We start from the raw sequence: 56,377 nt of genomic DNA on the forward strand, positions 1-56,377 counted from the left end.
CCCCCCCCCCCCCCTGCCCGGCGCCAGCCGGGTTGCCTTGGGGCTCCGCCCCAAACCCCGCGCCTCAAACGCCGGCGAGGCTGGATTTTGCCCCCGCCCGGTGGGCAGCCGCGGGCCGCGCGGGGCACGGGGAGAGGGGGCCAGCCGCGGAGCGGGAAGGGGTCGGGCGGGGGCACGGCCGGGCGCGGGCGGACGTGGGGCGGGGTCAGTGGGGGGCGGGGGACGGGGCGCGCAGCGCTCGGGCGACCGCCGCCGAGGCGACAGCCGTGACGGCGCAGAAGAGGCACACCCGCGAGTAGCCGCCGAGGTCCGCCCCGAGGAGGGCCGCCGTGGCCGCCACCCCGAGCGCCCCGCCACACTGACGGGCCGTCATGAGCAGCCCCGTACCCGCCGCAAAGCGGTCCGGCGGCAGCGTCGCCGACGCCGCCGTCGACAGGCCCGTGAGGGCCGTCCCGATGCCCAGCCCGCCGAGCAGTCCCGCGGGCAGGAACACCTGCGCGTACGCGTCCGACCGCTCGGCCCACAGCGCCAGCACCGCCCCGTTCACGGCGAAGAGGAGCCCGCCCACCGCGACCGCCGCCCACTGCCGGTCCGCCGGCACCCGCCGGCCGGTCACCAGGGCCCCCGCCATCGCCATGAACGCCCCCGGGGTCACCCCCAGCCCCGCCTTGAGCACCGGCCAGCCCCAGTGCACGGCCAGGAACAGCGGCCCGGCGAGCAGCCAGGCGTACATCGCGGCGCCGAACAGCGCCGCGCCCAGGCAGGCCCGGGCGAACAGCGGGTTGCGCAGCAGACCCAGTTCCACCGCCGGAGCCGGGTGCCGGCGCGAGCGCAGCACCGCGGTCGCCGTGAACAGCGCCCCGCCGCCCAGCAGCCCGAGCACCGACGGCGCGCTCCAGCCCCATTCCTCGCCCTGGCTGAGCCCGGCCACCACTCCCCCGATCCCGAGGGCGAGGGCGGCTGTCCCGAGCGGGTCGGGCAGCACCCGCACGGCCGGCGGGTCCGGCGGGACGGCCCGTACGGCGGCGTACCAGAGGACCACCCCGAGGGGCACGTTCACGAGGAAGATCGCCCGCCAGTCCCAGGCCTCGACGAGCAGCCCGCCCAGGGTGGGGCCGACGGCGGCGGCCAGTCCGCCCGCGGCACCCCAGGCGCCGAGGGCCGCGGCCCGCCGCGCGGGCGGGGTGTGGCCGAGCACCAGGCCGAGGGCGGCCGGGATCAGCCCGGCAGCCGCCACCCCCTGCAAGGCCCGTGCGAGGACGAGCAGTTCGGCACTGGGCGCGGCACTCGCGGCGAGCGAGGTGGCCGTGAAGGCGAGGGCGGAGCCGAGGAAGAGGGTGCGCCGGCCGAGGGTGTCGGCGAGCCTGCCGCCGGCCGCGAGGAAGGCCGCGAAGAACACGGCGTAGGCGCTGACCACCCAGGTCAGCCGGGCGGCCGGCACCCCGGGGAAGGCCGCCCGCAGGTCGGGGAAGGCGACGTTGACGACGGTGGAATCGAGGAAGGCGAGGAAGGTGACAGCGCAGGACAGCACCAGGATCCGCCCGGAACGGGCGGTGGGTGCAGCGGCCATGGCGGCCGGCGCGGCGGCGGATCCGGCGGCGGGCGCGGAACCGGCGGCAGCCGCCCCGTCCGGAACGGGCGACGCCGACGCGGGAGGGGAAGCGGTCATCGCGCAACCTCCTCCGCGGCCAGGACCGAACCCGAAGCCGAAGCCGGAGCCGGGACCGAAGCCGAAGCCGAGACCGGAGCCGGGGTCGAGCGGCCCCCAGCCGCGGCCGAGGCCCCCGAGGCCGGACCCGCCGGACCCACCCCGCCCGGACGCGGACCCCCGGTCAGGAACTCCACCGCGCAGGCGATGACTTCCGGGTCGTGCAGGATGCGCCGGTGGCCGAGACCGCGGGTCTCGACCAGCCGGGCCCGGTCCCCGTACGCGGCGGCGATCAGGCGGGACTGGGCGGGTGCGGCCACGTCGTCGTCGGCATCGTGGACGAGCAGGACGGGCCCGGGGACCTCCTCGGGCCGGTACGTGGCCTCCAGCCGCGGCCAGATGCCGGGCTCGCCGGCGAAGACCTTCCGCTCTATGTGCCCGCGCAGCACCCTGCCCACCCGCCCCCGCAGCCCGAGCATGGCGCTGAACCGGCGTACGAGGTGGTCGAATTCGGCCACCCCGCCGAGGGCGGCGATGCGGTCCGCACGGACCCCGTCGCGCAGCGAGAAGAAGGTGGCGAGCACCCCGATGGAGTGGGCCAGCACGGCACCGAAGTCCCCGTGCCGGGCGTGCAGTTGCCGGATGGCGTCGCGCATCTGGCGGATGTTGGTGGCCCGCCCGGCGGACTCCCCGTGACCCGGCGCGTCGAAGGAGACCACACTGTGCCCCTCCTCCAGCAGGCCCTGCACGAAGCCGGAGAAGCGCGAGGCGCGCGAGGACCAGCCGTGCACCACCAGCACGGGCCGTGGGCCGTCCCCCCATTGGTAGGTGGTGACGGCCACGCCGTCCACCTCGATGCGTCCGCGCCGGGCCCGGGCGAACAGGTCCGCCTCCTCGGGCCTCAGCCGGGCCCTGCCGAGCGGCCGGACGAAGAGGGCGAAGGCGGCGCGCCCGGCGAGCCGCGGCGCGACGGCGGAGCCGATGTTGAGGGTGGCGCTCAGGAGTGAAGCCATGGGGTGCATGCCCGGTTCTCCGGATCTCCTCGGGACGGCGAAGGCGCGCCCGACGGGGCGGAACCTTCGGAACGCCGAGATGTTAGCACGATCGTTCGTGTTGTTTTGAGCTCAGGAGGCGGCAGCGTCCGAACACCCGGACGCCCCCTCCTCCCCCACGCCCGTCCCCCGCGCGCCCTCAGTCCTCGTGCTTCGCCCGGCTCGGCTGCACCCGCTTCGGCTCGCCCGGCATCTTCGGATAGTCGGGCGGATACGGCATGTCGCCCAGGCCGCGCGCATCGCGATCGTTGTCGGCCAGCTCCAGGACGGCGTCCAGGCTGAAGGCGTGCTCGTCCATGTCGGCATGGACGTCGCCGAGTTCGGCGTACCGGGCCGGCATGGTCACGATGTCGAAGTCGCGCGGTTCCGCGGAGTCCACCTCGTCCCAGCGCAGCGGGGCCGACACGGGGGCGTGCGGGCGCGGGCGGATCGAGTAGGCGGAGGCGATGGTGCGGTCCCGGGCCGTCTGGTTGTAGTCGACGAAGATCCGCTCCCCGCGCTCCTCCTTCCACCAGGCCGTGGTGACCCGGCCCGGCATCCGCCGCTCCAGCTCGCGGCCCAGCGCGATCGCGCAGCGCCGTACCTCCGTGAAGGTCCAGCGCGGCTCGATCGGCACGAAGACGTGCAGACCGCGCCCGCCGGAGGTCTTCGGCCAGCCGCGCAGCCCGAGCTCGTCCAGCAGCCCCCGCAGTTCGTGGGCGGCGGCCACCGCGTCGTGGTAGTCCGTACCCGGCTGCGGGTCCAGGTCGATGCGCAGCTCGTCGGGCCGGTCGGTGTCCTCGCGGCGCACCGGCCACGGGTGGAAGGTCAGGCAGCCCAGGTTCGCGGCCCACAGCACGGCGGCCGGCTCGGTGGGACAGATCTCGTCGGCGCTGCGGCCGCTGGGGAACTCGATGTGCGCGGTGGGGATCCAGTCCGGCAGGTTCTTCGGGGCCCGCTTCTGGAAGAAGGACTCGCCGGTCACCCCGTCGGGGTAGCGCTCCAGGGTGGTGGGCCGGTTCCGCAGCGCGCGGGTGATCCCGTCGGCCACCGCCAGGTAGTACTGCGCCACGTCCAGCTTGGTCAGCCCCCGCTCGGGGAAGTACACCTTCTCCGGGCTGGACAGCCGTACCGTCCGCCCGCCGGCGTCCAGTTCCACCGCAGTACGCGCAGTACCCATGTGCGCCACGGTAGGCGCGCACCGCGCCGCCCGCACACCGGGAGGGCGCCGCGCCGCCGGGCGGTCCGGCCCGGCGCCCCGCAGAATCGAGCCATGGATCTCCCCGTGATGCCGCCCGTGAAGCCGATGCTGGCCAAGTCCGTGGCGCGGATCCCGCCGGGGATGCAGTACGAGGCCAAATGGGACGGGTTCCGGGCGATCGTGCACCGCGACGGCCCGGAGATCGTCCTCGGCAGCCGCACCGGAAAGCCGCTGACCAGGTACTTTCCCGAGCTGGTGGCGGCCCTGCGGGAGAACCTGCCCGAGCGCTGCGTCGTGGACGGCGAGATCGTCATCGTCTACGGCGGCCGGCTGGACTTCGACCGGCTCACCGAGCGCATCCATCCCGCGGCCTCCCGGGTGGCGACGCTCGCCGAGCGCACCCCGGCCGCCTTCGTGGCCTTCGACCTGCTGGCCCTCGGGGACGCGGCGCTGCTCGACACCCCGCTCGCCGAGCGCCGCGCCGCCCTCGTCGAGGCCCTGCGCGGGGCCCGGCCGCCGGTGCACCTGGCCCCCGCCACGACCGATCCCGCCCTCGCCGAGGAGTGGTTCTCGGCGTACGAGGGGGCCGGGCTGGACGGGGTGGTCGCCAAGCCGCTGGACCTCCCGTACCGGCCGGACGCCCGGCTGATGTACAAGATCAAGCACGAGCGGACCGCCGACGTGGTGGTGGCCGGGTACCGCTTCCACAAGTCCGGCCCGGTGGTGGGCTCCCTCCTCCTCGGCCTGTACGACGCGCAGGGCACCCTCCAGCACGTCGGCGTCTGCGCGGCCTTCCCGATGAAGCGCCGGGCCGAGCTGGTGGCGGAACTGGAACCGCTGCGGATGCCCCCGGACGCCCTCGCCGAGCACCCCTGGGGCGCGTGGGCCGACGAGACCGCCCACGAGACCGCCCGGCTGCCGGGGGCGACGAGCCGCTGGTCCGGCAAGAAGGACCTCTCGTGGGTGCCGCTCCGCCCGGAACTGGTCATCGAGGTCGGCTACGACCACATGGAGGGCGACCGCTTCCGCCACACGGCCCAGTTCAAACGCCCCCGCCCCGACCGCACCCCGGAGTCCTGCACGTACGCCCAACTGGAGGAGGTCGTGCGCTACGACCTCGCCGAGGTGCTCGGCACGAAGGGAAAGTAGCGCCGGGCACCCCGGTTGTCGCCGGCCCCGCGGTTGAGGCCGGCACCCCGGGTGCCGCGGGCGGGCTGACGGGCGTGCGAGGATCGGGGTCCCGTCCGAGCGGAGGTTCTCCCATGTGCGCACAGTCCGTCCCCACCGCCGGCGGATCCGGGGCGGAGCGGCCGGAGCGGGCGCGGCCCGCGGCCAATGCGGTGGTCGGGGTCGGGGTGGTCGTGGTCGGGTCCGACGGGCGGGTGCTGCTCGGGCAGGCCCACGACGGGCGCTGGGAGCTGCCGGGCGGCAAGACCGATCCGGGCGAGGGCTTCGAGGAGGCCGCCGCGCGCGAACTGGCCGAGGAGACCTCGCTGGTCGCCGACCCGGCCGGGATCCGGGTGCTCGCGGTGCTCGTCGGCGCCAAGGCCGGGGTGACCAGGCTGACGGCGGCCGTGGTGACCGGTTCGGCGACCGGCCGGCCGGAGGTCACGGAGCCCGACAAGATCGTGCGCTGGTGCTGGTTCGAGCCGGAGCGGATCCCGGCCGGGCTGTACGGGCCCTCCGCCACGGTGCTCCAGGCCTGGCGCCCGGACCTGCGGCTGGACCTGTCCCGGGTCCCTTCGCACACGTACCCGGTCGCGGGGCCCTGAGCCCGGCCACCGCCCGTACGCCGTACCCCGCGACCGTACGCCGTACCCGGCAGCCCTTGCCGTACAGCCCTTGCCGTACCCGCGGCCCGCACGCGACACCCCCGCCCGTACGCCGTACCGCACCGCCCGCGCCCCACGGCCGCCACGCCGTCAGCCCCCGGACCTGCCCCCCGTGCCCGCCGCCGCGCGCAGCCGCGGGCCGAAGCCGCCGTCGGTGAGGTCTTCTGCGAGGAGGCGCTTGGCGATGGCGTCGGCTGCGGCGCGGAGTTCGGCGCTGCGCGGGCGGCCGCGGTCCTTCTCCAGCTGGTCGGAGAGCCACTCGGCCCATGCCTCCGAGATGGTCCGGGCCTCGCGCTCGCCCGCCGCCGTGTGCGCGAAGTAGCCGTTCTGGCGGGTGAGGAAGCCCTCCTCGACCATCCGGTCGAAGACCGGGACCAGCACCTCGGGCGGCAGGGCGCGGCGGGCCGCGATCAGACCGAGGCTCGCGTGCCCCACCGTGCGGGTCATGAGGTCCACCTGCATCACGGCCCAGGCGCCCGCCATGTCCAGCCGCGTGTCGGATCCGGCCACGATGGCCCGGGCCTGGTCCGGGCCCATGCCCCGTACGAGCTTGGCCACGGCCAGTTCGAGCAGCTTGGCGGAGTCCCCGGTGGCGACCGGGGAGGCGAAGCCCTCGCCCATGTCCGTGGAGCCGGCCCGGGCGCTGTCGCGCAGCCGCACCTGCTTGAGGAACAGGGCCACGAGGAAGCCGACCGCGGCCACCGGCACGGTCCACCGGAACACCGTCTGGAGGGTGTCCGCGTAGGCCGCGATGACCGGCCCGGCCTGTTCGGGGGTGAGCCCGTGCACGCCCTGGGGGCTGCCGGCGGCCCGGCCGAGCACGGCCGGATCGGTGCCGGTGGCCCGGGCCGCCTCGGCGACCCCTTCCGCGAGCCGGGGCCGCAGCGTGTTGCCGTAGATGGTGCCGAAGACGGCGGTGCCGAAGGAGCTGCCGAGGGTGCGGAAGAAGGTGACCCCGGAGGTGGCGGTGCCGAGGTCCGCGTACTCGACGGTGTTCTGCACGGCGATGGTGAGGACCTGCATGCACAGGCCGATGCCGGCGCCGAGCACGAACATGTACAGCGATTCCGGCCAGGCGCCCGTGCCCGGGCCCATCAGCGAGAGCAGGTGGAGGCCGAGCCCCATGACCAGGCAGCCGGCGATGGGGAAGACCCGGTAGCGGCCGGTCTTGCTCGTGACGTTGCCGCTGAAGACGGAGGCGATCAGCAGGCCGATGACCAGCGGGAGGGTGCGTACGCCGGAGACGGTGGCCGAATCCCCGTCCACGTACTGGAGGTAGGTCGGCAGGAAGGTCATCGCGCCGAGCATGGCGAAGCCGACGACGAAGCTGAGGACCGAGCAGACGGTGAAGACCGGGTTGCGGAACAGCCGCATGGGGAGCATCGGTTCGGCGGCCCGGGTCTCGGCCAGGCAGAACAGGGCGAGGGCGAGGAGACCGCCGGCGAACAGCCCGATGACGGTGCCCGAGCCCCAGGCGTACTCGTTGCCGCCCCAGCTGGTGGCGAGGATCAGGGCGCTGGAGCCCAGGGCGACCAGGGCGATGCCGAGGTAGTCGATGGCGGGGCGGGCGGCGGAGCGTACGGCGGGGATGGTGCGGGCGGCGGCGGCCACGACGAGGACCGCGACCGGCACGTTGACGTAGAAGGCCCAGCGCCAGCTGAGGTGGTCGGTGAACAGCCCTCCGAGCAGCGGCCCGATGACGGTGGCCACGCCGAACACGGCCCCGATCGCGCCCTGGTACTTGCCGCGTTCGCGCAGGGGCACCACGTCGGCGATCAGGGCCATGGAGGTGACCATGAGGCCGCCGGCGCCGATGCCCTGGAGCCCGCGCCACACGATCAGGAGGGTCATGTTGGCGGACAGGCCGCAGAGGAACGATCCGGTGATGAAGACGACCGCGGAGATCTGGAAGATGACCTTCCGCCCGAAGAGGTCGCCGAACTTGCCGACCAGCACGGTGGCCACGGTCTCGGCCAGCAGGTACGAGGTGACGACCCAGGACATGTGCTCCGCGCCGCCGAGGTCCGCCACGATCGTGGGCAGGGCGGTGCCGACGATGGTCTGGTCGAGGGCGGCCAGCAGCACGCCGAGCATGATGGTGCCGAACACCACGTTGCGCCGCCGCCGGTCCAGGACGGGCGGCGGCGCGGGCCCGCCGGCGGGGGCCGGCCCGGTGCGGGTCCCGGAGACTGTGGTCACACCTGGACCCTCACACGGACGGGTGAGCACCGCATGCGGCACTGGGCCGTACGGAGGACCCGGTCAGGGCGCCGCGGCCCCCTGACCGCAGCGCCCCCGACCGGGCCGCCCGCCGTACGTCGCCGCACGTACGTCGGCGTACGGACGCCGGCGCAGGCGCCGTCAGCGCAGGTACGCCAGCCCTGGATGGGCCGCCGTGTACGCGTCGACGAGCCGGCGGGCCACCGCGACCGAGTCCACCAGCGGGTGCAGGGCGAAGGCCTTGACCGCGGTGCTGCGCGAACCGCTCTCGGCCGCGTCGAGCACCTCCCGTTCGACGGCCTTCACCGAGGTGACCAGCCCGGCGGCGTGGCCCGGCAGCGGGTCGGCGGGCTCGGGCCGGGCCCCGTCCCGGCCGACCCGGCAGGGCACCTCGATCACGGCGTCCTCGTCGAGCAGGGCGAGGGTGCCGCGGTTGCGGACGTTGAGGATCAGGGTGGTCCGCTCGTCCCGGGCGATGGCCCGCATCAGGGCGAGGGCCACCTGCTCGTAGCCGCCGGACTCCAGGTCGGCCTCCTCGCGCTCGCCGGCCCCCGCCGCCTCGCGGTTCTCGGCCATGTACGTGGCCTCCCGCTCGGCGCGGGTGCGGTCCCAGGCGGCCAGCGCCTTGGTGCCGGGCTCGGCGGCCTCGGCGTAGAACCGGGCCTGCTGGTCGCGCAGGAAGGCCCCGCGGGTCTGCCCGGCCTCCCGGTACGCGCGGACCGCCTCGCGGTTGAAGTAGTAGTAGTGGAGGTACTCGTTCGGGATCGCGCCCAGGGAGCGGAGCCAGTCCGCCCCGAAGAGGCGGCCCTCCTCGAAGGATCCGAGCAGCTCCGGGTCGGCCAGCAGGCGGGGCAGTTCGTCGCGGCCGTCGACCCACAGCCCGCGCACCCAGCCGAGGTGGTTGAGGCCGGCGTAGTCGATGCGGGCCTTCGCGGGGTCGGCGCCGAGCAGGCGGGCGATGCGGCGGCCGAGGCCGACCGGGGAGTCGCAGATGCCGATGACCCGGTCGCCGAGGAGTCCGGCCATGGCCTCGGTGACCAGCCCGGCCGGATTGGTGAAGTTGATGACCCAGGCCTCGGGGGCCACCCGGGCGATGCGGCGGGCGAGTTCCCGGGCCACGGGCACGGTCCGCAGTCCGAACGCGATGCCGCCCGCGCCGGTGGTCTCCTGGCCGAGCACTCCTTCGCCGAGGGCGATGGCCTCGTCGGCGGCGCGTCCGTCGAGTCCGCCGACCCGGATGGCGGAGAAGACGAAGTCGGCCCCGAGCAGGGCCTCGTCCAGGTCCTCGGTGGCCGTGACCCGGGGGGCGTCGGGGATCCCCTCGGCCTGTTCCGCGAGGACCCGGGCGATGGCGGCCAGCCTGGCCGGATCGCGGTCGTAGAGGGCGACCCGGTCGACGCGGCCCTCGGCGTGGTCGCCGAGCAGGGCCCCGTAGACCAGCGGCACCCGGAATCCGCCGCCGCCGAGGATCGTCAGTTTCACGTGCGGTCCGCCCTTTCGCCCGGCACGGTGCGGTGCCACCGTGCTCGGCACAGTCTCGCCGACGGCCGCGGGGTACGGGTGCGGTCGCGGCCGGTGCCACAGCTGTGGCATCGGCGGCGGCCGGATCCGTGCCACAGCTGTGGCATGGCCCGGCTTCAGTCCGCCAGCGGGGGCACGGCGCGCAGCCGCGGGGCGGTGGGGACGGGGGTGGCGCCGGGGCCGCCCACGGGGACCCCGGCCGGGCCGCCCTGGGGGGCGGAGAGCACGAAGGTGATCCTGGTCAGGCCCATGGCGTCGAGGAGCGGGCCCGATTCGGCCAGCACCCGGCAGCGGGTGGCGCCCCAGCGCGGGTCGGGGTGGCGGACGGCGAGCACGGCGCCGTCCTCGCGGGCCGCGTCGGGCCCGTTGGCGGCGAGCCAGTGCGGGACGCCGTACCGGTACGCGGCCTCCATGAAGGGGTCGTGCGCGATGTCCTGGCGGATGCTGCGCAGGCCCTGGTCCTCGGGGTCCGCGGCCAGGGTGGCGGCGAACCGGGCGAGCAGGGGGACGCACCAGGCGGGCTCGTGGTCTTCCAGGACCGCGGCCGCGTCGGGGTGGAAGAGCACGAAGCGCAGGAAGTTGTCGTCGGGCAGCGCCGTGGGGTGCGGCCGGACGGTCTGGAAGAGCTGGTCGAAGGCGGAGTTGGTGAGCGCGACGTCCCAGCGGCGGTCGACCAGGAAGGAGGGGTACGGGACGGATTCCATGACGGCCGCGTAGTCGCGCAGGTAGTCGCGCTGCACGGGGTCCTCGGGGAGCCGGCTGTCCTCGGCGGGCCGCCAGGACTGGGGCGGGTCGCGGTCCACGAGCACCCGGAACAGCCAGAACCGCTGGCGTTCGCTCATTTCCAGGGCCTGTGCGAGGGCGAGGAGCTTGCGGTCGTTCCACTCCTTGACCAGGCCGCGTTCCCAGTTTCCGTAGGCGCGGACGCTGATGCCGAGGCGGGCGGCCACGTCTTCCTGGCTGAGGCCGAGCTCTTCGCGGCGCTGCCGCAGGAGTGCCTTGCGGCGCTCCGACCGGACGGCTCCGCGTACGGGCTCTTCGCCCGCCAGGCGCTCCTGGCCGGACCGCGCGAGGGCCTCGGATGGGCCCACGGCTGCGAGATGTGACACCGGGAGCTCCCCCTTCTCACGGTCTGCGATCTTCATTTCCGTGTGGCGATCCTGCTACCGACGGCAAGACAGTGTCAACTATTGTGGCAATTCCAGCCCGTTGACACCTCATTCGCGCCACAGCTGTGGCAAGTTCTAGCCGTACGGCGGGGAAGCGGTTAGCCTCCAGAGGCCAACCGCGTGCCCGTACCAACCTCGCGTGATCTAGGAGAACCACTGGTGACAGACGGCTTCCAGGCAACCGTCCCAGTGGCCACCGGACCTCTGGCGGCCACTGCCGCGCGCGTCGCCGAACTCGCGGGCAAACTCGGACGGTCCCAGAGCGAGGTCTTCGACCTCAGGCGACTTTCGGACGCCTCGGGGGTGCCCGCGGACGTGGTCCGGGCCCTCCTCGACGGCCGTCCGGCCGGCGAACCCGACCTCCAGGCCCGCTTCCTCCAGCGGCTCGACCTGCTGCGGCGCACCCGCGTCAAGCCCAACGGCCGCCGGTACACGCAGCAGGAGATCGCCGACGGAGCGGGCATGTCCCGGCAGCAGGCGGGCGCCCTGATCAACGGCGACCGCCGCCCGACCATGGAGCACTGCGACGCGATCCAGCGGTTCTTCGGGGTGCACGCCGGCTTCCTGACGGCACACGACGCCGACGCCCTCACCGACGCCCTCCAGCGCACCGAGCAGCAGCTGCTCCAGGACTTCGCGGGCCGCGAACGGGAGACCGTACCGGCGGAGCCCCCCGCCGCGGACGATCCGCTGGCCCGGCTCCTCCAGGACCACGGGGTGCGCGGGATCGCCTGGCGAGCCGCGCAACTGCCCAGCGACAAACACCGGGACAAGGTCACGGAGTGGCTGGACATGCTGCTGGAAAGCGTCAAACCCACCGACACCTGAACAGGGAGAGGGTGGGTCCCGAGAGTGCGTTGCAGAGTTCATGATCCGGGTCCGCTCCGACGGGGAGAACGGTGAGCATAGGCAGAGAGCAGCGGCGGCTGTGCGGGGAGCTCGTGGCCGGAATCCGGCTGCCCGCTCCCGCGGAACCCGCGGACCTCTACGCCGCGCTGTGCGCGGGCATGAGCCGGCACCGCGGGCGCCCCGTGCAGTTCCGCATGGCCTCGTTCCCGCCCGGGACGGCCAGCGGCCTGTGGCTCGACATGGCCGACCGCGACCTCGTGGTCATCGAGGAGCGCACGGCCCCGGACCACCAGCTGGTGATCCTCGGCCACGAGCTGTGGCACATGAAGGCCGGGCACTGCAGCCACCACGTGGACGGCGCGGCCGTGGCCGCCCGCCTGCTGTCCGACGAGGCGGACCTGAGCGAGACGGTCCGCAGCGTGGCCGCCCGCACCCGGGCCGACGTCTCGGAGGAGACCGAGGCGGAGACCTTCGGCCTCCTCCTGGGCAGCAAGTGCCGCTCCTGGCTGGCCGGCTCGGCCGGCCGGGCCCCCACCGAGCGCGACAAGCTCGCCGGGCGCATCGAGGCCTCACTCGGTTACCGCGGTCCGCGAGGCTGAGTGCACCCTTGAAAGGTCTCGATTTCTACATACCTGCCGGCGTGCTGGTGGTCGCGTTCGCCTGCAAGCTGCCCGGCCTCATGCGCGACTGGCGCGACCCGCTCGTACGGGCCGTCAGCATCCTGCTGCTGGTGGCCAGCTCGGTCTTCTTCTTCGCCGCGCCCCCGACCATCTCGGAGGTCAACCGCATCACCGGGGTGCCGAACATCTCGGCCCCGCTGGTGTACTGCATCCTGACGGCGTTCAGCGCATCATGCCTGCTGCTGCTCATCAACTGGCGGGGCGGTCCCGAGGACCGCACGCGGCGGGCCTCCCGGCTGTGCTTCGGGGCGTACGCCACGGTGATCGTGGCGCTGATCGTGCTCTTCGCACTCGGCGACGCCCCCGTCGAGCGGCTCGTCGACCTCGACACCTACTACGCGAACACACCCTTCATCCGCGAGATGATCCTGGTGTACCTGGTCGCGCACACCGTGGCAGCCGTGGTGATGACCGTCCTGTGCCGCCGCTGGTCCCTGCACGTCTCGGGATCGTTGCGGCACGGGCTCATGCTGATGGTGGCCGGGTTCATCCTGAACCTCGTCTTCGACGCCGCGAAGTTCACCGCCGTGATCGCCCGGTGGTTCGGCGAGGACCTCGACTTCCTCAGCACCCGGGTCGCCCCGCCCGTCGCCTCCCTTTCCGCCCTGCTCATCGGCACCGGCTTCGTGCTGCCGCTCGTGGTGCAGCGGCTGTCGGCCGACTGGCGCACCTGGGCCACGTACCGGCATCTGGGCCCCCTGTGGCGCGAACTGCGGCCGGTCATGCCGCACGGAGCCCGCCTGGTACGGATCTCCTGGTGGTCCTCCCCGGACCTGCGGGTCCTTCAGCGCATGGCCGACATCCACGACGGCCTGCTGCACCTCGACCCGTACTTCGACCGTGCCCTGCGCGACCGGGTCCGCGCCTCGGTCCTCGCCTCGGGAGCCGAGCTCGCGCCGGCGGCCGCGGCCGCCGAGGCCGCCATGATTGCGGCGGCGGTCGCGGCGCGCGCCGCCGACCCGGAGGAGAAGGTCATCGGAGCGGCCGACGCGTACACGCCGGATGCCCCAGAGGGGAACCGCGATCTGGAGATGATCTCCCTCGCCTTGCGGTCCCACATCGTCGAAGAGGTCCGCCGCCGGGCGGCCAGCACGAAAGCGGCCATCCATGAGTGAAGCGCAGCCCCAGGAGAAGCCACCCCTGCCGCAAGGGGCGGAACCGGTGCCGGGTGGCGGGGCCGTAGTCATCGGCGGCGGCCTGGCCGGCATGCTCACGGCCGCTGCACTGGCCCCGTACACCGGCAGGGTCACCATCGTCGAACGCGACTCGCTGCCCACCGGGCCCGAACCGCGCGCCTTCCTGCCCCAGGGCCGACACGCCCACGTTCTGTGGTGTGGCGGCGCCGATGCGATGGAGGACCTGCTGCCGGGGATCACCGACAGGCTGCTCGCCGCGGGCGCCCGACGGGTCCCGCTGACCGCGGGCATGGTGGCCTTCTCCCCCGGCGGCTGGTACCGGCGCTGGCGGCCCACCCACCACCTGATCGCCTGCACCCGCCAGCTGCTCGACTGGGTGGTTCGCGACCTGGTGACGAGCCTGCCCCACGTGCACGTGCTCCAGCAGACGCGCGTACGGGGCCTGCTCGGCGATGCCGGTCGGATCACAGGCGTCCGCATCAGCCCCCACGACGGTCCCGCCCGGGAGCTCACGGCCGCCCTCGTCGTGGAGGCCAGCGGCCGTGCGAGCCAGGCGCCGCAGTGGCTTCGGGAGGCCGGCCTGCCGGCCGTGCGCGAAGAGGTGGTGGACTCCGGCCTCGTTTATGCCAGCCGCATGTACCAGGCCCCGGCCGGGACCGAGGAGTTCCCCGTCGTCAACGTGCAGTCGGTGGCCACTGCGCGGCTGCCGGGCAAGGCCGTGACCCTGCTGCCGGTCGAGGGCGGGCGCTGGCTGGTGACGCTCATCGGCACCCGGGGTGCCCAGCCGACCGGCGATGCGGATGCCTTCGAGGAGTACGCGCGTGCGGCCCGGCACCCGCTGGTGGCCGAGCTGCTGGCCTACGCGCGGCCGCTGACCGGGGTCACCACCTTCGCCAACACGGCCAACCGGCGGCGCTTCTACGAAAAGGCCCGGGTCTGGCCCGAGGGCTTCCTCGTCGTGGGAGACGCGGTCGCCTCCTACAACCCGGTCTACGGACACGGCATGTCGGTGGCCGCCCAGTCCGCCCGGGCGCTGCGTGACGCGCTGGACGCGGAGCCGGGTCCGCGGACCGGCCGGCTGCGCGCACCGGGGCTGGCGCGCCGGGTCCAGCGGGCCGTGGCCCTCCCGGTGTCGGTGGCCTGGGGGCTGGCCACCGGGCAGGACATCTTCTACCCGGGGGTGACCGGCAAGACCCCGACCTTGGCCGATCGGCTCCTTGCGCGCTACGTCGACCGGCTGGTGCTGACGGCGACCGGGGACTTCCACGTGGCGACGGCGCTGACGGAGGTGATGACCCTGTCGGCCCCGCTGACCACGCTGGTCCGGCCCAGAGTCCTGTGGCACGCCCTGCGCGGACCGCAGTTGCCCCCACTGACCGAGCCCCCGCTCACTGCGTCCGAACTCCGCTTCATGAGCGCTGGTATCCAGCCGGAGACACACCGCGCGGACGCCGAGACCCCGGCCGAGGCGTGAGTCGGGCCGGGGTCCCGGGCGGGCAGCAGTGCGGGGGCGCGTACGGGTAGGGGTAGGGGTACGGGTAGGGGTACGGCTGCGGGTACGGGCTCAGCGGGCCGCGGCCGCCTGGGCGGCGGCCGGGAAGAGGTCCGCGAACGGGGCCGCCGAATCGATCCCGTCCCGGCCGAACGGTGCGTCGAAGCTCCACACCAGGAACAGCAGGAACACGATCAGCCCGCTGAACAGGCCCGCGAGCAGCAGCTCCCGCCCCGAGCGCCGGATCTGGAGGGTGAAGATCAGCCCGACGGTCACCAGCGCACCCGTCAGCAGGCCGAACCAGACCACCCCCGGCAGCGTGGTCGCATCGCTCTGCGTGCGCGCGTGGCGGGCGTCGTCCGCGGTGGCGATCTGGTCCAGCAGCGGCTGGTAGGCCTGCGCCTGGAGCTCGTTGGCGGGGGCCTGGTGGGTGACGTCGCTGCGCAGCCGCCCCAGGAGCTCGGTCCCCTTCCCGGTCGGCGGCTTGTCGTCCGCCATGCGCGGCCAGTCGACGGCGACGGTGTGCGTGACGTACGCGTCCACCTCCCCGCGGATCCGGTCGCGGACCGCCGCCGGGTAGACATCGGCCCGCTGGGTGACCTCGTACAGGGCCTGCGCCTCCCGCCGCACGTTGTCCTCGGCCGCACCGCGGGCCTCCCAGACCCCGGCGATGGCCAGTCCCAGCACGATCGCGTAGACCACGCCGACCATCATCGTCATGTACTCGATGACGTCCGGGGTCTCACTGGTGTCCTCGTCCTCCGACACCCTGCGGTGCCGCAGGGTCGTGAAGAACAGGACGAGCGCGCAGGCGAGCGCGATGGTCAGGGCCAGGACCAGCCATTGGGACACGGGGGAACTCCGAGAGGGATCGGGCTGAGGAAGCGGAACGAGACGTACACCGCGTCAGGAGGAGCCGCGGCTCTTCGAGCGCGGCCGCAGGGTGGCGGCGGCGAGCACGGCGGGGGTGGTGACGACGAGCATCAGGGTCATCGTCGACAGACCGCCGGTGCGGGGGCTGCGCACCACCGCCGAGCGGTACGGCCGTACGCGGAAGGCCGCGGGCTCCGCCGCCACCGGCCGCACGCGGGGCGCGGGCGGTGCCGGGGCGGGCGGCGCCGCGGCCGGCTCCGGCGCGGGCTCCGGCGCCGGGGGCAGGACCGCCGGGACCGGGGCCGGTACGGGCGGCGGGGCCGCGGGGGGCGCCTGCGGCTCGGCCGGCGCGGGGGCGGCCGGCCGCACGGCGCGGGGCGGCCGCACCTCGGGCGGGACCGGGGGCTGCGGCGGCCGCGGCCCCGGCTCCGGCGGTACGACCTGCGGCGCGGGCGCCGGCCGGACGGGCGGCGCGGCGGCCGGACACCCGGCACCCCGCACGCCGTGCGGGTACGGCCCGCCGGTACCGGCTGCGCCGTACGCAGCGGCCGGCACCGCCGGTCCGGGCCGCCCGGCGGGCCCGGACCCGGCACCCGCCGTGCCCCGGCCGGGCACCGACCAGGCCGTCAGGGTCCGCGGTCCCGCCTCGGCGTCCGCCTCCATGACGGCGCCCTCCCAGCGGCCCCCGGCCCCCTCGCCGCGGTGCGCCCACACGGCCAGGCGGCGCCGGCCGGAGCCGTCCTCCGGCCCCGTGAAGCAGACCCCGGCATCGGGCGTGGACCAGCCGGCCGGACTGCCGGCCGGGGGTTCGGCCGCCGCGGCCGTCCCGGCACCCGCCGCGAGCGGCGCGAGCACGGCCGCGATGCCGGCTCCGGCGAGATGGCGCCATCCGTCCACCGCGTGTCCTCCCCGTCCGCTCCGGCGCACCACGGCGTGGTGGCTCCCGGAGAAGAAACGATCAAGGCCCGGTTTCGACACGGGGCGCCCGCCGCTCCCGTCACCCGGCCGGGCCAGTCCAGCGGGGCGCCCCGCCCCCGCCCGGCCCAGACTCGGCCCAAGGACACCTGGGGCGCGCCCAAGGCACCCAGGACCCCAAGGACAGCTGCGCCGCGCGAGATCCCGCGCGATGACCGCACCCGCAGCTCACGGACCCCGAGGACGGTACGGCGTGGAACTGGAAGCCAGGGTCGACGGCCTGATGGACGGTCTGCGGGCCGATCTGGAACGCCTCACGGCCATCCCCTCGATCGCCTTCCCCGGGTTCCCGCCCGAGCCCGTGCAGGAGGCGCACGACCTGGTGGCACGGCTGTTCCGCGAGGCCGGGGTGCCCGAAGTGACCCGCCTCGACCTGCCGGACACCGCGCCCGCCGTCTTCGCGGAGATCCCGCCGCCCGCCCCCGGGGCCCCGACGGTGCTCCTGTACGCGCACTACGACGTGCAGCCCCCCGGCGACGTGAGCCTGTGGCGGTCCCCGCCCTTCGAGCCCACCGCGATCGGCTCCGGGGACTCCGCCGGGCTGCGGGCCCGCGGGGTCGCGGACGACAAGTCGAACGTGATCGCCCTGCTCGGCCTGGTCCGCGCGTACGGCGGCCGCCCGCCCGTCGGCCTCAAGATCGTGATCGAGGGCCAGGAGGAGTACGGCAGCGCCTTCGACACCTACCCGCCCACCGACCCCGACCGCTTCGCCTGCGACGCGGTGGTCGTCGCCGACCTCGGCAACCTGCGGCCCGGCACCCCCACCCTGACCACCGGTCTGCGCGGCGCCTGCGAGGTCACCGTGGAGGTGCGCACCCTCGCCGAGCCCCGGCACAGCGGGGAGTTCGGCGGGGCCGCCCCCGACGCCCTGCTGGTGCTGCTGCGGGCCCTGGCCACCCTGCACGACGAGCACGGCGACGTGGCGGTGCCCGGGCTGCGCCGCGAGCCGTGGACGGGGACCACGTACACCGAGGCGGAGTTCCGCTCGCTGGCCTCGGTCCTCGACGGCATGCCGCTGACCGGCACCGGCTCCCTCGGCGAGCGCCTGTGGAGCGGCCCGGCCGTCACGGTGATCGGCCTGGACGCCCCGCCCACGGCCCATGCCGCCTCCGCGGTGGTCCCGTACGCCAAGGCCAAGCTGAACCTGCGCTTCCACCCGCTCCAGGACCCCGTCGAGGCCCGGGCGGCCCTCGTGGCGCACCTGGAGGCGCAGCGGCCCTTCGGGGTGCCGCTGACCGTGGTGCCCGGGGACACCGGCCCCGGGTTCGAGGCGGTGACCGGCGGTCCGGCGTACCAGGCGGCCCTGCGGGCGCTGCGCGAGGCCTGGGGGGAGAAACCCTCCTATGTGGCGACCGGCGGATCGATTCCGCTGGTCAACGGTTTGGCGAAGGCCGCGCCGCACGCCGAGGTGCTGCTGTTCGGCGCCCAGGACGGGATGTGCAACCTGCACGCGCCCAACGAGCGGGTGCTCTTCTCCGAGCTGCGCAACACCGTGGTCGCGCTCTGCGCCTTCGTACGCGAGTACGCCGAGGATTTCGGGGCGCGCGACGGCGGTCCGGCATGACGGGCCCCGCGGCCGGCCCGGCCGCCGCTCCCCCGCCCCCCGGCCCGCCGGAGCCGCAGGACCTCCCGGCCGAGGGCCCGGGCGGCAGCGGCCGCAAGTTCGCCTTCCCGAGCGCGCTGACCGTGCTCGCCGTGGTCACCGTCGCCGTCTGGGCGCTGGCCTTCCTGATCCCCTCCGGGCAGTACGACCGCAACGAGAACGGCGCCCCGGTCCAGGGCACCTACCACCGGGTGCCCTCCGGGCAGGGCTTCACCGACCGGCTGAACGACCTCTTCCTCGCTCCGGTCAACGGCCTGTACGGGGTCCAGGACGAGAAGACCGGCATGGTCGGGCCGGATCTGACGGGCTCCCTGTACGGCGCGGCCGGGGTGTTCCTGTTCGTGCTGGCCATCGGCGCGTTCATCACGGTGGTGTTCGCCACCGGGGCGCTGGACCGCGGGATCGCCCGGCTGGCCCACCGGCTGCGCGAACGCGGGGCGCTGCTCATCGCGGGTGTGATGGTGGCGTTCTCGGTGCTCGGCACCGTCGAGGGCTTCGCCGAGGAGACCCTCGGCTTCTACGGGCTGCTCGTCCCGATGATGCTGGCGCTCGGCTACGACCGGCTGGTCGCGGTCGGCGCCTCCATCCTCGGCGCGGGCATCGGTGTGCTGTGCTCGACCGTCAACCCGTTCGCGACGGGGGTGGCCTCGGCGGCCGCCGACATCTCGCTCGGGGACGGCATCGCGCTCCGCTTCGTGATGTGGATCGTGCTGACCGCGGTCACGATCGCGTACGTGGTCCGGTACGCGAAGCGGGTGCAGAAGAACCCCTCGCGCTCGATCTGCGGGTTCCTGCCCGGGGACCGCGAGCAGGCCGCGGCGGGGGCCGGGGAGGAACCCGAGCTGACCGGCCTGCACAAGGCGGTGCTGGTCATGCTGGCGCTGGTCTTCGCGTTCATGATCTTCTCGGTGGTGCCCTGGTCCAGCGCACTGACCGGCAAGGCGGACGCGGAGCCGTACGGGTGGGAGCTGGACTGGTCCTTCCCGCAGCTGGCCGCGCTGTTCATGGTGGCGGCGGTGCTGGTGGGCCTGGTGGCGCGGCTGGGCGAGCAGAAGCTGAGCTCGACGATCATCCAGGGCGCGGCGGACTTCATCTCCCCGGCGCTGGTGATCCTGCTGGCCCGCGGGGTCACGGTGATCATGAACAACTCGAAGGTGACGGACACCGTGCTGCACTCCATCGAGGGCGTGGTGAAGGGCACCTCGTCGGGGCTGTTCGCGGTGATCGTCTTCCTGGTGAACCTGCCGCTGGCCTTCCTGATCCCGTCCACCTCGGGCCACGCCACGCTCGCCATGCCGATCCTGGCGCCGCTGGCCGATTTCGCCGGGGTCTCGCGGGCCGTGGTGGTCACCGCCTGGCAGGCGGCGAGCGGCTGGATGAACCTGTGGGTGCCGACCACCGCCGTGACCATCGGCGGTGTGGCCCTGGCGAAGGTCGGCTACGACAAGTACCTGCGGTTCGTGTGGCCGCTGCTGGCCATCCTGTTCGCGCTGATCTGCGGGTTCGTGGCGGTGGGCGCGGCCCTGTGAGCCGGCGGGTCCGGGATCCGCAGGGCCCGCGGGGGCCGGGCCCCTCACGGGTGCGGGGGCTCGGCGCCGGCCGCGCGGGGGTCAGTCCTCGGCGCGCTGGGTGACGGCCGCGCTGCTCTCGTCGCCCAGGAACTCGTACCAGCGCCGTTGCAGGCACAGGTAGCGGGTGTCCGCCTCGGCGAGGGCCAGGAAGGAGTCGACGGTGGCCCCGAGCCGCTCGCGCAGCCCCGCATCAGTGAGGTCCCCGTCCTCGCCGAAGGCGGCGTGGGCCATGGCGAGGCTGAACATGTCCGGGTAGACCCGCGCCCCGAGGTGCTCCAGCGGGACGCGCAGCGCCCACAGCCCGCGGTTGCCGCCGACCATGGAGGGCGAGGCGGACACGAGCAGGGTCTGCTTGTCCTTGAAGGGCTGCGGGCGGAACCGGGAGACCCAGTCCACCGCGTTCTTCAGCACCCCGGGCACGGAGGCGTTGTACTCGGGCGAGGCGATGACCAGCGCCTGGGCGGCGAGCAGCCGCTCCCGGAGCAGGGCGGCCCCCTCGGGCGGTCCGTGCTCCGCCTCGGCGTCCCCGTCGTACACGGGCATCTCGAACTCGCGGATGTGCGCGAGGTCCGCCACGGCACCCGAGCGCTCCACCTGCCCGGCGACCAGCGCGGCCAGCCGCGCGTTCACGGAACCCTCGCGGGAGGATCCCGCCAGCACAAGCACCCGCAGCGCCCCGGGCCCGTCCACGACCTGCCCGGCTCCGGCCCGACCCGTTTCGCCCACGCCCGTTTCGCTCACGCCCGGACAGTACGCCGCGCACCCGCGGTCCCCGCCGCGGCGCCCCGCCGGCTCACCCCATCGGCGGCGGGAACGCACCGGGTGCCGGAAAACGCAGAAGACCCCAGCCGAAGCTGGGGTCTTCCTCTGTGTCCGAGGGGGGACTTGAACCCCCACGCCCGATAAAGGGCACTAGCACCTCAAGCTAGCGCGTCTGCCATTCCGCCACCCGGACTAGGTGGTCGGCCCCGGTCTCCCGCGGCGACATGGAAAACAATACCAGGCGTTCGGGGTGGGGCCGAACCACATATCCGATGGTCAGCTCGATGCCGCGGTCTTGTTCGCGCTGATCCACTCCCGGTCGTGCTGCCAGCCGTAGAGCGTGCTGCCGTCGACGTACGCGTGGTAGATGCCGCAGCGGGCGGTGGCGCGGTCCTCGGCGTCCTCGGGGAACCAGTCCGCCGTGAGGGCCGGGGCGGCGCCGCCGGGCTTCGCGTCCGAGGCGGCGGGGGTGCAGCCGGCCGGGAGGCGTCCGTCGGCGAGGGTGGCCTTGAGGAGGCGGTCGCCACCGGTGGTCTTCATCGCGTACTCGACGGACTTCGCGTCGTCCGGGAGCCAGCGCGGTACGGAGGCGCGGGCCTGCTTGGCCTCGGCGCCGGTGGCGTACGAGGAGCTCTCCAGGTGCCGGTTCGCCATCCAGTCCTGGGCGGCGGGCACGGCCACGGCGGTGGCGAAGCCGATGGCGACGAAGGCTCCGCCGATGGTCAGGACGATGTTCTTGGCGGCGCTCATGGGGCGGGCTCCCGAGGGACGAGTGGGCGGTTCCCCTCCATGCTCACCGGCGCGGAGGGGGACGCGCGTCCGCCCGCGGGACCAACCGCGGGTCCGACTCAGGGCCAATCGGGGATCCGACTCAGGGCCGACCCGCGGGCGCGGCGGCTACGGGCAGCGGATGACCTGGCCGGCGTACGAGAGGTTGCCGCCGAAGCCGAAGAGCAGGACCGGGGCGCCGGAGGGGATCTCCCCGCGCTCGACCAGCTTGGACAGGGCCATGGGGATCGAGCCCGCGGAGGTGTTGCCGGAGTCCACCACGTCGCGGGCGACCACCGCGTTGACCGCGCCGATCTTCTGGGCGAGGGGTTCGATGATGCGCAGGTTGGCCTGGTGCAGGACCACGGCGGCCAGGTCCTCCGGGGCCACTCCGGCCCGCTCGCAGACCTTGCGGGCCAGCGGCGGCAGCTGGCCGGTGGTCCACCGGTAGACGGACTGGCCCTCCTGGGCGAAGCGCGGCGGGGTGCCCTCGATGCGCACCGCGTGCCCCATCTCCGGCACGGAGCCCCACAGCACGGGCCCGATGCCCGGCTCCTCGTCCTCGGCGCAGGCCTCGACCACGGCGGCGCCCGCGCCGTCGCCCGTCAGCACGCAGGTGGTGCGGTCGGTCCAGTCGGTGATCTCGGTCATCTTGTCCGAGCCGATGACCAGCGCACGGGTGGCCGAGCCAGCCCGGATGGCGTGGTCGGCGGTGGCCAGCGCGTGGGTGAAGCCGGAGCAGACCACGTTGATGTCCATGACGGCGGGCGAGGCCATGCCGAGCTTGGCGGCGACCCGGGCCGCCATGTTCGGGGAGCGGTCGACGGCCGTGGAGGTGGCGACGAGCACCAGGTCGATGTCGGCGGGGGCGAGCCCGGCGCCGGCCAGGGCCTTGCCCGCGGCCTGCGCGGCCATCTCGTCCACCGTGTCCTCGGGTCCGGCGACCCGCCGCGTCCTGATGCCGACCCGGCTGCGGATCCACTCGTCGCTGGTGTCGACGAGTTCGGCGAGGTCGGCGTTGGTGAGGACCTTGGCGGGCTGGTAGTGACCCAGCGCGATCACACGTGAACCCGTCATGGGCGGTTTACCCCCTCGTGCGGCAGTACAGGACCACCCAGCTTTGCCTGCTACCGACCGGTACAGGGGCATGTGATCCCACAGGTTCGGCCGGTCATCTTTGGAGCTTCCCGAGGAGCGCCTCGGCACGGCGGACCGGCGGACTCCGCTACGGCGTGCGGTCCGTCGGCCGCACCCGGGCCGTACCTGACAATGGAGGGGTCGGGGAGTGCCTGAGAAGAGGGTGGGCTGAGCACTATGGGACGGGTCACCGAGCGCCGCCCGGTCGTACGGATCCGGGACGGGAAGGTCAGCCGGCGGCCGGACACCCTCGTCGCCGAGGAGCCCCTGGAGATACGGCTGAACGGGAAGCCGCTCGCCATCACCATGCGCACCCCCGGGGACGACTTCGCGCTGGCCGCGGGCTTCCTCGTCAGCGAAGGGGTGCTCGGAGCGGCCGGGGAGCTCCGGTCGGTCGTCTACTGCGCGGGCGCCACCGCGGACGGCTCGAACACGTACAACGTGGTCGACGTCCGCCTCGCCCCCGGGGTCCCGGTGCCGGACGTCACCCTCGAACGGAACGTGTACACCACCTCCTCCTGCGGGCTGTGCGGGAAGGCGAGCCTGGACGCGGTGCGCACGGCGACCCGGTTCCCGGATCTGGCGGCCGATCCGGTACGGGTCACCCCGGAGCTGCTGGCGGAGCTGCCGGACCGGCTGCGCGAGGGCCAGCGGGTGTTCGAGAGCACGGGCGGGCTGCACGGCGCCGCGCTGTTCGACGCGGACGGCACCCTGCTCGACGTGCGCGAGGACGTGGGCCGGCACAACGCCGTGGACAAGATCGTCGGCCGGGCCCTCCAGGACGGGCGGCTGCCCCTGCGGTCCACCGTGCTGATGGTCTCCGGCCGGGCCTCGTTCGAGCTGGTCCAGAAGGCCGTGATGGCGGGCATCCCCGTCCTCGCCGCCGTCTCCGCCCCGTCCTCCCTGGCCGTGGACCTGGCCGCCGAGGCGGGTCTCACGCTGGTGGGCTTCCTGCGCGGGGCGTCGATGAACGTGTACGCGGGCGCGGAGCGGGTCCTGACGCCCGAGCCTGCGGCCCGACGAGCCTGAGCGGCCACGCCTGCCTCGCCGGCGTTTGAGGCGCGTGCGGCACACCTCCAGGCCCCGGCGGGGCACGTGCTCTTCGGCCCCGGCGGGGCACGCTCCAGCCTCGCGGGGCAACCTCCAGGCCCGCCGGGCACACTCCAGCCTCGCGGGGCACACTTCCAGCCTCGCCGGCGTTTGAGGCGCGGGGTCTGGGGCGGAGCCCCGGTTCGGGAAGGGGCGGGTAGGGGAAAGCCCCGCAGGGATTCGGGCTGGGCTCTTCGGGGGCTCCGCCCCCGGGCCCCCGCGCCTCAACGCCGGCGAGGCTGGGATGGGGCCCGGCGCCTCAAACGCCGGCGGGGCTGGGATGGGGGCGCGTTGCCCCGGGCCCGTACATCAATCACTGGCCGGGCTTGATCGGCCCCAGCCCCTCGCCGACGAGCCCCGCGTGGACCCCGCATCAAACCGAGCGGCCGCCCGCCGAGGGCCCCCGCCCCCGGGAGGACGGCTCAGCGGCGCCCCCGCCGGACCCGCGCGGGCCGGGCCTCGGCAGGCGGTTCGATGCGCTGGAGGTCCAGGCCGGCCGGTGGCGCACTGATCCCCGGTCCGCCGGCCTCGGCCCAGGCCAGGATCTCGTCGGTGGCGTCGTCGCCGAGGGCCCAGCCCAGCCAGACCGCCCTGCCCCCGCGCTGCCGCCCTTCGGTGGAGGGCTGTACGACGATCACGTTCGCCTGGGCGCACGGCCCGAGGCAGTCGGACGTACGGACCGCGAACCGCCCGCCGGACTCCTCGGCGGCGGCGCGCAACCGCTCCAGCTGCCACGCGTGGTCGGTTCCGGGGTTGTTTGCGGGTGTTGCCGCAGCAGCAGCCGCGGCACACGACGAGGGTGCAGGGGCGCGCCGCGGTGGGCCGTATCCAGGTCACCACGGAACGCTATCGGTCCAGGTGGTCAGGGGTGCCCGGCAGCGGCCGAGAGCTTCGCCACATCCCCGGGCGGCGCGGAGGCCGGGTCGGAGGCCGGGTCGGGGGCCGGGTCCTGCGCGCGTCGGCGGGCCATCACCGCGCAGACCATCAGCTGCATCTGGTGGAAGAGCATCAGCGGCAGCACGGCCAGGCTCGCCTGGGCCCCGAACAGCACGCTGGCCATCGGCAGCCCGGCGGCCAGGCTCTTCTTCGAGCCGGCGAACTGGATGGCGATCCGGTCGGCCCGGTCGAAGCCGAGCCGCCGGGCTCCCCAGGAGGTCAGGGCGAGCATCACGGCGAGCAGTACCGCCTCGGTCAGGAACAGCGCGCCCAGGCGGGCCGCGCCGACCCGGTGCCAGATCCCGGCGGCCATGCCCGCGCTGAACGCGCTGTAGACCACGAGGAGGATCGAGCCGCGGTCGGCGTACCCGAGGACCTTCTTGTGGCGGGTGAGGAAGGGGCCGGTCCAGCGGCGCAGGAGCTGGCCCGTGAGGAAGGGCAGGAGCAGCTGGACGACGATCTTCAGCAGGGAGTCGAGGGAGAGGCCGCCCGCGGCGCCGCCGAGCAGCAGCGCGGCGAGCAGCGGGGTGAGCACGATGCCCGCGAGGCTGGAGAAGGAGCCGGCGCAGATGGCCGCGGGAACGTTTCCGCGGGCGATCGACGTGAAGGCGATCGAGGACTGGATGGTCGAGGGGACCAGGCAGAGGAAGAGGAATCCGCGGTACAGGTCCGGGGACAGGACGTACGGCACCAGGCCGCGGGCCGCGAGCCCCAGGACCGGGAAGACCGCGAAGGTGGCGGCGAGGACGGCGAGGTGCAGCCGCCAGTGGCGCAGCCCGTCGAGCGCCTCCCGGGTCGAGAGCCGGGACCCGTAGAGGAAGAAGAGGAGGGCCACGGCCCCCGTGGCGGCCCCCTCCGCGAGCCCGGCGGCCGTACCGCGGGCGGGCAGCAGGGCGGCGAGGCCCACGGTGCCGAGGAGGGCCAGGACGTACGGGTCCACCGGCAGCCCGGCGGGCAGGCGGAAGCGCAGGCGGAGGCGGGGCATGGAACGCTCACTTGCTCTCTGGGGTCCGCGCCCCCGGGCGGGCCGCGCTGTCGCCCCCATCGTCACCCCGGGAGCGGTCATCGGGAAACACGCACACAGCGCTGACTGCCATCACGTTTCGCGATGAGCGCTCGTATGCTGGCCGCATGTACGACCCCGTGCACCTGCGGACCTTCCTCGCCGTGGCCCAGACGCTGAGCTTCACCCAGGCCGCGCGGCGGCTGGGGCTGCGGCAGTCCACGGTGAGCCAGCACGTACGGCGGCTGGAAGAGGCCACCGGCCGGCAGCTCTTCACGCGGGACACGCACAGCGTGGCGCTGACCGAGGACGGGGAGGCGATGCTCGGCTTCGCGGGCACCATCCTCGCCGCGCACGAGCGGGCCACGGCCTGGTTCACGGGGACCCGGCTGCGGGGGCGGCTGCGCTTCGGCGCCTCCGAGGACTTCGTCCTCACCCGGCTGCCGGAGATCCTGGAGGCCTTCCGGCACGACCATCCCGAGGTGGACTTGGAGCTGTCGGTGGAGCTGTCGGGCACCCTGCACGAGCGGCTGGCCGCGGGCCGGCTGGACCTGGTGCTGGCCAAGCGGCGCGGGCCGCAGGACCGCCGGGGGCGGCTGGTGTGGCGGGACCGGATGGTGTGGATCGGCGCGGAGGGGCTGCGCCTGGACCCCGAGCGGCCGGTGCCGCTGATCGTCTTCCCGCCGCCGGGCATCACGAGGGCCCGGGCGCTGGAGGTGCTGGAGCGGGAGGGGCGGTCCTGGCGGATCGCGTGCACGAGCGGCAGCCTGAGCGGGCTGATCGCGGCGGCCCGGGCGGGGCTGGGCGTGATGGCGCACACCCGGGGGCTGGTCCCGCCGGGGCTGGTGCGGGTCTCGGAGCGGGCCGGGCTGCCGGATCTGGGCGGGGTGGAGTTCGCGCTGCTCCAGGGGGCGGGGACCCCGCGGGCGGCGGCCCCGGCGGCGGAGGCCCTGGCGGCCGCGATCCTGGCGGGCGGGCGGCGGCTGAGCCGACCCGCGTAAACGGAGCCCGCCACGGCGGCTGAGCCGACCCGCGTCAACCGCACCCACCGCCACGCTGAGCCGACCCGCGTGAACGGAACCCGCCGCGGCGGCCGAGCCGGCCCGCGTCAACCGCACCCACCGCCACGCTGAGCCGGCCCGCGTGAACGGAGCCCGCCGCGGCCGGGCCGGACCGGCCTCCGGGGCCGTCTTTTCGCAGCCTTCCTTTCCAAGTGGCCCCGCCGGGACGGGCCGGGTGCGCCGCGCAGGGATCCCGCGGACGTTCATCAGCAACCGGCGGCAGACTCCTGACCAGTGCCGATGTCCCGGTCGCCGCCCTGGGTGAGGGCTTCGCAACGGATCTTCCGACTGCCTCCCGCCGTGGCCCGGGGTGGGGTAGCGTCACGGCGCTGTGCGGAGAGGAGCGGTCGGAAGGAGCGGTCCCTTGCGCGAGTTCACGGTGCCCCGGCGCGAGTTCACGGTGCCTCCGGTGGTGACGGCCGCGCCGTCCGGCGGGCTGGCCGATGCGGTGTTCGACCACGCGCTGGAGGATCCGGACCGGGTGGCGTTCGGCCGCAAGCAGGACGGGGTCTGGGTCGAGGTGACCTCGGCGCGGTTCCGCGACGAGGTGCTGGCCCTGGCCAAGGGGCTGCTGGCGCAGGGCGTCCGGTTCGGCGACCGGGTGGCCGTCATGTCCCGTACCCGGTACGAGTGGACCCTCTTCGACTTCGCCCTGTGGTCGGTGGGGGCCCAGCCCGTGCCGGTGTACCCCACCTCCTCCGCGGACCAGGTCTGGTGGATGCTGCACGACGCCGGCGTGACCGGCTGCGTGGTCGAGAACGAGGACCAGGCGATGACCGTGGGCTCCGTCGTCGACCGGCTGCCGCGGCTGGCCAGGCTGTGGCAGCTGGACGCGGGGGCACTGGCGGAGCTGACGGCCGCCGGGGCCGGGATGGCGGAGAGCGTGGTGCACCGGCACCGCCGGGCGGTGACCCCCGATTCGGTGGCCACCGTCATCTACACCTCGGGGACCACTGGCCGCCCCAAGGGCTGCGTGCTCACCCACGCGAACTTCATGTACGAGACGGACACGATGGTGGCCCGCTGGGAGCCGGTGTTCCGGTCGCGGCCCGAGGACGAGCCGTCCACCCTGCTCTTCCTGCCGCTCGCCCACGTCTTCGGGCGGATGGTCGAAGTGGCGGCCGTACGGGCCCGGGTCAAGCTGGGGCACCAGCCGGTGCTGGCCGCGGACCAGCTGCTGCCCGATCTGGCGGCGTTCCGGCCCACGTTCGTGCTGGCCGTGCCGCACGTGTTCGAGAAGGTGTTCGCGGCGGCGCGGCGCACGGCGGAGGCGGAGGGCCGGACCGGCCCCTTCGAGCGGGCCGTGGAGACCGCCGTACGGTACGCCGAGGCGCGGGAGCAGAAGCACTTCGGGACCGGGCCGGGGCCCTCCGCCGCGATCCGGGTGCAGCACCAGCTGTTCGAGAAGCTGGTCTACGGCAAGGTGCGGGAGGCGCTGGGCGGCCGGGTGCGGCACGCGATGTCCGGGGGCTCGGCGATGTCCCGGCAGCTGGGGCTGTTCTTCGAGGGCGCGGGGATCACCGTGTTCGAGGGGTACGGGCTGACCGAGTCCTGCGCGGCGGCCACCGCGAACCCGCCGGGGGCGACCAAGTACGGCACGGTGGGGCTGCCCATCCCCGGGACCACGGTGCACATCGCGGCGGACGGGGAGGTCTGGTTGCACGGGCCGCACGTGTTCGCCGGGTACCTCAACGATCCGCGGGCCACCGGGGCGGTGCTGCAGGACGGCTGGCTGGCGACCGGGGACCTCGGGCGGCTCGACGAGGACGGCTATCTGACGATCACCGGCCGGAAGAAGGAGATCCTCGTGACCTCCAACGGCAAGAGCGTCGCCCCGGCCGCCCTGGAGGAACGGGTCCGCTCGCACCCGCTGGTGTCCCAGTGCATCGTGCTCGGCAACGACCGCCCGTACGTCGCGGCACTGCTCACGCTGGATCCCGAGGGGGTGGCGCACTGGCTGTCGATGCGCGGGCGGGCGGCGATGGACCCGCTGGAGCTGGTGCAGGACCCGGAGCTGACGGCGGAGGTCCGGCGGGCGGTGGTCGCGGCGAACAGCCTGGTCTCGCACGCGGAGGCGATCCGGACCTTCCGGGTGCTGGCGGAGCCGTTCACGGAGGAGCGGGGGCTGCTGACCCCTTCGCTCAAGCTGAAGCGGCGGGCGATCGAGAAGGCCTTCGCCGCGGAGGTGGCCGCGCTGTACCGGCAGTGAGCGGGCGTCACCGAACCGCCTTCCATGAGCTGACGGATCGTCATTTCACACCGGCACGACAATTGACGCCTCATCAGGTTCCGCCCAGAATGCGGGAATTCCGACCGGAGGGACCTGAGCCCATGTCGCGATCCACCCGCGCGCTCGCCGCCGCAGCCGCCGCCCTGTTCCTCGTGTCCGCCTGCAATTCCGCCGCCGACGGCACCGCGGAGAACGGGGAGTCGAAGCCCGGCGCTGCGGTACGGGGCGTCAGCGCCGGGGCGATCCGGGTGGGCGGCATCGTCTCCATGACCAGCGCGGGCGGCTACAGCAAGAAGGACACCGACCTCGGGGCCCGGGCCCGCTACCTGAGGGCCAACGCCGAGGGCGGGGTCCACGGCCGCAGGATCGAGTACCTGGGTGCCGAGGACGACGGGCAGGACCCCGGCCGCAACATGGCCGCCGCGCGCAAACTGGTCCAGCAGGACAAGGTGTTCGCCGTGGCGCCGATGAGCTCGGTGACCTTCTCCGGCTCCGCCTTCCTGGACCAGTCGAAGGTGCCCACCTTCGGTTGGGGCACCCTGCCGTCCTTCTGCGGCCCGAAGTACCTGTACGGCTTCAACGGCTGCCTGGTCCCGATGCCCGGCGGCAGCCTCAACCAGACCTGGCCCGAGGGCCTGGCGAAGGTCCTCGGCGGCAGCAGGGGCAAGACCGTCGCCCTGATCGCCAACGACAGCGACGCGGGCAGGTTCGGCATCCGCACCTTCCGCCAGGGCTTCGCCACGGCCGGGTTCACGGTCACGTACGCCAAGCCCTCGGTGCCCGCGACCGCCGTGCCCAGCGACTGGTCGGCGTACACGAAGGACATCCTGCGCAGCAACGGCGGCAAGGCCCCGGACGCGGTGGTCTCGGTGATGCAGACGCCCAACAACATCGGCCTGTTCACCGCCCTCAAGCGCAGCGGCTACCCGGGTGTGCTCACCGACCCCACCGACTACGACCCCGGACTGCTGGCCCAGGAGGCCACCCGCAAGGCGCTCGACGGGGTGTACGTACTGCTCCAGTTCCGGCCCTTCGAATCGGAGGACCCGAACATGGCGCAGTTCAAGTCGGACATCCGGAAGGCCGCCGGCGGCAAGGAAGTGCCCCTGAACATGCACATGTTGACCGGCTACATGTCCGCCGACCTGTTCCTCGCCATCGCGCAGAAGGCGGGCCGCGACCTCACCCCCGAGTCCTTCCAGGCCGCGGCGGCCGGGTTCTCCGACACCAACACCCTCGTCGGCGACCGCAGCGAGCCGAAGGGGCAGAAGGAGAGCTTCGGCTGCGGGGCCCTGGTGCAGCTGAAGGCCGGCCGGTACGAGGTCGCGGTGCCCTTCGCCTGCCACCCGCCGGTGCCCTTCAAGTAGCGGCCCCGGTCCCGGTCATGGCCGATCTGCCGGTCTTCGTCCTCAGCGGTCTGGTCTCCGGTGCGCTGTACGCCCTGCTGGCCACCGGCCTGGTGCTGTCGTACTCCGCCTCCGGGCTGTTCAACTTCGCGCACGGGGCCACCGCCTACCTGTGCGCGCTGGCCTTCCACGAACTGCGCTCCGGCCTGGGCTGGCCCGGGGTGCCGGCCGCCCTGGCCGTGGTCCTCCTCCTCGCCCCCGCCCTCGGCTGGGCGCTCGACCGCCTGATGTTCCGGCGGCTGGCACGGGTCGGGGAGGCCGCGCAGATCACCGCCACCATCGGCCTGCTGGTGGCGCTGCCTGCGGCCGGGCTGTGGGCGGTGGAACTGCTGGCGGACGCGGGGGCCCCGGTGGCGCCCGCGGAGAACGTCTTCGGCCTGCCGGGGGCCGGGCCCAGCCCCGCGGTCTCCTGGCGGCTTCCGGGCGGCGCGGGCATCGACTCCGACCAGCTGATCACGTGGGTGGCCACGGCCCTGGTCGCGGTGGGGCTGTGGGTGCTGATGCGGCACACCCGGCTGGGGCTCCGGCTGCGCGCCGCGGTGGACGACCGCCCGCTGACCGAGCTGCGCGGGATCAGCGCGGACCGGCTGTCCTCGGTGGCGTGGATGCTGGCCTCCGGCCTGGCCGGGCTGGCAGGGGTGCTCGCCACTCCCCTCCTCGGCCTGTCCGCCCACGACTTCACCCTCTTCCTGTTCGTGTCGGCCACGGCGGCGGCGCTCGGGCGGTTCGTCTCGGTGCCGCTGGCCTTCGCCGGCGGGCTGGCCCTGGGCGTGCTGCAGAACCTGGTCGCCGGGTACGCCTCCTTCGCCGAGCGGATCACCGGCTTCCGCACGGCCGTGCCCTTCCTCATCCTCTTCGCCGGGCTGCTGGTCCTGACCCGGAGGCAGCGCACGGCGGGCACGGCGGCGGCCGAGGCCCCGCCGCCCGCGGGCCATCCGGACCGGCTGCCGGCCGTACGGCGCTGGGGCCCGTGGGCGGCCGGGGCGGTCCTGCTCGGCACCGCGTTCTACACCGTCACCACCCCCTTCTGGAGCGGGGTGCTGGCCCAGGGGCTGGCGCTGGCCCTGGTGTTCATGTCCTTCACGGTCGTGACCGGGCTCGGCGCGATGGTCTCGCTGGCCCAGGCCACCTTCGTGACCGGCGCGGCCCTCGTGGCGGGGCTGCTGATGAGCCGCGGGTGGCCCTTCCTGGCGGCGGCGGCCGCCGGGACCTGCGCGGCGGCCCTGCTGGGGGCGCTGGCGGCGCTGCCCGCGCTGCGGCTGGGCGGCCGCTCGCTGGCGCTCGCCACCCTGGCCCTCGCCTTCCTCGCCGACCAGGTGCTGTTCCAGCTCGGCCCGCTGCGCAACGGCGACCTGGGCTGGCCGGTCCCGCGCCCGGTGCTGGGACCGCTGGACCTCTCCGACGACCGGGCCTTCGGGCTGGCCGCCCTGCTGCTGACCGTGGCGGTGGCCGCCGCCCTGGAGCGGCTGCGCCGCTCCCCCACCGGACGGGCCATGCTCGCGGTGCGCTCGGCCCCGGCGGCCGCGACCGCCTCCGGGGTGTCCGTGGTCCGGACGAAGCTCCTGCTGTTCACGCTCTCCGCCGGGCTGGCCGGCTTCGGCGGGGTGGTGTACGCCTCCTTCGGCACCCGGATCACCGCCACCGACTTCACCGCTATGACCGGCCTGGTGTGGCTGGCGGTGGTGGTCGCGGCCGGGGTGCGCAGGCCGCAGTACGCGGTGGTGGCGGGGCTGGTGTACGCCGCCGCGCCCCCACTGCTCTCCCGGTACCTCACCGAGTCCGCGCACCTGCCGGTGCTGCTGTTCGGCCTGGCCGGACTGGCCCTGGCCAACGACCCGGACGGCTACTGCGCGGCCCTGCCCCGACGCTGGGCGCGCCGCCGGACGGCGGCCGCCGCGGCGGGGGCGGCCGCGGCGGGGCCGGACCCGGCGGGGGCGGATTCCGTCTCGGCGCAGGGTCCGGTACCGGCGCACGTGCCCCTCCCCGCGCCGGATCCCGCACCGGGGACCGGTCCCGCGCCGGGGACCGGTCCCGCGCCGGGGACCGGTCCCGCGCCGGCGACCGGTCCCGTACCTGCGTCTCGTCCCGTACCGGGGCGGGGTGCGCTGCCCGTGCCGGATCCCCTGCCCGCGTCCGATCCCGTACCCGCGCAGGATCGCGTACCCGCGCCCGGTCCCGTCCCGGTGCAGGGTCGCGTACCGGATCCGGCCCCTGCGCCCGCTCCCGCCGCGGGAGGCGGGTCCGGCGGCACCGGCGGGGTGCCGGCCGCGCTGGAGCTGGCCGGGGTGTGGGCCGGGTACGAGGGCGGGAGCGTGCTGCGCGGGGTGGACCTGCGGGTGCGGCCCGGGGAGATCCTCGCGCTGCTCGGGCACAACGGCGCCGGGAAGACCACCCTGTGCCGGGTCGCCGCCGGGGTCCTCGCCGCCGACCGCGGCGAGGTCCGGGTGGCCGGCCGGAACCGGACGGGGCAGGGCCCGGTGGCGCGGGCCCGCGGCGGGGTGCTCCTCGCCCCCGAGGGCCGGGGCGTGTTCCCCGGGCTGAGCGTGGCCGAGAACCTCGCCCTGCACCTGCCGGACGGCGCCGACCGGGAGGCCGTCTGCACCCGGTTCCCGCGGCTGGCCGAGCGGCGGGCGCTGCCGGCCGGCTCGCTGTCCGGCGGCGAGCAGCAGCTGCTCGCCCTGGCCCCGCTGCTCCAGCGCCCGCCCGCGGTGCTGATCGCGGACGAGCCCTCCCTGGGGCTGGCCCCGCGGGTGGCGGAGGAGGTGTACGGGCTGCTGAGCGAGCTGCGCGCGGCCGGCTGCGCCCTGCTGCTGGTGGAGGAGAGGGCGGCCGAGGTCCTGGGGGTGGCGGACACGGTGGCGTACCTGGCCGACGGACGGGTGACCTGGTGCGGGCCGCGCGCGCAGGTGCGGGCGGACCGGCTGGCGGAGGCCTACCTCGGGATCTCCGGATGAGCCCGGCGCTGGAGGTGCACGGGGTGGGGGTCCGGTTCGGCGGGGTGCAGGCCCTGGCGGACGTGTCGCTGGCCGTGCGGCCGGGCGAGGTGTGCGGGCTGATCGGGCCGAACGGGGCGGGCAAGACGACGCTGTTCGACGTCGTGTCCGGGATCCGCCGCCCCGACCGCGGGCAGGTGCTGCTGGACGGGGAGGACGCCACCCGCCGCTCCCCCGTGTGGCGGGCCCGGCGCGGGCTGCGCCGCACCTTCCAGCGGCAGCAGCTCTTCGGCCAGCTCACGGTGGCCGAGAACCTGCTGGTCGCCCAGGAGTGGCGGGGCGGGGGCGCGGCCCGGCGGTCCGCCGCGCGCGAGCGGGCGGCGGCGGTGCTGGCGGAGTGCGGGCTGACCGCGCTGGCCGACACGTACGCGGCCGGGCTGCCGGTGGGGCAGGGCCGGATGGTGGAGCTGGCCCGGGCCCTGGCCGATCCGCCGCGGGTCCTGCTGCTCGACGAGCCGGCCTCGGGCATGTCCGCGCCCGAGCGGGCCCTCCTGGCGGGCGTGGTGCGCGGGCTGGCCGCGGAGCAGGGTTGCGCGGTCCTGCTCGTCGAGCACAACGTGGCCTTCGTCATGGAGCTGTGCGCCCGGGTCCTCGTCCTCGACCTGGGACGCGTCCTCGCCGAGGGCACCCCGGCCGAGGTCCGCGCCGACCGGGCGGTACGGGAGGCGTACCTGGGCCGGGCGGCGGGGTGAGGGGCCCGCGGCCCGGCGGGTGAGGCTTCGCGGTGCGGTGCGGCGGGGCGGCGCGAGGGGCCCGGCGGCCGGCAGGAGGTCCGCGGCCGGCAGGGACCGGGCGGCGCACAGTGGCGGGAATACGACCGTCCGATGGCCGGTTGCCGCCCTCGTACGTGCAGGACGACGCGAGGGAACGGCCCGACTGTGAACCAGGTCCCCACCATCAAGCTCAACAACGGCACGCTGATGCCCCAGCTCGGCTACGGCGTCTGGCAGGTGCCGGACGACGAGGCGGCCGCCGCCGTCGGGGCCGCCCTGGAGGCCGGCTACCGCAGCATCGACACGGCGGCCGTCTACGAGAACGAGACCGGCACCGGCCGCGCCATCGCCGCCTCCGGCCTGCCCCGCGAGGAGCTGTTCGTCACCACCAAGCTGTGGAACAGCGGGAACGAGAGCTGGGGCCGGGACAACGTCCTGCGCGAGTTCGACGCCTCGCTGGCCCGGCTCGGCCTCGACTACGTGGACCTGTACCTGATCCACTGGCCGCGCCCGATGCGCGGGGACTACCCGGCCATCTGGAAGGCCTTCGAGGAGATCGCCGCGAGCGGCCGGGCGAAGGCCGTCGGCGTCTCCAACTTCAAGCCCGCCCACCTGCAGCGGCTGCTCGACGGGAGCGACCTCGTCCCGGCGGTCAACCAGGTCGAGCTGCACCCGTTCCTGGCCCAGCCCGAGCTGCGCGCCTTCCACCGGCAGCACGGCATCGCCACCATGGCCTGGTCCCCGCTGGGCCAGGGCAAGGACCTGCTGACCGCCCCGGCCGTCCTGGCGGCCGCCGAGAAGCACGGCCGCAGCGCCGCGCAGGTCGTCCTGCGCTGGCACCTCCAGCTCGGCAACATCGCGATCCCCAAGTCGGTCACCCCGGCCCGGATCCGCGAGAACATCGACGTGTTCGGCTTCGAGCTGGACGCCTCCGACCTCGCGGCCCTCGCCACGCTCGACACCGGCACCCGGATCGGCCCGGACCCGGACGGCTTCGACTGGAATTGAAGGTCACGGGCGCGGCGCAGGGCGGTCCGGCTCGTCCGGGCCGCCCTGCCGCCGGGCCTGCCCGGCCGGCTCCGGCGCCTCGGACGCTGACCGCCCGGCTGCCCGGCTGCCCGGATGAGCGGATGAGCGGACGCGCGGCGAAGGGGCGAACGGGCTTCAGGCGCTTGCCCGGTGCGCGCTCGGGCTGATCCCCCGTACCCGCTTGAAGGCCGAACTCAGCGCGAACGACCCGCTGTAGCCGACCTTGCGGGCCACCGCCTCCACCGTGTCGTCGGTGTCCCGCAGCAGGTCCGCCGCCAAGGAGAGCCGCCAGCCGGTCAGATAGGCCATCGGCGGCTCTCCCACCAGCTCGGTGAAGCGGCGGGCGAAGGCCGCGCGGGACACCCCGACGGCCGCGGCCAGCGAGGCCACGGTCCACGGCCGCTGCGGCTGGTCCTGGAGCAGCCGCAGTGCGCCGCCGATCACGGGATCCCCCAACGCCCGGTACCAGCCCGGAGGTTCGGCCTCCGGACGGGAGAACCAGGTCCGCAGCACGTCGATGAGCATCAGGTCGAGCAGCCGGTCGAGCACGACCTCCTGCCCCGGCTGCTCCTTGGCGGTCTCCGCGTCGAGCAGCGGCCCGAAGGGGCAGTCGGCGAGCCCGGCCGGCAGGGCCAGCAGTGGAGGCAGGGCCGCCAGCAGGCGCGCCCCGATCTCGCCCTCCATCCGGTACGTGCCGACCACCAGGGCCGTGTCCCCGTCGGGGCGGTCCCCCCAGGTGCGGACGCCGAGGTGCATGACGGATCCGAGCGGCCGCCCCTGCGGATCCCGGCAGTCCCCCGCGGCGTCGACGATCACCCGGGGCGGGCGGCCGGGCCGGTCGGCCACGGTGTACGGGGCGGGCCCGCGGGCGACGGCCACGTCTCCCGGGGCCAGCCGGACCGGCGGGCCGTCCTCCGGCTCGATCCACGCCTCGCCGCGCCGTACGAGCATCAGGCAGAGCGGGGCCCGGTCCTCGATCCGCAGGGACCACGGCGCCTGCATGACCAGGCGCAGCACCGAAGCGCCTTGTGCGCGCGGGCCGTTCAGCAGTCCAGTCAACGCGTCCATGCCATCGAGCGTAAACCTCGGTCCGCCCGTGGACGCCCGGACATGTGAACGAGCCTTTCGGACATGGATCGTCCAGCGGGCAGCGGCCAAGCTGGGCACATGACGCAGACGACGGAACACAGCAGCCACCCGACCGCGCAGCCCGGGACGGTCCTGGTGACGGCGGCGACGGGCAAGACCGGGCGCCGCGTGGCGGAGCGCCTGACCGCCCTCGGACACACCGTGCGGGCCGGCTCCCGGACCGGGGAATGGCGCTTCGACTGGGCGGACCAGGCGACCTGGGAGCCGGCCCTGGCGGGCGCGGACCGGGCGTACGTGGCGTACTTCCCGGACCTGGCGGCCCCGACCGCGGAGCCCGCGCTGGCGGAGTTCGGCCGACTGGCCGCGGCGCACGGGGTGCGGCTGGTGCTGCTGTCGGGCCGCGGGGAGCCGGAGGCGGAGGCGGCCGAACGGGCGCTGGGTGCGGCCGGGGCCGAGGTGACGGTGGTACGGGCGAGCTTCTTCGCCGAGAACTTCAGCGAGGGGCTGTTCGTGGAGGGCGTGCTCGCCGGCGAATTCCCCTTCCCCGCGGGGGAGGTGGCCGAGCCGTTCATCCTCGCGGACGACCTGGCCGACGTGCTGGTGGCCGCACTGACCGGGCAGGCGCGGACCGGGGTCGTGCACGAGGTCACCGGGCCGCAGTCGCTCACGTTCGCGGAGGCGATGGCGGAGATCGGTCGGGCGGTCGGCCGCGAGGTCCGGTACGTGCCGGTGTCGGGCCCCGAATACGCGGCCCTGCTCACGGAGTTCGGGGTCCCTGCGGAGGAGGCCGGGTTCCTCGCGGCGCTGTTCACCCAGCTGCTCGACGGCCACAACTCCCCGGTGACGGACGGGGTGAAGAAGGCCCTGGGCCGGGACCCGCGCACTTTCGCCGAGTACGCCCGCGCGGCCGCGGCGGCGGGCGCCTGGCAGCCCCGGGCCTGAGGCGGGCCGCGGGACTGCCGGGCGCCCCGTTCGGTCCCGCAGCCGCGAGGCCGGAAGGGGCTTCGCCGTCAGCGGGCGCCGTGACCGGGGGCGAGCGCCTCCAGGCGTTCGGCGAGGGCGAAGTCCTGGGCGGTGACGGCCCCGCCGGCGGCGTGCGTGTTCACCGTGAGGCGCACCGAGTGGTAGCCGAGGGTGAGGTCGGAGTGGTGGTCGAGTTCGTCCTGGACGGCGGCGATCCCCACCACCAGGGCCGCTGCGGCGAAATGGCTGTCGAGCTGGTACGTACGGGCGATCCGGTCGCCCTCCTGCGACCAGCCGGGGAGCTCCCGCAGCCGGTCCTCGATCTCCTTCTGGGACAGCGGCTCCAAGGCCATGTACGTCTCCTTCCGTGACCGGTGGGGACTCAGCGTGCCACACGCCGGGGCCGGGGGAGCTTTCGCGCCATAAGTGCGGCGGGTTCCGCGCGTGCCTTCCGTGCTGCGGGGGCCGCTCCTATGCTCCTGCGCCGGACGCGACTGTTACCGGCGGTAGTAGGGGATGGTCCATGGCGACGAGACGCACGTTCATGACGGGTGTGGCAGCGGGCACGGCCGCCGCCGGCGCCCTCACCGGCCGCTCGGCGGCCGCCGGGCACCCGGCCGCTGCGCCGGGGGCCGGAGCGGGCGCCGGCCGCCGGGTGGCGGTGCTCGGCGGCGGGGTGGCCGGCCTCACCGCCGCCCACGAACTGGCCGAACGCGGCTACGCGGTGACGGTGTACGAGCGGCGGGCCCTGGGCGGCAAGGCGCGCAGCATGGACGTGCCCGGCAGTGCCCGCGGGGGCCGGCGGCCGCTGCCCGCCGAGCACGGCTTCCGCTTCATCCCCGGGATCTACCACAACCTGCCGGACACGATGCGGCGGATCCCGTTCCCGGGCAACGCGAACGGGGTCTGGGACAACCTGGTCGCCCCACCCGAGATGATGTTCGCCCGCAGCGGGGGCCGCGAGGACCTGCGCGGCCCGATCCCCTGGCCGGGCGACCGGCCGGCCGCACTCGGCCCGGACGAGCTGCGCCGGGCCCTCACGGGCCTGCTCCAGACCTTCTGCCGACTGCCTCTGCACGAGACGGCGTACTTCGTCGAGCGCGCCCTCGTGTTCGCGACCAGCTGCGACGAGCGGCGCGAGGAGGTGTGGGAGCACACCCCCTGGTGGGAGTTCACCCGGGCAGCGCAGATGTCGTACGAGTACCAGCGGATCCTGGCGGTCGGCGTGACGCGCAATATCGTGGCGACCAAGGCCGAGGAGGCCTCGACGCGCACCGTCGGGACCCTCGGCGAGGCCTTCGTCTTCAACCTGCTGGGCCGCGGCGCGGACGGCCCGCCGGACCGGATCCTGAACCTGCCGACGAACGAGGCCTGGATCGGCCCCTGGGAGACCCATCTGCGCTCCCTGGGCGTGGAGTTCAGGATCGGCTGGACGGTGCGCGAGGTCCGGTACGGGGACGGCCGGGTCAGCGGGGTCACCGTGGCGGACCCCGCCGGAACGGTGCAGACCGTCACCGCCGACCACTACGTGAGCGCCCTGCCGGTGGAACACGCGCGCCGCACCTGGGGGCCCGCGCTGCGCGCCGCCGACCCGATGCTGGGCCGCTGCGACCGGCTGCAGACGGACTGGATGACCGGCATCCAGTTCTACCTGACCGAGCGCGCCCCGCTGGTCCACGGCCACCTCAACTGCATCGACTCGCCGTGGTCGTTGACGGCGATCCAGCAGGCCGAGCACTGGCCGGCCCGGGACTTCCCGGCGGACTACGGCGACGGCTCGGCCGTGGACTGCCTGTCCGTGGACATCTCCGAGTGGGACAAGCCCGGGATCCTGTACGGGAAGACGGCCAAGCAGTGCACCCGCGAGGAGGTGGCGCGCGAGGTGTGGGCCCAGCTGAAGGCCGCGCTCAACGACTCTGGCCGCACGGCGCTGCGGGACGGTGCGCTGCACTCCTGGCACCTGGACCCGGGGGTGGACGGCCTGGGCACCCCCGAGCCGGTGAACCAGGACGAGCTGCTCATCCATCCGGTGGGCACCCTCCGCAACCGGCCCAGCGCGCAAACCCGGATCCCGAACTTCCACCTGTGCGGGGACTACGTGGCGGTGGACATCGACCTCGCCACGATGGAGGGCGCGAACGCCTCGGCCCGCGCCGCGGTCAACGCCCTTCTGGACCGGGACGGCTCGGTGGCGGAGCGGTGCAGGGTGGTCCCGATGTACCGGCCGCCCGAGCTGGAGCCGCTGCGCCGGCACGACCGGCTGCGGCACCGTCTCGGCCTGCGGAACGTCTTCGACGTGGGCTGACCGGCCTCGCGTAGGGTCGCGTACATGACCACCCTCAAGTCACCGGTGTCCGTGGGGCAGTTGCTGCGCACCTGGCGGGAGCGGCGCGGGATCAGCCAGCTGGAGCTGGCGAACCGCGCCGAGTCCTCGTCCCGGCACATCAGCTTCATCGAGACCGGCCGGTCCCGGCCCAGCGAGGAGATGGTGCTGCGGCTCGCCGACCGCCTCGACGTCCCGGTCCGGGAGCGCAACGCCCTGCTGCTGGCGGCCGGTTACGCACCGCACTACGCGGAGACCCCGCTGTCCGACCCCTCGATGGAACTGCTCCGGGAGGGGCTGGAGCGGCTGCTGTCAGGCTACGAGCCGTACCCGGCGCTGGTGGTGGACGCGACGTACCACGTGGTCGCGGCGAACCGCGGGGTGGCGATGCTCGTGGACGGCCTGCCGGAACACCTGCTGGCACCCCCGCTCAACGCCATGCGGCTGACCCTGCACCCGGAGGGGCTGGCCCCGAAGATCCGCAACCTCAAGGAGTGGCGCGGCCACCTGCTGGCCCAGATGGAGCGGCAGATCGCCCTGGCCCGCTCGGAGGCCCTGCGGGAACTGTACGAGGAGGTGTCGGCCTACGAGGTACCGGACCGGCCGGGGGACGCGGAGCCCGAGGAGCCCGTGCCGTACTTCGCGCTGCCGCTGGTCATCGAGCACGACGGGCACGTGCTCTCGTTCGTGTCGTCCATCTCGACCTTCAACACCCCGATGGACGTGACCGTCGCCGAGCTGGCGATCGAGACGATGCTGCCGGCCGACCCGGCGACGGTGGAGTACCTGCGCTCACTCGGCCGTTGACCGCAAGGCCAGGTGCTGGAGCAGCGCGAACCCGCCGACCGTGACCGCCTGCGCCGGGATCCACACCGCCCCGGCGGCGGTCGGGGAGAACCACAGGAACAGGGCGGCCAGACTCAGCACCGCCCAGGCGGTGTTGGCCTCGATCAGGAGCTTCACGGGGAACACGGGGGGCTGCGGCCGCGAGGCGAGCCAGCCGACCCCGGCCCCGAACAGGGCGAGGAACACGCCGAGTTCCAGCAGCAGCCCCTGGCCGACCCCGAGCAGCCGCCCGAGCGGCCCGGAGAAGGCCGCGTAGGCCAGCCCGTTGGCGGTGGTGACGACGGCGTCGAGGGCCAGGAAGCGCCGCAGCACGGCACGGGGCTCGGTGGTGCGGGCGATGCTGCCGATGAGGGGTGCGGACATGACGGATCAGCCTCCATCGAGGTCTGGGGCGGGTCGGGGACACCGGGCCCCGGACCGCAGTGCGGCGGTCCGGAACCCGATGACCCCAGCCTGCCGGTCGCCCGCCTGCGGGTCGATTACCTCACGGGTCATGGGAGGGGGTGAGGCCCGCCCGCGCCGGGTCCGGGGCGGGCGGAGCCGCCCCGGACCGGGTCGTCAGACCAGCGTGTCGTGGTCCAGGCCGGCCTGGGCGGCCGCGGCCTGCACGGTCTGCTCCAGCAGGACGGCGATGGTCATCGGGCCGACGCCGCCCGGGACCGGGGTGATCAGGGAGGCGACGGCGGCCGCGGACTCGAAGTGCACGTCGCCGACGTTGCCCTCGTTGTAGCCGGCGTCCAGGACGACGGCGCCCGGCTTGATGTCCTCGCCGCGGATGAACTCGGCCTTGCCGACGGCGGCGACCAGGACGTCGGCCTGGCGGACGATCGAGGACAGGTCCTCGGTGCGGGAGTGGCAGTAGGTGACCGTGGCGTTCTTCTCCAGCAGGAGCATGCCGGCGGGCTTGCCGAGGATCGCGCTGCGGCCGACGACCACGGCGTGCTTGCCCGTGAGGTCCACGTCGTACGCGGCGAGCAGCCGCATGATGCCGCCCGGGGTGCAGGACTCGAACCCGGGCAGGCCGAAGCCCATCGCGGCGAAGGAGTGCATGGTGACCCCGTCCACGTCCTTGCCGGGGGCGATGGCCTCGAAGGCGGCCCGCTCGTCGATGTGGTGCGGCACCGGGTGCTGCAGCAGGATGCCGCTGACCTCGGGGTCCTCGGAGAGCGCGGTGATCGTCGCGATGAGCTCTTCGGTGGTGGTCTCGGCGGGCAGGGCCACGTGCCGGGAGGTGATGCCCGCCTTGGCGCAACGGTTCTGCTTCATCCGCACGTACGTCACGGACGCCGGGTCCTCGCCGACCAGCACGGTCGCGAGGCAGGGGGCCTGGCCGGTGCGCTCGGTGATCGCGGCGGCACGGGCGGCGGTCTGCTCCGTGATGCGGCGGGCGACGGCGGTGCCGTCCATGAGGCGGGCGGTCGGCTGGGTCGGAACGGTCTGGGCAGTCGTCACGGGGTCTCCTGAACGTCGCTGCGGGATCGCGGTTCGCCCAGGCGCGCGGCATCGACGCACCGAGTGCGCCGGGCCGCTCCCCGGTGGTGATCCACCCAAGCGCCAGTCACGGCCCGCCGCCCAGCCTACCGAATCGCAATCCGGTGGCCGAGCAGGCCCCCGTACTGGGACGATCAGCACATGACACCTGTTTTCGACGCATTGGTGGCGGAGGCCGAGTCCGTTTCGGTGGCCGGCTGGGACTTCTCCTGGCTGGACGGCCGGGCGACCGAGCAGCGGCCCTCCTGGGGGTACCAGCGCATGCTCGGGGAGCGGCTGGCCCGGGCCGGGTCCGCCCTGGACCTCCAGACCGGCGGCGGGGAGGTGCTGGCCGGGGCCGGGCCGCTACCGCGGCTGACGGCCGCCACCGAGGGCTGGCCGCCGAACGTCGACCGGGCCACCCGGCTGCTGCACCCGCTCGGCGCCCTCGTGGTCGCCCACGACGACGCGTCCCCGCTGCCCTTCGGGGACGGGGCCTTCGACCTCGTGACCAGCAGGCACCCCGTGCAGATCGACTGGCCGGAGATCGCCCGGGTGCTGCGGCCGGGTGGCACGTACTTCTCGCAGCAGGTCGGGCCCGCGAGCGTGTTCGAGCTGGTCGAGTACTTCCTCGGCCCGCAGCCGGAGGAGGTCCGGCGGGCCCGCCACCCCGACGACGCGGCGGCCGGGGCGGAGGCCGCCGGGCTGGAGGTCGTGGACCTCCGCTCCGAACGGCTGCGCACCGAGTTCGGGGACATCGGGGCTGTGATCTACTTCCTGCGGAAGGTGATCTGGATGGTGCCGGGGTTCACTGTCGGCCACTACCGGGACCGTTTGCGGAGTCTCCACGAACAGATCGAGCGGGAGGGTCCCTTCGTCGCGCACACGGCACGTTTCCTGATCGAGGCACGCAAACCGGAATGATCCGCGGCCCCGCGGCGTTGGATGCGGGGCAGCGGCCGCTCGGCAGCGTGGCGCAGGTCACTCAATTCCGCGCGTAACGCTTCGACTCGGGCACGCGATGAACCGACAGGTGTCCTCGCGCAGCCCGCGGCACCGACCCCGCCAGGGGCCGGTGCCGGCCGTCGCGCGATGATGTCCCGCCCGTCCTTTGTCTGTTCGCAACGAGAGGCTCCTTGTGTCGCTCAGCCCGTCCCGTACGTTCCCTCCGGAGATCGCCGAATCCGAGGCCCTCGTCGCGCTCGTCGAGCGCGGCCGCGAGCAGGGTCACATCAACGGTGACGACGTGCGCCAGGCCTTCGAGGCCGGCCGCATCCCGGTGGACCAGTGGAAGCGGGTCCTGCGCAGCCTGAACCAGGTGCTGGACGAGGAGGGCGTCGCGCTGCACGTCAGCGCGGCCCCCGCCGCCAAGACCGCAGCGAAGAAGCCGCGCAAGGCTGCCGCGGCTCCCGCCCGTACGACGACCGTCAAGAAGGCGGCCGCCGCCCCCCGGCCCATCGGGGCCCGCAAGACGGCCGCCGCCCCGGCTCCGGCCGCTGCGGCCACCGCCGCCGCGGCGGCGATATCTGCGCAGCCGGCCGCGGCCGAGGGTGCCGGCGAGGCCGCTGCCGAGCCCAAGAAGCGCGTGGTCAAGAAGGCCGCCGCCAAGAAGACCGCGGCGAAGAAGACCGCGGCCAAGAAGACCACCGCGAAGGACGCGGACCCGGACGGCGTCGAGCTCGAGGGCGAGGACTGGGCCGAGGACCTCGCCGACGAGGTCGAGGAGGAGGCGCCCAAGGCGGCCGGCCAGGGCTTCGTGCTGTCCGACGAGGACGACGACGACGCTCCGGCCCAGACCGTCATGGTCGCCGGCGCCACCGCCGACCCGGTCAAGGACTACCTGAAGCTGATCGGCAAGGTGCCGCTCCTCAACGCCGAGCAGGAGGTCGAGCTCGCCAAGCGCATCGAGGCGGGCCTGTTCTCCGAGTACAAGCTCGAAGAGGAGGAGGACCACAAGCCCGCGTACAAGCGCGAGCTGGAGATCCTGGTCGAGGACGGCCGCCGGGCCAAGAACCACCTGCTGGAGGCCAACCTCCGCCTCGTGGTCTCGCTGGCCAAGCGCTACACCGGCCGCGGCATGCTCTTCCTGGACCTGATCCAGGAGGGCAACGTCGGTCTGATCCGCGCGGTGGAGAAGTTCGACTACACCAAGGGCTTCAAGTTCTCCACGTACGCGACCTGGTGGATCCGCCAGGCCATCACGCGTGCGATGGCGGACCAGTCGCGCACCATCCGCATCCCGGTGCACATGGTCGAGATCATCAACAAGCTCGCCCGCGTGCAGCGCCAGATGCTCCAGGACCTGGGCCGCGAGCCCACCCCGGAGGAGCTGGGCAAGGAGCTCGACATGACCCCGGAGAAGGTCATCGAGGTCCAGAAGTACGGGCGCGAGCCGATCTCCCTGCACACCCCGCTGGGTGAGGAGGGCGACAGCGAGTTCGGCGACCTCATCGAGGACTCCGAGGCCGTGGTCCCGGCCGACGCGGTCTCCTTCACCTTCCTCCAGGAGCAGCTGCAGTCGATCCTCGGCACCCTGTCCGAGCGGGAGGCGGGCGTGGTGTCCATGCGCTACGGCCTCAACGACGGCCAGCCGAAGACGCTGGACGAGATCGGCCGGGTCTACGGGGTCACCCGTGAGCGGATCCGCCAGATCGAGTCCAAGACCATGTCGAAGCTGCGCCACCCGTCGCGCTCCCAGGTGCTGCGCGACTACCTCGACTGATCCGGGTCCTCCCGGACGGCCGGAAGCGAACGGAGCCGGGGCCCGCACGACCGTGCGGGCCCCGGCTCCGTTGCTGCGTTCGCCGCCCTTCAGTGCTCCAGCAGGTCCTTCAGCCGGGCCTCGTTGCGCGGCATCTCCTTGCGCGCGTGCGGCCGGACCACCAGCGGTACGAGGGCCTTGCCGATGCCGTGGCCCTCCAGCCGGAGGTCCAGGGTCACCCGGGACCGGGTCCCGCCGTCGAGCGGTTCGATGGTCCCCTGTACGTCGCCCTGCACCGGGCCGCTGTCCACGCTGTGCAGGTGCCAGCTGCGCGGCGGGTCCAGTTCGGTGATCTCCATGGTCATCGGGAACCGCCTGCGGCCCATCTGCCGGGTCACCTCCACCCGGGAGCCGACGACCGGCGGCCCCTCGCCGAGCGGCCGGGCCGCCACGGCGCTCTCCTGCCACTCCGGCAGGTGCCGGAGGTCGGTCATGTAGGCAAACACGTCCGCAGGGGTCCGGGAGATCTCGATGGTCTCCTTGATCTCTGACATGGCGCCCCCTTACTGCCCCCTGTCCTGATCGTCCCTTCACCCAAAGGGTCCCACCGGGCCCGGGGCGCCGCCACGCGGCGGGCGCCCGGGCCTCCCGGGGCTCAGGCCGCCGGGTCCGGGGCCGCCGCGCGCTGCTTGCGCGCCGCCATCCACGCGTAGGCGAGGACCCCGCCGAAGAGGAACAGGACGCCCTGGTAGACCGCCGCGTAGCCGGAGCCCGCGACCAGCCACAGCGAGAAGGCGAAGGCCGCGCCGGCCAGGACCGCGTCGCGCACCAGCCGGCCGCGGTGCACCCGGTCGGACTGCCCGGAGGCCAGGAAGTAGATCTGCGCGGCGGTGGCCAGCAGGTAGGGGACGGTGGCGGTGAAGGTGGTGACCAGCACCAGGACCTCGAAGACGCCTGCCGGGCCCGCCGTGTAGTTGTAGACCGTCAGCGCGGAGGCGAGCACCACCGTGACGAGCACGCCCACCACGGGGACCCCCCGGCGCCGGGTCAGGAAGGCCTTGGGGAAGAGCCCGTCGCGGGCGGCGGCGTACGGGGTCTGCGCGCTGAGCAGGGTCCAGCCGTTGAGGGCGCCGAGCATGGAGACCAGGGCCGCGCAGGCCACGGCGGTGCCGCCCCAGCCTCCGCCGAACATGGCGTCCACGGCCTCGGAGAACGGGGCCCGGGAGCCGGTGAGCCGGTCGTGGGGCACGAGCCCGAAGACGGACAGGGTGCCCAGCAGGTAGACGAGGGCGGCGCCGCAGGTGCCGAGGACGGTCGCCCGGCCGACGTTGCGGCGCGGATCGCGGACCTCGCCCGCGCTGACCGCGGCGGACTCCACCCCGAGGTAGCTGAAGAGCAGGATGGCGGCGGAGGCCGACACGGCGCCGACCGCGGAGGAGTCGCCGGCGCGGAACGGGCCCAGGTTCGCCGGGTCGAAGAAGAACAGGCCGCCCACGGCCACCAGCAGCAGGGGCGCGAACTTCAGCACGGTGGCCACCAGCTGCACCGCCCCCACGTAGCGGGTGCCGGCGAAGTTGGCCAGGGCGGGCAGCCACTGCACGCAGAGCGCGGCCAGGCACATGGACCAGGCGTGCGCCCCGACCCCCGGGAAGAGCACGGCGAGGTACCCCACGGCGGCCACGGCCAGCGCTGCGTTGGAGACCCAGGTGGTGATCCAGTAGCTCCAGGCCGCGAGGAACCCGGCGAACTCGCCGAAGGCGGCGCGGGCGTACACGTACGGGCCGCCGGTGAGCGGGTGCCGGTCCGCGAGCCGGCCGAAGACGAGGGCCAGGCAGACGGCGCCCAGCGTCAGGACGCCGAACGCGACCAGGCTGATGGTGCCGAAGGGGGCCACGGACGCCGGCAGGAGGAAGATCCCGCCGCCGACGATGTTGCCCATGACCAGGGCGGTGGCGACGGGGAGCCCGAAGCGGCGGGCGTGGCGGCTCCCGGCCTGCGCGGCTGCGGGGGCGGCAGCCGGGGCGGCTTCCGCAGCGGGCCGGGCGGCCGGGGCCGCGGCCGGAGGGGCGGCCGGGGCGGCGGCCTGGTCTGTGGCCATGGGGTGGCGCCTTACGTTTCATATGGTGGACAAACCCGAACATCGTCGGGGGTGTCCCGGGCCGCGCCAAATCGCCGGTTTTCGTCCTGTCGGGAGGGCGGGCCGGACGAAAGGGTTCCGGCCCGCGGGACCTCCGGCCGGTGATCTTCCACCGCGTCCCCCGCCCCCTCCTGCGCCCCCTCCTGCGCCCCCTCCTGCCCCTCCGCCTCCGCCGCCGTCCCCGGCCGCGTGTCCGCCTGCTCCGCCTCCGCCAGCCAGCGCCGGAGCACGCGGTGCACCTGTTCCGCGCCGGTCAGCGGGGCCGGCGGCTCCGACAGGACGGTGGGCCACATCAGGAAGGGGTGGGACTGCTCCCCGCCCAGGCCCCCGTGCGAGCCGATCTGCTCCTCGAAGGCGTGCACGCAGCCGGTGCCCGGGTCGTACGCCGAGTTCACCATGATGTCCGCGACGTGCGGGAAGCCGTCGGTGCGCCGCACCGCGGCCGCCGCACCCGGTCCGAAGGGGGCCAGCAGCGCCTCGGCCTCCCCCGGCACGTCGAGCCGGGCCTCGGCCCCGTGCGGCCCGAGCACCACACCCGAGGACCGGCCCCCGCCCCCGGCTGCGCCCTCCCCGTCGTCCCCGCGTACGAGGAGGAAGCCGATGCCGGGGTGGTTGGCGAGGGTGGGCAGGAGGGCCGGGTGCCGGCGCTCGATCTCCCGGCGGGTCAGCCGGTGCGGCACGTCGGGGAAGGAGACCAGGGCCAGGTTCCCGGAAGCCAGCACCACCGGGTCGGAACCCGGCTCCGGATGCGCCTCCTCGCCCTCCTCCACGGGCCGGTGCAGGGCGGCGAGCACCGCGGCGCGCGCCTCAGAACCGCTGGGGGTGCGCCGGGCCCGGCGCGGCACGGGCAGCCCGCAGCCGGCCCGCACCAAATCGCGCAGGGTCAGCCCGAAGCGGCCGAGGAAGGTCTCCCCGGGGCTCTGCCCGTGGTCGGAGAGCAGCACGATCCGGTAGGGCCGCGGGGCGTGCGCGGTCACCTTCACGATCATCTCCACGCTGCGGTCCAGCCGGCGCAGCACCTGGAGGGCGTCGCGGCTGCGCGGTCCGGAGTGGTGGGCGACCTCGTCGTAGCCGACCAGGTCGGCGTAGACGGCGGCGCGGCCGGCCAGCATGTCGCCGATGACGGCGGCGACCACCACGTCGCGTTCCACGACGGTGGCGAAGGCGCGGATGAACGGGTACAGACCGCCGCGCCCGACCCGCGGCCGGTCCCCGCGCAGCCGGGCCCGGGTGGACTGGACGAGCTCGCGGGCCACCTCGGCGGCCAGGGACAGGGCGGTGCGGACCGCGTTGGCGGGGTCGGAGAAGTAGGCGAAGTAGCCGGCGCGCGAGCGGGTCCCGCGGCCTCGGCGGGCGGCGACCGAGAGCACCAGGGCGAGCTGCCCGGCCCCGCCGCCGAACAGGTTGCCGCGGCTGGCCCCGTCGGGCCCGAGCAGTCCGCCGCTGCCGGTGCGCCGGACCGCGCGCCGCTGGAGCTCGGCGGCGCTGGTGGGCCGGTTGCAGACCACGATCTCGCCGGAGTCCTTCTCGTACCAGCGGAAGGCGGGCACGTCGAAGTTCGAGCCGTGCAGGATGCCGAGCTGGCTGGCGCCGGTCTGGCTGGACCAGTCGGTGTGCCAGGCCGTGAGCCGGTGGGTGCTGTCGAGGAGCCGGGAGGTGGTGGGCATCATCCCGCCGCTCAGGGCGTACCGCAGGACCTCGTGCCCCACCCCGTCCAACTGGAGGAAGACGGTGCCGGGGGTGTCCCCCGCGGCGGCCCCGGCCCGGCCGCGGCGGCGCCTGCGGTCGGCGAGCCGGGACAGCCGGCGCCGGTACGCCTCGTCGTCGCGCACGGCCAGGGCGGTGGAGGTGGCGGAGGCCACGGCGGACATGACGGCCGCCACCACGACCGCGGTCTCGGGGTCGGCGGAGCCCCGGCCGTCGGGGATCAGGTCGAGGGCGATCAGGAGCAGCGAGCCGTTGAGGAAGAACACGAGCAGGCCCAGCACCAGGGCCGGGACCAGCAGCAGGGCGCGGACCAGCACCGGCCAGACCAGGGCGCTGAGCAGGCCGAAGGCGCCCGCGCCCCAGGCGGCGGTCAGGGCGGTGCGGGTGAGGCTGTCGCCGTCGGCGGACTGGAGCCGGAAGTCCGGGAGCAGGCCGGCCAGGGCGAGCATGGTCAGGGTGGAGACCGCCCAGACCGCGGCCACCCGGAACAGGGCGCTGCCCGCCTTCCGCCATCGTCCGTCGTGCACGCCTCGCCACCTCGCTCCCCGGACCGCGCCCGGGAACCCCGTGACGGTGTTTTCCGGATCATGCCCCGGCCCGGCCCGGAAGACACCGCCCGGCGCGCACCGGGCGGGCGGGGGCCTCAGGTGCCGTCGTAGCCGGCCGTCGGCATGGAGAGCCTGCGGTGCACCTCGGCCTTCATCGCGGGGGTGTACGAGGGCTCGTCCTGGCCGACGGTTTCCAGCCGCACCCCGCGGCGCTCGCACTCGGCCGCGAACTCGTCCACGGAGCGCAGGGCCCGCGCCAGTACGCGCCTGCTGGGGGCGACGAACAGGTCGACCTGTCCGGCGTCCACGTCCGCCCACAGGCCGAAGTGGTCGGCCCGCAGCCCGTAGAAGAGCAGTTGCCGGGTCACGACGTAGCCCTGGTCGGCGGCCCAGCGCGCGCACATGGCGTGCTGGCTGCGGGTGTCGACCGCGAAGGGGTCGCTGTCGAGTTCCTCGAGCGGGGCCAGGCTGGCGATCGCGGCCACGCGCACCTCATCCATGCCGCCCGACCCTACTCCGGTCGGGGCTCCCGGAGGAGGGCGAAAGCAGTCCTCGGCGGCCGGCCTGATCCCGCCTGATCCCGCCTGATCCGGCCTGATCCGGCCTGATCCCGCTCGGTCCGGCCCGATCGGAGGGGCACGGCCTAAGCTCGGAGGGAACGGCCGCCCGGCGTGCCCGGTACGGGTGCCTCCGGCGGGCCGCGGACGGAAGGGGTGCCGCGTGCCGGTGGGGATCACCTGGTGGGGCCATGCGACCTGCACGGTCGAGGACTCGGGGGTGCGGCTGTTGACGGATCCGCTGTTCACCCGCCGGCTGGCCCATCTGCGGCGGCGGGCCGGGGCGGTGCCGCCGGCCTCTGCGGCGGCGGCCGATGCGGTGCTGGTCTCCCACCTGCACGCCGACCACCTGCACCTGCCCTCGCTGGCCCGGCTGGCGGCGGGGACCCGGCTGCTGGTGCCGCGGGGGGCGCGGCGGGCGGTGCCGGGGCTGCGCCGGCTGGGCGGGCTGCGGATCACGGAGGTGGCGCCCGGGGACGTGGTGCCGGTCGGCGGTGTGGCGGTGCGCGTGGTGAGCGCCCGGCACGACGGGCGGCGGCTGCCGTTCGGCCCGCACCGCTCCCCCGCCCTCGGCTACGTGGTCGAGGGGGAGGCCCGTACGTACTTCGCGGGGGACACCGGGCTGTTCGACTCGATGGCACGGGAGGTGGGCCGGGTGGACGTGGCCCTGCTGCCGGTGGGCGGCTGGGGCCCGTACCTGGGGCCGGGGCACCTGGACGCGAAGACGGCGGCGCGGGCCCTGGCGGAGCTGGCCCCGGCCGCGGCGGTGCCGGTGCACTACGGGACGTTCTGGCCGGTGGGGATGGACGCGGTGCGCCCGCACGAGTTCCACGCGCCGGGCGGGGAGTTCGTACGGCAGGCGGGGCTGCTGGCGCCGCAGGTGGCGGTGCACCGGCTGGGGCACGGGGAAGGCCTGGTGGCCGGCTGATGCTGCGGGAGGTGGGGTGGCGGCTCGCCGTGCAGCTGGGCGCGCAGGTGACGGGGCAGGTGCCGGCCGAGTCCACCCAGCAGGCGGTGGGGTACCCGGCGCTCTTCCTGCTGGTGGCGCTGGGGGCGCTGGTGCCGGTGATCCCGACGGGGGCGCTGGTGAGTTCGGCGGCGGTGGTGGCGCTGCACCACCAGACCCTCCCGGTCGGGCTGCTGCTCGTGTTCCTGGTGGCGGCGCTGGGCGCGTTCGCCGGGGACCTGGCCCTGTACTGGCTGGGACGGCGCGGGGTGCACTCGCAGGGCGGGTCCCGGTGGCTGGCGGCGCTGGAGGCGCGGGCCCCGGCGGAACGGCTGGCGGCCGCGCAGGCCCGGTTGCGCGAGCACGGAGTGGCGGTGCTGGTGCTGTCCCGGCTGGTTCCGGCGGGCCGGATCCCGGTCATGCTGGCCTGCCTGCTGGCGCGGATGCGGGTACGGGAGTTCGCCCGCGGGGACGCCCCGGCCTGCCTGGCGTGGGCTGCCGCGTACCAGCTGATCGGGATCCTGGGCGGGTCGGTGTTCGCCGAGCCCTGGCAGGGGGTGGCCCTGGCGGTGGGTCTGGCACTGCTGGTCAGCGCGGCCCCGGCGGGCTGGCGGCGGCTCCGGCGCTGAGCAGGGTGCGGGAGGCGCCGACGGGCAGGTCCCACAGGTCCTCGCGGGCGAGTCCGGCCCGGTCCCAGGCGGCGCGGACCCGGCGCAGCGGTTCGAGGACGGGTTCGGCGGAGAGCACGAAGGTGGCCCAGTGCATGGGGGCCATCCGGCGGGCGCCGAGGTCCCGGCAGGCCTGCACGGCCTCCTCGGGGTCGGCGTGCACCTCGCGCAGCCACCAGCGCGGGGCGTAGGCGCCGATGGGCAGGAGGGCCAGGTCGATGCCGGGGTGGCGGCGGCCGATCTCGCCGAACCAGTGCCCGTAGCCGGTGTCCCCGGCGAAGTAGACGCGGTGCCCGGCGGGCCCGGTGAGCACCCAGCCGCCCCACAGGGTCCGGCAGGTGTCGATCAGCGTGCGTTTGGACCAGTGGTGGGCGGGGACGAAGTCGAAGCGCACCCCGGCCAGTTCCACGGCCTCCCACCAGTCCAGTTCGGTGACGGCGGTGAACCCGCGGCGGCGGCACCAGCGGCCGACCCCGGCGGGCACCAGCAGCGGAGTGCTGCGGGGCAGCCGCCGCAGGGTGGGCGCGTCGAGGTGGTCGTAGTGGTTGTGGCTGATCAGTACGGCGTCGACGGGCGGCAGGTCCTCCCAGCGGACCCCGACGGGGGTGATGCGGGCCGGGGTGCCGAGGATCCTGCGCGACCAGACGGGGTCGGTGAGGACCGTGAGCCCGCCGATCCGGATCACCCAGCTGGCGTGGCCCGCCCAGGTCACGCATGCCGTGCCCGCGGTCACGGGCGGCAGCGGCGCGGGGGCGTACGGCAGGTCGGGGATGCCGAGCAGCCCGGCCGGGGCGGGCCGGAAGGCCCCTTCCCGGGCGAGCCGGGCGAAGGCGCGCACCCCGGGCAGCGGCGCGGTCAGGCGGTCGGCGAACGACCGGGGCCAGATGCGCGGTTCCCCCAGGGGGCGGACTCCGGGAGCGGCGGTGACGGGCTGGTCCGTGCGCGGGCCGCCGGGCGGGCGCACGGTCTGTTCCGTCTGTTCCGTCATCGGGAGGACTCCATTCACGGGCGGTTCGCCGGCCGGCGGGCGGGCGGTGCGCCGGGTGGGCGCGGGGGGCGCCGAGGGGGCGCGGGGTGGGAGGTGCGGGGCTGCTGCCGGCGGGGTCAGTCAGGACAGTGCGTCGAACACGGCCCCGAAGGCGTGCAGGGACCGGGCGACGTGGGGCAGGGCGAGGGGGTCCTCGGCGGCGAGCGCGGCGAGCCGGTCCTCGGGGGTCTCGCCCAGCAGCGGGGCGGTGGCGAGCCGGACGCGCAGCGCGCCGAGCTCGTCGGCGAAGCGCTGGCCGCCGGGGGCGGGGCGGCCGAGGCGGGCGGCGAGGTACTCCTCCAGTTCCAGGGCGTCCCCCACGCCCTGCCGGGCGAGGGCGGGGCGCAGCGGGCCGAGGTCGGCGTAGAGGTGGCGGCCCGCCGCGGGCGGCAGGGCGAGGGCCCCGGCCTCCAGCAGGGACCGGTGGGCGGCGGCGGCCACCAGCCCGTGCAGCCGGGCGGCGGCGCTGATGCGGGCGGCGACCGGCCCGGGCTCGCCGAGCGCGTGGCCGGCGGCCGCGGCCACGGGGCCGGTGAGCAGGGCGCCGGTGGCGGTGAGCACGTCGAGGGTGCGGGCCCGCAGCCCCTCGCCGCGGGCGGTGCCGGGGAAACGGGCGACGGCGGCGGGCCAGCCGGCGGGCAGCAGGGCCCCGCCGAGGTCGGCGAGGACGGTGACGTCCTCGGGGCACATCTCGGCCGGGCTGACGAGCACGGTGTCGTGCGGCCGGTGCAGGGTGTCGCGCCAGGTCTCGTCGCTGACGACGGCCATGCCCTCGAACACCGCGGCCTCGCAGGCCTCCCGGAGCACCTCGGGCGGGGCGACGGTGGCGGTGGGGTCGTCGGCCACGCTGAGCAGCAGCACCCGCGGGTCGCCGCCCTCGGCGCGGACCCGGCGCACCGTCTCCAGGAGGGCGTACGGGTCGGGCACTCCGCCGCATTCGGCGGGGGTCGGGACGTGGTACGCGTGCCGGCCGAGGATCCGGATCTGCGGGGTCCACCAGGCGGGGCAGGGCCGGGGCAGGAGCACGTCCCCGCCGTGGGCGGCGAGCAGCGCGAGCAGCAGGGCGGGGGCTCCGGGGGCGGCGGCGACCTGCCCCGCGGGGGCGGGCAGGCCGCGGCGCCCCCAGAACCGGGCCGCGGCCTCGCGCAGGGGGGCCGCGCCGCCGGGGGGCTCGGGCGCGGTGCGTCCGGCCGCGGCGGCGAGTACGGCGACGAGCTCGGGCAGGACGGGGAGGCCGGGTTCGGGTGCGGGTGGGGTGTACCGGACCGGGCCGTGCCCTTCCGGTGCCGTCCGCCGCATCTTCCCCACCGCCCGTTCCGCCGCTCCGCCTGATTCCACTGCCCCTTTATACGGACAAATAACGCATTCCGCCCCACTTAGCCACCACCGGCCCGACGCAGAACCGGGCTCCACGCCCGGCTCGACCGCCCACCGGGGAATCCCTGCCCCAACGCCCGCCTACCCCCCGAGCGGGGGCCCACTCCAACCCCCCGACCCCGGGACGCGGGGCCCGGGGCCCACCCCCCGGCCAGGGCCAAATCCAGCCCCGCCGGCGCTCGAGGCGCGGGGTTCGGGGCAGAGCCCCGACACGACCGCCCGCGCCTGCCCACCGGCCCAGACAACCCCTCCCACCCCACCGGGCAGGGGCCAAATCCAGCCCCGCCGGCGCTTGAGACCCGGGACCCAGGGCAGAGCCCCCACACCACGGCCCGCACCTGCCCACCGACCCAGACAACCCCTCCCGCTCCACGGGGCAGGGGCCAAAACCAGCCCCGCCGGCGCTTGAGGCGCGGGGCTCGGGGCAGAGCCCCGACACGACCGCCCGCGCCTGCCCACCGGCCCAGACAACCCCTCCCGCTCCACGGGGCAGGAGCCAAAACCAGCCCCTCCGGCGCTTGAGGCGCGGGGCTCGGGGCAGAGCCCCGACACGACCGCCCGCACCTGCCCACCGGCCCAGACAACCCCTCCCACCCCACCGGGCAGCGGCCAAATCCAGCCCCGCCGGCGCTTGAGGCGCGGGGCTCGGGGCAGAGCCCCGACACGACCGCCCGCGCCTGCCCACCGGTCCAGGCAACCCCTCCCACCCGGGCACCCGGGACGGGGCAACACCCAGCCCCTCCGGCGCTTGAGGAGCGGGGTCTGGGGCAGGGCCCGAGTCAACCCGGCTCCGCCGGGCACCGGGCTCCGCCCGGACCCGCTCCTCAAACGCCGGAGGGGCTGGAATGCGCCGGGCCACGGGATTTCGCCGCGCCAACCGCGGACCCGCTCTGCCCCGGAGGGGCTGAGATGGGCCGAGCCAGGTCGAAAAACCTGAGTGACCGGCGGGAGAGGGATCGGCCCGCCGGGGCGGCCGCAGGGTCCGGGGCGGAGACCCGGGCGGGGTCAGCCCTTGCGGCCCAGGAGGGCCAGGAGCCGGGTCTGGGCGTCGGCGCCCGGAGGCACATCCAGCGGCTCGGCATACATCCCGCTCGCCGCCAGCCCATCCGCGTACGGCATGACCTCTTTGATCGAGAACTCGACGAGATCCGGCGGCAGCCGGTCATCGGCCCCGATCCCCCGCGCCAGATCCCACGCGTGCACGACCACGTCCGCCGTCAACTCCGAGCAGTACGCCCGAGCCTTCGCCGGCCCGTACGACAGCTGCACCGTCCGCTCCAGCGCCCCCGGCGCCCCGAAGGATCCGGCGGCCGCGGCCGCGGCCCGGTCCCACGCGGCGGCCGGGTCCTCGCCCAGCAGGTCCCCGGACAGGCTCTCGCCGACCTCCGCGACGGTACGCCCCTCGGTGACGAGCGGGGGCACCCACAGCTGCTCCCCTGTGACGTGGTTGACCAGGTCGCGCACGGTCCATTCGGTGCACGGCGTGGGCCCGCCCCACTGGTCCTCGGCCACGGCGTGCACCAGCCGCCCGAAGAGCGCGAGCGCCTGCCCGTGCTGCGTCAGCAGTTCATCTGCCACGGTTCCCACCGTCCTCACCCCCGTCTGCGGAACCCCGGGCCGACACCGGGACACCCCTGCGTCCCACTGTCCCCGCCCCCGCCACTCCCCGCCACTCCCGGGCCCCCGGCACCCCAACCCCCTTGCCCCCCAAGGCCAGTGTCCACATGTCAAAACGCAGGTCTCACATCCCGACACGATCCCCTACCGTGGTCCCAACGCCCCGGACGCCCTGCACGAAGTCCGCGGGGCGCGCTGACGACGTGACGACGAAAAGGGAGTTGCCGCCATGAGCCCCGCCGCGCACCGGGAGACCGCCGTCTACACGCACGGACACCACGAGTCGGTGCTCCGTTCGCACCGCTGGCGCACCGCCGAGAACTCGGCCGCCTACCTGGTCTCCGAGCTGCGCCCGGGCATGGCCGTCCTGGACGTGGGCTGCGGCCCGGGCACGATCACCGCGGACCTGGCGGCCCTGGTCGCGCCCGGTCGGGTCACCGCCGTGGACCACGCGGCGGACGTGGTCGGCCAGGCCCGTGCCCACTGCGCGGAGCGCGGGCTGGACAACGTCGGCTTCGGCGTGGCGGACGTCCACGCACTGGACTTCCCGGACGACTCGTTCGACGTGGTCCACGCCCACCAGGTGCTCCAGCACGTCGGCGACCCGGTGCAGGCCCTGCGCGAGATGCGCCGGGTGTGCCGGCCGGGCGGGATCGTCGCGGCCCGCGACGCGGACTACGCGGCCATGACCTGGTACCCGGCCGTCCCCGGGCTGGACGAGTGGCAGCGGCTGTACGACCGGGTGGCCCGGGCCAACGGCGGCGAGCCGGACGCGGGCCGCCGGCTGCGCGCCTGGGCCCTGGAGGCCGGCTTCACCTCGGTCACCTCCTCGGCCACGTCCTGGTGCTTCGCGGACGAGGCGGAACGCGCGTGGTGGAGCGGCCTGTGGGCCGACCGTACGACGAGCTCCTCGTACGCCGGCCTTGCGGTGTCCGGCGGGCACGCGGCCCCCGCGGACCTGGAGCGGATCGCTGCCGCCTGGCACGCGTGGGGGTCGGCTCCCGGGGCCTGGTTCTCCGTCCTGAACGGCGAAGTCCTCTGCCGCGCGTAATCCTGCCGGGGCGGGCCGATCCATCCCCACGACGGCCGTCCGCCCGCCGGGCCGGACGATTCCGGCCCTCCGGCGCTTGAGGCGCAGGGTCCGGGGCTGAGCCCCAAGGCACCCCGGCCGGCGCCGGGCACCGGGCTCCGCCCCGGGTGGGTGGGTGGGGGTCAGTCCTGGGGAGGGCGCATGCGGAAGTCGTACGGGGTGGGGAGCGGAGCAGACGTGAGCAGCGCCCAGGTCTCGTCCAGCACCTCCTCCCCCTCCCTCAGATCCGCCACCTCGAAGCCCTCTTCGAACACCCGCCGCGCCGCCGCCACATGCCCCTCCGCCACCAGCAATCGCGCCGCCAGCAGCCGGAAGCGCCCCCGCTCGCGCACCTCCGGCCGGAGCCGGTCCCACACCGCGCGGGCCGCCGCCGGCCGCCGGGC

Annotated in this window: 47 protein-coding genes, 1 tRNA gene, 1 pseudogene and 1 riboswitch (1 of these 50 cut by a window edge); of the genes and pseudogenes, 23 read left to right on the forward strand and 26 right to left on the reverse strand. The window is 74.8% G+C overall.

Annotation, left to right across the window (positions count from 1 at the left end; translation table 11 throughout):
• Positions 1-205: 205 nt before the first annotated feature.
• From ACZ407_RS33030 to ligD, 3 genes are all read right to left on the reverse strand, one after another.
• The gene (locus ACZ407_RS33030) at positions 206-1,669 is read right to left on the reverse strand and encodes an MFS transporter (RefSeq protein ID WP_468134865.1); all 1,464 of its coding nucleotides are present in this window, start codon (positions 1,667-1,669) and stop codon (positions 206-208) included.
• Positions 1,666-2,661, reverse strand: coding sequence for an alpha/beta fold hydrolase (locus ACZ407_RS33035; RefSeq protein ID WP_468134867.1), 996 nt, complete (start codon positions 2,659-2,661; stop codon positions 1,666-1,668). The genes ACZ407_RS33030 and ACZ407_RS33035 overlap by 4 nt, the downstream gene beginning before the upstream one ends.
• Positions 2,662-2,839: 178 nt before the next feature.
• A complete protein-coding gene (gene ligD, locus ACZ407_RS33040) occupies positions 2,840-3,859 on the reverse strand; it encodes a non-homologous end-joining DNA ligase (protein ID WP_468134868.1) in 1,020 nt (339 codons plus the stop codon).
• A 93-nt stretch (positions 3,860-3,952) separates the two neighbouring features.
• Between ligD and ACZ407_RS33045 the strand changes: the two genes are divergently transcribed.
• Positions 3,953-5,029, forward strand: a complete 1,077-nt coding sequence (locus ACZ407_RS33045; RefSeq protein ID WP_468134869.1) for an ATP-dependent DNA ligase — start codon at positions 3,953-3,955, stop codon at positions 5,027-5,029.
• 113 nt (positions 5,030-5,142) lie between these two features.
• Positions 5,143-5,652 carry an NUDIX domain-containing protein gene (locus ACZ407_RS33050; protein ID WP_468134870.1) on the forward strand — a complete coding sequence of 170 codons (510 nt, stop codon included), beginning with the start codon at positions 5,143-5,145 and terminating at the stop codon, positions 5,650-5,652.
• 150 nt (positions 5,653-5,802) lie between these two features.
• On the opposite strand, the gene ACZ407_RS33055 is transcribed toward ACZ407_RS33050, so the two are convergent.
• From ACZ407_RS33055 to ACZ407_RS33065, 3 genes are all read right to left on the reverse strand, one after another.
• Positions 5,803-7,911: an MDR family MFS transporter gene (locus ACZ407_RS33055; protein ID WP_468134872.1), complete on the reverse strand. Its 2,109-nt coding sequence runs from the start codon at positions 7,909-7,911 to the stop codon at positions 5,803-5,805.
• A gap of 162 nt (positions 7,912-8,073) precedes the next feature.
• A complete protein-coding gene (locus tag ACZ407_RS33060) occupies positions 8,074-9,414 on the reverse strand; it encodes a 6-phospho-beta-glucosidase (RefSeq protein WP_468134874.1) in 1,341 nt (446 codons plus the stop codon).
• Between the two features lie 155 nt (positions 9,415-9,569).
• The gene (locus tag ACZ407_RS33065; protein ID WP_468134876.1) at positions 9,570-10,562 is read right to left on the reverse strand and encodes a helix-turn-helix domain-containing protein; all 993 of its coding nucleotides are present in this window, start codon (positions 10,560-10,562) and stop codon (positions 9,570-9,572) included.
• Between the two features lie 219 nt (positions 10,563-10,781).
• Between ACZ407_RS33065 and ACZ407_RS33070 the strand changes: the two genes are divergently transcribed.
• The 4 genes from ACZ407_RS33070 to ACZ407_RS33085 all read left to right on the forward strand — a co-directional run bounded on the left by ACZ407_RS33070 (position 10,782) and on the right by ACZ407_RS33085 (position 14,761).
• Positions 10,782-11,450 carry a helix-turn-helix domain-containing protein gene (locus ACZ407_RS33070; RefSeq protein WP_468134878.1) on the forward strand — a complete coding sequence of 223 codons (669 nt, stop codon included), beginning with the start codon at positions 10,782-10,784 and terminating at the stop codon, positions 11,448-11,450.
• 71 nt (positions 11,451-11,521) lie between these two features.
• Positions 11,522-12,070 carry a toxin-antitoxin system, toxin component gene (locus ACZ407_RS33075; protein WP_468134880.1) on the forward strand — a complete coding sequence of 183 codons (549 nt, stop codon included), beginning with the start codon at positions 11,522-11,524 and terminating at the stop codon, positions 12,068-12,070.
• A gap of 8 nt (positions 12,071-12,078) precedes the next feature.
• Complete coding sequence (locus tag ACZ407_RS33080; RefSeq protein ID WP_468134882.1) at positions 12,079-13,266, forward strand: MAB_1171c family putative transporter; 1,188 nt, start codon at positions 12,079-12,081, stop codon at positions 13,264-13,266.
• Positions 13,259-14,761, forward strand: coding sequence for an NAD(P)/FAD-dependent oxidoreductase (locus ACZ407_RS33085; RefSeq protein WP_468134884.1), 1,503 nt, complete (start codon positions 13,259-13,261; stop codon positions 14,759-14,761). Before ACZ407_RS33080 ends, ACZ407_RS33085 begins: the two co-directional genes overlap by 8 nt.
• A 90-nt stretch (positions 14,762-14,851) precedes the next feature.
• Here the strand turns inward: ACZ407_RS33085 and ACZ407_RS33090 are convergent, their stop codons facing one another.
• On the reverse strand, positions 14,852-15,631 hold the full coding sequence (locus ACZ407_RS33090; protein ID WP_468134886.1) for a bestrophin-like domain: 780 nt from the start codon (positions 15,629-15,631) through the stop codon (positions 14,852-14,854).
• A gap of 54 nt (positions 15,632-15,685) precedes the next feature.
• Positions 15,686-16,549 (reverse strand): hypothetical protein, encoded by an 864-nt coding sequence (locus ACZ407_RS33095; RefSeq protein ID WP_468134888.1) that lies wholly within the window; start codon positions 16,547-16,549, stop codon positions 15,686-15,688.
• Positions 16,550-16,778: 229 nt separating this feature from the next.
• Between ACZ407_RS33095 and ACZ407_RS33100 the strand changes: the two genes are divergently transcribed.
• Together ACZ407_RS33100 and ACZ407_RS33105 are read left to right on the forward strand one after the other, a co-directional pair.
• Positions 16,779-18,191 (forward strand): M20/M25/M40 family metallo-hydrolase, encoded by a 1,413-nt coding sequence (locus ACZ407_RS33100; RefSeq protein WP_468134890.1) that lies wholly within the window; start codon positions 16,779-16,781, stop codon positions 18,189-18,191.
• Positions 18,188-19,759: a YfcC family protein gene (locus ACZ407_RS33105; RefSeq protein WP_468134892.1), complete on the forward strand. Its 1,572-nt coding sequence runs from the start codon at positions 18,188-18,190 to the stop codon at positions 19,757-19,759. Before ACZ407_RS33100 ends, ACZ407_RS33105 begins: the two co-directional genes overlap by 4 nt.
• Positions 19,760-19,840: 81 nt before the next feature.
• Here ACZ407_RS33105 and ACZ407_RS33110 read toward each other — a convergent pair whose 3' ends face one another.
• The 4 genes from ACZ407_RS33110 to ACZ407_RS33125 form a co-directional block, all read right to left on the reverse strand.
• Positions 19,841-20,473: an NADPH-dependent FMN reductase gene (locus ACZ407_RS33110; protein WP_468134950.1), complete on the reverse strand. Its 633-nt coding sequence runs from the start codon at positions 20,471-20,473 to the stop codon at positions 19,841-19,843.
• A 198-nt stretch (positions 20,474-20,671) separates the two neighbouring features.
• Positions 20,672-20,756 (reverse strand) — tRNA-Leu (locus ACZ407_RS33115).
• 83 nt (positions 20,757-20,839) lie between these two features.
• Positions 20,840-21,313, reverse strand: coding sequence for a hypothetical protein (locus ACZ407_RS33120; protein ID WP_468134894.1), 474 nt, complete (start codon positions 21,311-21,313; stop codon positions 20,840-20,842).
• Positions 21,314-21,460: 147 nt separating this feature from the next.
• Positions 21,461-22,408 (reverse strand): beta-ketoacyl-ACP synthase III, encoded by a 948-nt coding sequence (locus ACZ407_RS33125; RefSeq protein WP_468134896.1) that lies wholly within the window; start codon positions 22,406-22,408, stop codon positions 21,461-21,463.
• A gap of 237 nt (positions 22,409-22,645) precedes the next feature.
• Between ACZ407_RS33125 and fdhD the strand changes: the two genes are divergently transcribed.
• A complete protein-coding gene (gene fdhD / locus ACZ407_RS33130; RefSeq protein ID WP_468134898.1) occupies positions 22,646-23,497 on the forward strand; it encodes a formate dehydrogenase accessory sulfurtransferase FdhD in 852 nt (283 codons plus the stop codon).
• A gap of 482 nt (positions 23,498-23,979) precedes the next feature.
• Here fdhD and ACZ407_RS33135 read toward each other — a convergent pair.
• Positions 23,980-24,394, reverse strand: a pseudogene (locus tag ACZ407_RS33135) ((2Fe-2S) ferredoxin domain-containing protein).
• 25 nt (positions 24,395-24,419) lie between these two features.
• The gene (locus ACZ407_RS33140) at positions 24,420-25,478 is read right to left on the reverse strand and encodes a bile acid:sodium symporter family protein (protein ID WP_468134900.1); all 1,059 of its coding nucleotides are present in this window, start codon (positions 25,476-25,478) and stop codon (positions 24,420-24,422) included.
• Positions 25,479-25,624: 146 nt separating this feature from the next.
• On the opposite strand from ACZ407_RS33140, the gene ACZ407_RS33145 reads away from it, so the two are divergent.
• The 6 genes from ACZ407_RS33145 (at position 25,625) to ACZ407_RS33170 (ending at position 34,907) form a co-directional block, all read left to right on the forward strand.
• On the forward strand, positions 25,625-26,497 hold the full coding sequence (locus ACZ407_RS33145; RefSeq protein ID WP_468134902.1) for a LysR substrate-binding domain-containing protein: 873 nt from the start codon (positions 25,625-25,627) through the stop codon (positions 26,495-26,497).
• Between the two features lie 472 nt (positions 26,498-26,969).
• Positions 26,970-28,766 (forward strand): AMP-dependent synthetase/ligase, encoded by a 1,797-nt coding sequence (locus ACZ407_RS33150; protein WP_468134952.1) that lies wholly within the window; start codon positions 26,970-26,972, stop codon positions 28,764-28,766.
• A gap of 122 nt (positions 28,767-28,888) precedes the next feature.
• Complete coding sequence (locus tag ACZ407_RS33155) at positions 28,889-30,154, forward strand: ABC transporter substrate-binding protein (protein ID WP_468134904.1); 1,266 nt, start codon at positions 28,889-28,891, stop codon at positions 30,152-30,154.
• Positions 30,155-30,171: 17 nt separating this feature from the next.
• Entirely contained in the window at positions 30,172-33,147 is a 2,976-nt protein-coding gene (locus ACZ407_RS33160) for an ABC transporter permease subunit (protein ID WP_468134906.1), read from the forward strand.
• Positions 33,144-33,878, forward strand: coding sequence for an ABC transporter ATP-binding protein (locus tag ACZ407_RS33165; protein WP_468134908.1), 735 nt, complete (start codon positions 33,144-33,146; stop codon positions 33,876-33,878). Before ACZ407_RS33160 ends, ACZ407_RS33165 begins: the two co-directional genes overlap by 4 nt.
• Before the next feature lie 186 nt (positions 33,879-34,064).
• Complete coding sequence (locus tag ACZ407_RS33170; RefSeq protein ID WP_468134910.1) at positions 34,065-34,907, forward strand: aldo/keto reductase; 843 nt, start codon at positions 34,065-34,067, stop codon at positions 34,905-34,907.
• A gap of 156 nt (positions 34,908-35,063) precedes the next feature.
• Here ACZ407_RS33170 and ACZ407_RS33175 read toward each other — a convergent pair whose 3' ends face one another.
• Positions 35,064-35,996, reverse strand: a complete 933-nt coding sequence (locus ACZ407_RS33175) for an AraC family transcriptional regulator (protein ID WP_468134912.1) — start codon at positions 35,994-35,996, stop codon at positions 35,064-35,066.
• Positions 35,997-36,095: 99 nt separating this feature from the next.
• Here ACZ407_RS33175 and ACZ407_RS33180 point away from each other — a divergent pair, with 99 nt between their 5' ends.
• Complete coding sequence (locus tag ACZ407_RS33180; RefSeq protein WP_468134914.1) at positions 36,096-36,959, forward strand: Rossmann-fold NAD(P)-binding domain-containing protein; 864 nt, start codon at positions 36,096-36,098, stop codon at positions 36,957-36,959.
• Between the two features lie 68 nt (positions 36,960-37,027).
• On the opposite strand, the gene ACZ407_RS33185 is transcribed toward ACZ407_RS33180, so the two are convergent.
• Positions 37,028-37,333, reverse strand: coding sequence for a 4a-hydroxytetrahydrobiopterin dehydratase (locus ACZ407_RS33185; protein ID WP_468134916.1), 306 nt, complete (start codon positions 37,331-37,333; stop codon positions 37,028-37,030).
• Between the two features lie 170 nt (positions 37,334-37,503).
• Between ACZ407_RS33185 and ACZ407_RS33190 the strand changes: the two genes are divergently transcribed.
• Together ACZ407_RS33190 and ACZ407_RS33195 are read left to right on the forward strand one after the other, a co-directional pair.
• Positions 37,504-39,285 (forward strand): hydroxysqualene dehydroxylase, encoded by a 1,782-nt coding sequence (locus ACZ407_RS33190; RefSeq protein ID WP_468134918.1) that lies wholly within the window; start codon positions 37,504-37,506, stop codon positions 39,283-39,285.
• 24 nt (positions 39,286-39,309) lie between these two features.
• Positions 39,310-40,110: a helix-turn-helix domain-containing protein gene (locus tag ACZ407_RS33195; protein WP_468134920.1), complete on the forward strand. Its 801-nt coding sequence runs from the start codon at positions 39,310-39,312 to the stop codon at positions 40,108-40,110.
• Here ACZ407_RS33195 and ACZ407_RS33200 read toward each other — a convergent pair.
• Positions 40,096-40,512, reverse strand: coding sequence for a hypothetical protein (locus ACZ407_RS33200; protein WP_468134922.1), 417 nt, complete (start codon positions 40,510-40,512; stop codon positions 40,096-40,098). The two genes, ACZ407_RS33195 and ACZ407_RS33200, sit on opposite strands and share 15 nt — an antisense overlap.
• 195 nt (positions 40,513-40,707) lie before the next feature.
• Complete coding sequence (locus tag ACZ407_RS33205) at positions 40,708-41,556, reverse strand: bifunctional 5,10-methylenetetrahydrofolate dehydrogenase/5,10-methenyltetrahydrofolate cyclohydrolase (RefSeq protein ID WP_468134954.1); 849 nt, start codon at positions 41,554-41,556, stop codon at positions 40,708-40,710.
• A 73-nt stretch (positions 41,557-41,629) separates the two neighbouring features.
• Positions 41,630-41,721, reverse strand: a riboswitch (ZMP/ZTP riboswitch).
• A gap of 60 nt (positions 41,722-41,781) precedes the next feature.
• Here ACZ407_RS33205 and ACZ407_RS33210 point away from each other — a divergent pair.
• Both ACZ407_RS33210 and ACZ407_RS33215 read left to right on the forward strand, forming a co-directional pair.
• Entirely contained in the window at positions 41,782-42,543 is a 762-nt protein-coding gene (locus tag ACZ407_RS33210) for a class I SAM-dependent methyltransferase (RefSeq protein WP_468134924.1), read from the forward strand.
• Positions 42,544-42,757: 214 nt separating this feature from the next.
• A complete protein-coding gene (locus ACZ407_RS33215; protein WP_468134926.1) occupies positions 42,758-44,341 on the forward strand; it encodes an RNA polymerase sigma factor in 1,584 nt (527 codons plus the stop codon).
• Between the two features lie 89 nt (positions 44,342-44,430).
• Here ACZ407_RS33215 and ACZ407_RS33220 read toward each other — a convergent pair whose 3' ends face one another.
• From ACZ407_RS33220 to ACZ407_RS33235, 4 genes are all read right to left on the reverse strand, one after another.
• Positions 44,431-44,874, reverse strand: a complete 444-nt coding sequence (locus ACZ407_RS33220) for an SRPBCC family protein (RefSeq protein WP_468134928.1) — start codon at positions 44,872-44,874, stop codon at positions 44,431-44,433.
• 101 nt (positions 44,875-44,975) lie between these two features.
• Positions 44,976-46,418: an amino acid permease gene (locus tag ACZ407_RS33225; RefSeq protein ID WP_468134930.1), complete on the reverse strand. Its 1,443-nt coding sequence runs from the start codon at positions 46,416-46,418 to the stop codon at positions 44,976-44,978.
• 11 nt (positions 46,419-46,429) lie between these two features.
• Positions 46,430-48,691 (reverse strand): phage holin family protein, encoded by a 2,262-nt coding sequence (locus ACZ407_RS33230; RefSeq protein WP_468134932.1) that lies wholly within the window; start codon positions 48,689-48,691, stop codon positions 46,430-46,432.
• Positions 48,692-48,807: 116 nt separating this feature from the next.
• Positions 48,808-49,212 (reverse strand): recombinase family protein, encoded by a 405-nt coding sequence (locus tag ACZ407_RS33235; RefSeq protein WP_468134934.1) that lies wholly within the window; start codon positions 49,210-49,212, stop codon positions 48,808-48,810.
• A 220-nt stretch (positions 49,213-49,432) separates the two neighbouring features.
• Between ACZ407_RS33235 and ACZ407_RS33240 the strand changes: the two genes are divergently transcribed.
• Positions 49,433-50,197 (forward strand): MBL fold metallo-hydrolase, encoded by a 765-nt coding sequence (locus ACZ407_RS33240; protein WP_468134936.1) that lies wholly within the window; start codon positions 49,433-49,435, stop codon positions 50,195-50,197.
• Entirely contained in the window at positions 50,197-50,844 is a 648-nt protein-coding gene (locus tag ACZ407_RS33245; protein ID WP_468134938.1) for a DedA family protein, read from the forward strand. The genes ACZ407_RS33240 and ACZ407_RS33245 overlap by 1 nt, the downstream gene beginning before the upstream one ends.
• Here the strand turns inward: ACZ407_RS33245 and ACZ407_RS33250 are convergent.
• The 3 genes from ACZ407_RS33250 to ACZ407_RS33260 form a co-directional block, all read right to left on the reverse strand.
• Positions 50,804-51,871 carry an MBL fold metallo-hydrolase gene (locus tag ACZ407_RS33250; protein WP_468134940.1) on the reverse strand — a complete coding sequence of 356 codons (1,068 nt, stop codon included), beginning with the start codon at positions 51,869-51,871 and terminating at the stop codon, positions 50,804-50,806. The genes ACZ407_RS33245 and ACZ407_RS33250 overlap by 41 nt on opposite strands.
• Before the next feature lie 120 nt (positions 51,872-51,991).
• Entirely contained in the window at positions 51,992-53,209 is a 1,218-nt protein-coding gene (locus ACZ407_RS33255; RefSeq protein ID WP_468134956.1) for an aminotransferase class I/II-fold pyridoxal phosphate-dependent enzyme, read from the reverse strand.
• A gap of 1,083 nt (positions 53,210-54,292) precedes the next feature.
• Entirely contained in the window at positions 54,293-54,865 is a 573-nt protein-coding gene (locus ACZ407_RS33260) for a TIGR03086 family metal-binding protein (RefSeq protein ID WP_468134942.1), read from the reverse strand.
• 268 nt (positions 54,866-55,133) lie between these two features.
• On the opposite strand from ACZ407_RS33260, the gene ACZ407_RS33265 reads away from it, so the two are divergent.
• Positions 55,134-55,955: a class I SAM-dependent methyltransferase gene (locus tag ACZ407_RS33265; RefSeq protein WP_468134944.1), complete on the forward strand. Its 822-nt coding sequence runs from the start codon at positions 55,134-55,136 to the stop codon at positions 55,953-55,955.
• Positions 55,956-56,116: 161 nt separating this feature from the next.
• On the opposite strand, the gene ACZ407_RS33270 is transcribed toward ACZ407_RS33265, so the two are convergent.
• Positions 56,117-56,377, reverse strand: the final stretch of a protein-coding gene (locus tag ACZ407_RS33270) for a DUF5107 domain-containing protein (RefSeq protein WP_468134946.1). It continues 1,740 nt past the right edge of the window; 261 of the gene's 2,001 nt are visible here — the last part of the coding sequence; its start codon lies beyond the right edge, outside the window — the gene reads right to left on this strand; the stop codon is at positions 56,117-56,119.

The sequence above is a fragment of the Streptomyces sp. NPDC030809 genome, assembly GCF_055572195.1.

What these genes read in the sequence shown, in the direction of transcription:
- ACZ407_RS33100 (WP_468134890.1), top strand. Translation starts at nt 16,779, where the DNA reads ATGACCGCACCCGCAGCTCACGGACCCCGAGGACGGTACGGCGTGGAA.
- ACZ407_RS33045 (WP_468134869.1), top strand. Translation starts at nt 3,953, where the DNA reads ATGGATCTCCCCGTGATGCCGCCCGTGAAGCCGATGCTGGCCAAGTCC.
- ACZ407_RS33210 (WP_468134924.1), top strand. Translation starts at nt 41,782, where the DNA reads ATGACACCTGTTTTCGACGCATTGGTGGCGGAGGCCGAGTCCGTTTCG.
- ACZ407_RS33145 (WP_468134902.1), top strand. Translation starts at nt 25,625, where the DNA reads ATGTACGACCCCGTGCACCTGCGGACCTTCCTCGCCGTGGCCCAGACG.
- ACZ407_RS33180 (WP_468134914.1), top strand. Translation starts at nt 36,096, where the DNA reads ATGACGCAGACGACGGAACACAGCAGCCACCCGACCGCGCAGCCCGGG.
- ACZ407_RS33155 (WP_468134904.1), top strand. Translation starts at nt 28,889, where the DNA reads ATGTCGCGATCCACCCGCGCGCTCGCCGCCGCAGCCGCCGCCCTGTTC.
- ligD (WP_468134868.1), bottom strand. Translation starts at nt 3,859, where the DNA reads ATGGGTACTGCGCGTACTGCGGTGGAACTGGACGCCGGCGGGCGGACG.
- ACZ407_RS33235 (WP_468134934.1), bottom strand. Translation starts at nt 49,212, where the DNA reads ATGGATGAGGTGCGCGTGGCCGCGATCGCCAGCCTGGCCCCGCTCGAG.
- ACZ407_RS33050 (WP_468134870.1), top strand. Translation starts at nt 5,143, where the DNA reads ATGTGCGCACAGTCCGTCCCCACCGCCGGCGGATCCGGGGCGGAGCGG.
- ACZ407_RS33160 (WP_468134906.1), top strand. Translation starts at nt 30,172, where the DNA reads ATGGCCGATCTGCCGGTCTTCGTCCTCAGCGGTCTGGTCTCCGGTGCG.
- ACZ407_RS33035 (WP_468134867.1), bottom strand. Translation starts at nt 2,661, where the DNA reads ATGGCTTCACTCCTGAGCGCCACCCTCAACATCGGCTCCGCCGTCGCG.
- ACZ407_RS33200 (WP_468134922.1), bottom strand. Translation starts at nt 40,512, where the DNA reads ATGTCCGCACCCCTCATCGGCAGCATCGCCCGCACCACCGAGCCCCGT.
- ACZ407_RS33265 (WP_468134944.1), top strand. Translation starts at nt 55,134, where the DNA reads ATGAGCCCCGCCGCGCACCGGGAGACCGCCGTCTACACGCACGGACAC.
- ACZ407_RS33225 (WP_468134930.1), bottom strand. Translation starts at nt 46,418, where the DNA reads ATGGCCACAGACCAGGCCGCCGCCCCGGCCGCCCCTCCGGCCGCGGCC.
- ACZ407_RS33175 (WP_468134912.1), bottom strand. Translation starts at nt 35,996, where the DNA reads ATGGACGCGTTGACTGGACTGCTGAACGGCCCGCGCGCACAAGGCGCT.
- ACZ407_RS33220 (WP_468134928.1), bottom strand. Translation starts at nt 44,874, where the DNA reads ATGTCAGAGATCAAGGAGACCATCGAGATCTCCCGGACCCCTGCGGAC.
- ACZ407_RS33190 (WP_468134918.1), top strand. Translation starts at nt 37,504, where the DNA reads ATGGCGACGAGACGCACGTTCATGACGGGTGTGGCAGCGGGCACGGCC.
- ACZ407_RS33185 (WP_468134916.1), bottom strand. Translation starts at nt 37,333, where the DNA reads ATGGCCTTGGAGCCGCTGTCCCAGAAGGAGATCGAGGACCGGCTGCGG.
- ACZ407_RS33245 (WP_468134938.1), top strand. Translation starts at nt 50,197, where the DNA reads ATGCTGCGGGAGGTGGGGTGGCGGCTCGCCGTGCAGCTGGGCGCGCAG.
- ACZ407_RS33195 (WP_468134920.1), top strand. Translation starts at nt 39,310, where the DNA reads ATGACCACCCTCAAGTCACCGGTGTCCGTGGGGCAGTTGCTGCGCACC.
- ACZ407_RS33125 (WP_468134896.1), bottom strand. Translation starts at nt 22,408, where the DNA reads ATGACGGGTTCACGTGTGATCGCGCTGGGTCACTACCAGCCCGCCAAG.
- ACZ407_RS33030 (WP_468134865.1), bottom strand. Translation starts at nt 1,669, where the DNA reads ATGACCGCTTCCCCTCCCGCGTCGGCGTCGCCCGTTCCGGACGGGGCG.
- ACZ407_RS33255 (WP_468134956.1), bottom strand. Translation starts at nt 53,209, where the DNA reads ATGCGGCGGACGGCACCGGAAGGGCACGGCCCGGTCCGGTACACCCCA.
- ACZ407_RS33085 (WP_468134884.1), top strand. Translation starts at nt 13,259, where the DNA reads ATGAGTGAAGCGCAGCCCCAGGAGAAGCCACCCCTGCCGCAAGGGGCG.
- ACZ407_RS33250 (WP_468134940.1), bottom strand. Translation starts at nt 51,871, where the DNA reads ATGACGGAACAGACGGAACAGACCGTGCGCCCGCCCGGCGGCCCGCGC.
- ACZ407_RS33120 (WP_468134894.1), bottom strand. Translation starts at nt 21,313, where the DNA reads ATGAGCGCCGCCAAGAACATCGTCCTGACCATCGGCGGAGCCTTCGTC.
- ACZ407_RS33105 (WP_468134892.1), top strand. Translation starts at nt 18,188, where the DNA reads ATGACGGGCCCCGCGGCCGGCCCGGCCGCCGCTCCCCCGCCCCCCGGC.
- fdhD (WP_468134898.1), top strand. Translation starts at nt 22,646, where the DNA reads ATGGGACGGGTCACCGAGCGCCGCCCGGTCGTACGGATCCGGGACGGG.
- ACZ407_RS33165 (WP_468134908.1), top strand. Translation starts at nt 33,144, where the DNA reads ATGAGCCCGGCGCTGGAGGTGCACGGGGTGGGGGTCCGGTTCGGCGGG.
- ACZ407_RS33205 (WP_468134954.1), bottom strand. Translation starts at nt 41,556, where the DNA reads ATGGACGGCACCGCCGTCGCCCGCCGCATCACGGAGCAGACCGCCGCC.
- ACZ407_RS33140 (WP_468134900.1), bottom strand. Translation starts at nt 25,478, where the DNA reads ATGCCCCGCCTCCGCCTGCGCTTCCGCCTGCCCGCCGGGCTGCCGGTG.